Annotated in this window: 56 protein-coding genes and 2 tRNA genes (1 of these 58 running past the window's edge); 47 read left to right on the top strand and 11 right to left on the bottom strand. The window is 71.1% G+C overall.

Annotation, left to right across the window (positions count from 1 at the left end; all coding sequences use genetic code 11):
* The first annotated feature begins 22 nt into the window (after positions 1 to 22).
* From HQQ79_RS11080 to HQQ79_RS11065, 4 genes are read left to right on the top strand one after another with little or no spacing between them, the layout of a single operon-like run.
* Entirely contained in the window at positions 23 to 865 is an 843-nt protein-coding gene (locus HQQ79_RS11080; protein WP_051596808.1) for a carbohydrate ABC transporter permease, read from the top strand.
* Between the two features lie 5 nt (positions 866 to 870).
* Positions 871 to 1,368: a hypothetical protein gene (locus tag HQQ79_RS11075; RefSeq protein ID WP_173033154.1), complete on the top strand. Its 498-nt coding sequence runs from the start codon at positions 871 to 873 to the stop codon at positions 1,366 to 1,368.
* Positions 1,369 to 1,389: 21 nt separating this feature from the next.
* Positions 1,390 to 2,406, top strand: coding sequence for a LacI family DNA-binding transcriptional regulator (locus HQQ79_RS11070; RefSeq protein WP_173034255.1), 1,017 nt, complete (start codon positions 1,390 to 1,392; stop codon positions 2,404 to 2,406).
* 10 nt (positions 2,407 to 2,416) lie between these two features.
* The gene (locus HQQ79_RS11065) at positions 2,417 to 3,052 is read left to right on the top strand and encodes an MBL fold metallo-hydrolase (protein WP_173034253.1); all 636 of its coding nucleotides are present in this window, start codon (positions 2,417 to 2,419) and stop codon (positions 3,050 to 3,052) included.
* A 107-nt stretch (positions 3,053 to 3,159) separates the two neighbouring features.
* Here the strand turns inward: HQQ79_RS11065 and HQQ79_RS11060 are convergent, their stop codons facing one another.
* The gene (locus HQQ79_RS11060; RefSeq protein WP_173034251.1) at positions 3,160 to 4,056 is read right to left on the bottom strand and encodes a DUF72 domain-containing protein; all 897 of its coding nucleotides are present in this window, start codon (positions 4,054 to 4,056) and stop codon (positions 3,160 to 3,162) included.
* A gap of 103 nt (positions 4,057 to 4,159) precedes the next feature.
* Here HQQ79_RS11060 and HQQ79_RS11055 point away from each other — a divergent pair.
* From HQQ79_RS11055 to HQQ79_RS11035, 5 genes are all read left to right on the top strand, one after another.
* A tRNA-Glu gene (locus HQQ79_RS11055) sits at positions 4,160 to 4,235 on the top strand.
* Positions 4,236 to 4,268: 33 nt separating this feature from the next.
* Positions 4,269 to 4,344: transfer RNA gene (locus HQQ79_RS11050), tRNA-Glu, on the top strand.
* A 106-nt stretch (positions 4,345 to 4,450) separates the two neighbouring features.
* Positions 4,451 to 4,897: a CrcB family protein gene (locus HQQ79_RS11045; RefSeq protein ID WP_173034249.1), complete on the top strand. Its 447-nt coding sequence runs from the start codon at positions 4,451 to 4,453 to the stop codon at positions 4,895 to 4,897.
* Positions 4,894 to 5,283 carry a fluoride efflux transporter CrcB gene (gene crcB, locus HQQ79_RS11040; protein ID WP_173034247.1) on the top strand — a complete coding sequence of 130 codons (390 nt, stop codon included), beginning with the start codon at positions 4,894 to 4,896 and terminating at the stop codon, positions 5,281 to 5,283. Before HQQ79_RS11045 ends, crcB begins: the two co-directional genes overlap by 4 nt.
* Positions 5,280 to 5,885: a histidine phosphatase family protein gene (locus tag HQQ79_RS11035; protein WP_027465908.1), complete on the top strand. Its 606-nt coding sequence runs from the start codon at positions 5,280 to 5,282 to the stop codon at positions 5,883 to 5,885. The genes crcB and HQQ79_RS11035 overlap by 4 nt, the downstream gene beginning before the upstream one ends.
* Before the next feature lie 243 nt (positions 5,886 to 6,128).
* On the opposite strand, the gene HQQ79_RS11030 is transcribed toward HQQ79_RS11035, so the two are convergent.
* The gene (locus tag HQQ79_RS11030) at positions 6,129 to 7,196 is read right to left on the bottom strand and encodes an FUSC family protein (RefSeq protein ID WP_173034245.1); all 1,068 of its coding nucleotides are present in this window, start codon (positions 7,194 to 7,196) and stop codon (positions 6,129 to 6,131) included.
* 180 nt (positions 7,197 to 7,376) lie between these two features.
* Between HQQ79_RS11030 and leuC the strand changes: the two genes are divergently transcribed.
* The 6 genes from leuC (at position 7,377) to HQQ79_RS11000 (ending at position 13,862) form a co-directional block, all read left to right on the top strand.
* Complete coding sequence (leuC, locus tag HQQ79_RS11025; RefSeq protein ID WP_173034243.1) at positions 7,377 to 8,834, top strand: 3-isopropylmalate dehydratase large subunit; 1,458 nt, start codon at positions 7,377 to 7,379, stop codon at positions 8,832 to 8,834.
* Positions 8,834 to 9,430, top strand: coding sequence for a 3-isopropylmalate dehydratase small subunit (leuD, locus tag HQQ79_RS11020; protein ID WP_071244876.1), 597 nt, complete (start codon positions 8,834 to 8,836; stop codon positions 9,428 to 9,430). Before leuC ends, leuD begins: the two co-directional genes overlap by 1 nt.
* The gene (murA, locus tag HQQ79_RS11015; RefSeq protein WP_071244875.1) at positions 9,430 to 10,797 is read left to right on the top strand and encodes a UDP-N-acetylglucosamine 1-carboxyvinyltransferase; all 1,368 of its coding nucleotides are present in this window, start codon (positions 9,430 to 9,432) and stop codon (positions 10,795 to 10,797) included. Before leuD ends, murA begins: the two co-directional genes overlap by 1 nt.
* Before the next feature lie 20 nt (positions 10,798 to 10,817).
* Positions 10,818 to 11,627: a 1-acyl-sn-glycerol-3-phosphate acyltransferase gene (locus HQQ79_RS11010; protein WP_071244874.1), complete on the top strand. Its 810-nt coding sequence runs from the start codon at positions 10,818 to 10,820 to the stop codon at positions 11,625 to 11,627.
* Positions 11,628 to 11,706: 79 nt separating this feature from the next.
* On the top strand, positions 11,707 to 12,720 hold the full coding sequence (locus HQQ79_RS11005; RefSeq protein WP_173034365.1) for an NAD(P)H-dependent glycerol-3-phosphate dehydrogenase: 1,014 nt from the start codon (positions 11,707 to 11,709) through the stop codon (positions 12,718 to 12,720).
* A gap of 59 nt (positions 12,721 to 12,779) precedes the next feature.
* Positions 12,780 to 13,862: a D-alanine--D-alanine ligase family protein gene (locus HQQ79_RS11000; protein ID WP_071244873.1), complete on the top strand. Its 1,083-nt coding sequence runs from the start codon at positions 12,780 to 12,782 to the stop codon at positions 13,860 to 13,862.
* 44 nt (positions 13,863 to 13,906) lie between these two features.
* Here the strand turns inward: HQQ79_RS11000 and HQQ79_RS10995 are convergent, their stop codons facing one another.
* Positions 13,907 to 14,392 (bottom strand): DUF3515 family protein, encoded by a 486-nt coding sequence (locus HQQ79_RS10995; protein WP_027465901.1) that lies wholly within the window; start codon positions 14,390 to 14,392, stop codon positions 13,907 to 13,909.
* 24 nt (positions 14,393 to 14,416) lie between these two features.
* Between HQQ79_RS10995 and thiL the strand changes: the two genes are divergently transcribed.
* The gene (gene thiL / locus HQQ79_RS10990; RefSeq protein ID WP_173034241.1) at positions 14,417 to 15,412 is read left to right on the top strand and encodes a thiamine-phosphate kinase; all 996 of its coding nucleotides are present in this window, start codon (positions 14,417 to 14,419) and stop codon (positions 15,410 to 15,412) included.
* Between the two features lie 37 nt (positions 15,413 to 15,449).
* On the opposite strand, the gene HQQ79_RS10985 is transcribed toward thiL, so the two are convergent.
* Positions 15,450 to 16,010, bottom strand: coding sequence for an RsmD family RNA methyltransferase (locus HQQ79_RS10985; RefSeq protein WP_173034239.1), 561 nt, complete (start codon positions 16,008 to 16,010; stop codon positions 15,450 to 15,452).
* A 97-nt stretch (positions 16,011 to 16,107) separates the two neighbouring features.
* Between HQQ79_RS10985 and HQQ79_RS10980 the strand changes: the two genes are divergently transcribed.
* The 7 genes from HQQ79_RS10980 (at position 16,108) to HQQ79_RS10950 (ending at position 25,289) form a co-directional block, all read left to right on the top strand.
* Positions 16,108 to 18,342 (top strand): ATP-dependent DNA helicase RecG, encoded by a 2,235-nt coding sequence (locus HQQ79_RS10980; protein ID WP_367948088.1) that lies wholly within the window; start codon positions 16,108 to 16,110, stop codon positions 18,340 to 18,342.
* Between the two features lie 38 nt (positions 18,343 to 18,380).
* Positions 18,381 to 18,866 carry a pantetheine-phosphate adenylyltransferase gene (coaD, locus tag HQQ79_RS10975; RefSeq protein ID WP_071244868.1) on the top strand — a complete coding sequence of 162 codons (486 nt, stop codon included), beginning with the start codon at positions 18,381 to 18,383 and terminating at the stop codon, positions 18,864 to 18,866.
* A gap of 104 nt (positions 18,867 to 18,970) precedes the next feature.
* Positions 18,971 to 19,555 (top strand): DUF177 domain-containing protein, encoded by a 585-nt coding sequence (locus tag HQQ79_RS10970; RefSeq protein WP_306789660.1) that lies wholly within the window; start codon positions 18,971 to 18,973, stop codon positions 19,553 to 19,555.
* A gap of 55 nt (positions 19,556 to 19,610) precedes the next feature.
* Positions 19,611 to 19,814, top strand: a complete 204-nt coding sequence (rpmF, locus tag HQQ79_RS10965) for a 50S ribosomal protein L32 (RefSeq protein WP_017888273.1) — start codon at positions 19,611 to 19,613, stop codon at positions 19,812 to 19,814.
* 13 nt (positions 19,815 to 19,827) lie between these two features.
* Positions 19,828 to 20,553: a ribonuclease III gene (rnc, locus tag HQQ79_RS10960; RefSeq protein WP_173034235.1), complete on the top strand. Its 726-nt coding sequence runs from the start codon at positions 19,828 to 19,830 to the stop codon at positions 20,551 to 20,553.
* 4 nt (positions 20,554 to 20,557) lie between these two features.
* The gene (gene mutM / locus HQQ79_RS10955) at positions 20,558 to 21,529 is read left to right on the top strand and encodes a bifunctional DNA-formamidopyrimidine glycosylase/DNA-(apurinic or apyrimidinic site) lyase (protein WP_173034233.1); all 972 of its coding nucleotides are present in this window, start codon (positions 20,558 to 20,560) and stop codon (positions 21,527 to 21,529) included.
* Positions 21,530 to 21,560: 31 nt separating this feature from the next.
* On the top strand, positions 21,561 to 25,289 hold the full coding sequence (locus HQQ79_RS10950) for an AAA family ATPase (protein ID WP_173034231.1): 3,729 nt from the start codon (positions 21,561 to 21,563) through the stop codon (positions 25,287 to 25,289).
* A 98-nt stretch (positions 25,290 to 25,387) separates the two neighbouring features.
* Here the strand turns inward: HQQ79_RS10950 and HQQ79_RS10945 are convergent, their stop codons facing one another.
* Both HQQ79_RS10945 and ftsY read right to left on the bottom strand, forming a co-directional pair.
* The gene (locus HQQ79_RS10945; protein WP_171907827.1) at positions 25,388 to 25,546 is read right to left on the bottom strand and encodes a hypothetical protein; all 159 of its coding nucleotides are present in this window, start codon (positions 25,544 to 25,546) and stop codon (positions 25,388 to 25,390) included.
* A gap of 83 nt (positions 25,547 to 25,629) precedes the next feature.
* Complete coding sequence (gene ftsY / locus HQQ79_RS10940; protein WP_027465892.1) at positions 25,630 to 26,499, bottom strand: signal recognition particle-docking protein FtsY; 870 nt, start codon at positions 26,497 to 26,499, stop codon at positions 25,630 to 25,632.
* A gap of 217 nt (positions 26,500 to 26,716) precedes the next feature.
* Here ftsY and HQQ79_RS10935 point away from each other — a divergent pair, with 217 nt between their 5' ends.
* On the top strand, positions 26,717 to 27,742 hold the full coding sequence (locus HQQ79_RS10935; RefSeq protein ID WP_110859106.1) for a TerC family protein: 1,026 nt from the start codon (positions 26,717 to 26,719) through the stop codon (positions 27,740 to 27,742).
* A 78-nt stretch (positions 27,743 to 27,820) separates the two neighbouring features.
* Here HQQ79_RS10935 and lipA read toward each other — a convergent pair whose 3' ends face one another.
* Both lipA and lipB read right to left on the bottom strand, forming a co-directional pair.
* Positions 27,821 to 28,804, bottom strand: coding sequence for a lipoyl synthase (gene lipA, locus HQQ79_RS10930; RefSeq protein ID WP_138803676.1), 984 nt, complete (start codon positions 28,802 to 28,804; stop codon positions 27,821 to 27,823).
* The gene (lipB, locus tag HQQ79_RS10925) at positions 28,801 to 29,538 is read right to left on the bottom strand and encodes a lipoyl(octanoyl) transferase LipB (RefSeq protein ID WP_173034229.1); all 738 of its coding nucleotides are present in this window, start codon (positions 29,536 to 29,538) and stop codon (positions 28,801 to 28,803) included. Before lipB ends, lipA begins: the two co-directional genes overlap by 4 nt.
* An 84-nt stretch (positions 29,539 to 29,622) precedes the next feature.
* Between lipB and HQQ79_RS10920 the strand changes: the two genes are divergently transcribed.
* Together HQQ79_RS10920 and ffh are read left to right on the top strand one after the other, a co-directional pair.
* The gene (locus tag HQQ79_RS10920) at positions 29,623 to 30,306 is read left to right on the top strand and encodes a VOC family protein (RefSeq protein ID WP_173034227.1); all 684 of its coding nucleotides are present in this window, start codon (positions 29,623 to 29,625) and stop codon (positions 30,304 to 30,306) included.
* A 44-nt stretch (positions 30,307 to 30,350) separates the two neighbouring features.
* The gene (gene ffh / locus HQQ79_RS10915) at positions 30,351 to 31,901 is read left to right on the top strand and encodes a signal recognition particle protein (protein WP_027465889.1); all 1,551 of its coding nucleotides are present in this window, start codon (positions 30,351 to 30,353) and stop codon (positions 31,899 to 31,901) included.
* A 208-nt stretch (positions 31,902 to 32,109) separates the two neighbouring features.
* On the opposite strand, the gene HQQ79_RS10910 is transcribed toward ffh, so the two are convergent.
* Positions 32,110 to 33,249: a glutamate--cysteine ligase gene (locus tag HQQ79_RS10910; RefSeq protein ID WP_173034363.1), complete on the bottom strand. Its 1,140-nt coding sequence runs from the start codon at positions 33,247 to 33,249 to the stop codon at positions 32,110 to 32,112.
* Between the two features lie 119 nt (positions 33,250 to 33,368).
* Between HQQ79_RS10910 and aroA the strand changes: the two genes are divergently transcribed.
* The 8 genes from aroA to trmD all read left to right on the top strand — a co-directional run bounded on the left by aroA (position 33,369) and on the right by trmD (position 42,939).
* Complete coding sequence (gene aroA, locus HQQ79_RS10905; RefSeq protein WP_173034225.1) at positions 33,369 to 36,614, top strand: 3-phosphoshikimate 1-carboxyvinyltransferase; 3,246 nt, start codon at positions 33,369 to 33,371, stop codon at positions 36,612 to 36,614.
* Positions 36,611 to 37,789: an acyl-CoA dehydrogenase family protein gene (locus HQQ79_RS10900; RefSeq protein ID WP_173034223.1), complete on the top strand. Its 1,179-nt coding sequence runs from the start codon at positions 36,611 to 36,613 to the stop codon at positions 37,787 to 37,789. Before aroA ends, HQQ79_RS10900 begins: the two co-directional genes overlap by 4 nt.
* A gap of 83 nt (positions 37,790 to 37,872) precedes the next feature.
* A complete protein-coding gene (locus tag HQQ79_RS10895) occupies positions 37,873 to 38,718 on the top strand; it encodes an SDR family oxidoreductase (protein ID WP_173034221.1) in 846 nt (281 codons plus the stop codon).
* A gap of 4 nt (positions 38,719 to 38,722) precedes the next feature.
* Entirely contained in the window at positions 38,723 to 40,858 is a 2,136-nt protein-coding gene (locus HQQ79_RS10890) for an FAD-dependent oxidoreductase (protein WP_173034219.1), read from the top strand.
* A 164-nt stretch (positions 40,859 to 41,022) separates the two neighbouring features.
* On the top strand, positions 41,023 to 41,436 hold the full coding sequence (gene rpsP / locus HQQ79_RS10885; RefSeq protein ID WP_027465884.1) for a 30S ribosomal protein S16: 414 nt from the start codon (positions 41,023 to 41,025) through the stop codon (positions 41,434 to 41,436).
* A gap of 3 nt (positions 41,437 to 41,439) precedes the next feature.
* Entirely contained in the window at positions 41,440 to 41,676 is a 237-nt protein-coding gene (locus HQQ79_RS10880) for an RNA-binding protein (RefSeq protein ID WP_017888258.1), read from the top strand.
* A 19-nt stretch (positions 41,677 to 41,695) separates the two neighbouring features.
* Complete coding sequence (rimM, locus tag HQQ79_RS10875) at positions 41,696 to 42,241, top strand: ribosome maturation factor RimM (RefSeq protein ID WP_171907871.1); 546 nt, start codon at positions 41,696 to 41,698, stop codon at positions 42,239 to 42,241.
* A 5-nt stretch (positions 42,242 to 42,246) separates the two neighbouring features.
* Entirely contained in the window at positions 42,247 to 42,939 is a 693-nt protein-coding gene (trmD, locus tag HQQ79_RS10870) for a tRNA (guanosine(37)-N1)-methyltransferase TrmD (RefSeq protein ID WP_027465882.1), read from the top strand.
* Between the two features lie 149 nt (positions 42,940 to 43,088).
* On the opposite strand, the gene map is transcribed toward trmD, so the two are convergent.
* Positions 43,089 to 43,880, bottom strand: a complete 792-nt coding sequence (gene map, locus HQQ79_RS10865) for a type I methionyl aminopeptidase (RefSeq protein ID WP_173034217.1) — start codon at positions 43,878 to 43,880, stop codon at positions 43,089 to 43,091.
* A 168-nt stretch (positions 43,881 to 44,048) separates the two neighbouring features.
* Here map and rplS point away from each other — a divergent pair, with 168 nt between their 5' ends.
* The 9 genes from rplS to HQQ79_RS10820 all read left to right on the top strand — a co-directional run bounded on the left by rplS (position 44,049) and on the right by HQQ79_RS10820 (position 51,067).
* Complete coding sequence (gene rplS, locus HQQ79_RS10860) at positions 44,049 to 44,405, top strand: 50S ribosomal protein L19 (RefSeq protein ID WP_017888254.1); 357 nt, start codon at positions 44,049 to 44,051, stop codon at positions 44,403 to 44,405.
* Positions 44,406 to 44,527: 122 nt separating this feature from the next.
* Positions 44,528 to 45,271 carry a signal peptidase I gene (gene lepB / locus HQQ79_RS10855; protein ID WP_027465880.1) on the top strand — a complete coding sequence of 248 codons (744 nt, stop codon included), beginning with the start codon at positions 44,528 to 44,530 and terminating at the stop codon, positions 45,269 to 45,271.
* Entirely contained in the window at positions 45,268 to 45,975 is a 708-nt protein-coding gene (locus tag HQQ79_RS10850; protein WP_111056311.1) for a ribonuclease HII, read from the top strand. Before lepB ends, HQQ79_RS10850 begins: the two co-directional genes overlap by 4 nt.
* A 45-nt stretch (positions 45,976 to 46,020) precedes the next feature.
* The gene (locus tag HQQ79_RS10845) at positions 46,021 to 46,344 is read left to right on the top strand and encodes a DUF2469 family protein (protein ID WP_017888251.1); all 324 of its coding nucleotides are present in this window, start codon (positions 46,021 to 46,023) and stop codon (positions 46,342 to 46,344) included.
* Positions 46,345 to 46,461: 117 nt separating this feature from the next.
* Positions 46,462 to 46,812 (top strand): Lsr2 family protein, encoded by a 351-nt coding sequence (locus tag HQQ79_RS10840; protein ID WP_017888250.1) that lies wholly within the window; start codon positions 46,462 to 46,464, stop codon positions 46,810 to 46,812.
* Positions 46,813 to 46,976: 164 nt separating this feature from the next.
* Positions 46,977 to 47,354 (top strand): YraN family protein, encoded by a 378-nt coding sequence (locus HQQ79_RS10835; protein ID WP_367948087.1) that lies wholly within the window; start codon positions 46,977 to 46,979, stop codon positions 47,352 to 47,354.
* Positions 47,351 to 48,874 (top strand): YifB family Mg chelatase-like AAA ATPase, encoded by a 1,524-nt coding sequence (locus HQQ79_RS10830; protein WP_173034213.1) that lies wholly within the window; start codon positions 47,351 to 47,353, stop codon positions 48,872 to 48,874. Before HQQ79_RS10835 ends, HQQ79_RS10830 begins: the two co-directional genes overlap by 4 nt.
* Positions 48,871 to 50,109 (top strand): DNA-processing protein DprA, encoded by a 1,239-nt coding sequence (gene dprA / locus HQQ79_RS10825; RefSeq protein ID WP_173034211.1) that lies wholly within the window; start codon positions 48,871 to 48,873, stop codon positions 50,107 to 50,109. Before HQQ79_RS10830 ends, dprA begins: the two co-directional genes overlap by 4 nt.
* 25 nt (positions 50,110 to 50,134) lie before the next feature.
* On the top strand, positions 50,135 to 51,067 hold the full coding sequence (locus HQQ79_RS10820; protein WP_216852366.1) for a tyrosine recombinase XerC: 933 nt from the start codon (positions 50,135 to 50,137) through the stop codon (positions 51,065 to 51,067).
* A gap of 75 nt (positions 51,068 to 51,142) precedes the next feature.
* On the opposite strand, the gene HQQ79_RS10815 is transcribed toward HQQ79_RS10820, so the two are convergent.
* Positions 51,143 to 51,700 (bottom strand): murein hydrolase activator EnvC, encoded by a 558-nt coding sequence (locus HQQ79_RS10815; protein ID WP_173034203.1) that lies wholly within the window; start codon positions 51,698 to 51,700, stop codon positions 51,143 to 51,145.
* Positions 51,701 to 52,030: 330 nt separating this feature from the next.
* On the opposite strand from HQQ79_RS10815, the gene HQQ79_RS10810 reads away from it, so the two are divergent.
* The 4 genes from HQQ79_RS10810 to pyrH form a co-directional block, all read left to right on the top strand.
* Complete coding sequence (locus tag HQQ79_RS10810) at positions 52,031 to 53,473, top strand: sugar porter family MFS transporter (RefSeq protein WP_051596806.1); 1,443 nt, start codon at positions 52,031 to 52,033, stop codon at positions 53,471 to 53,473.
* 322 nt (positions 53,474 to 53,795) lie between these two features.
* Positions 53,796 to 54,713 carry a 30S ribosomal protein S2 gene (gene rpsB / locus HQQ79_RS10805; RefSeq protein WP_027465874.1) on the top strand — a complete coding sequence of 306 codons (918 nt, stop codon included), beginning with the start codon at positions 53,796 to 53,798 and terminating at the stop codon, positions 54,711 to 54,713.
* Between the two features lie 88 nt (positions 54,714 to 54,801).
* On the top strand, positions 54,802 to 55,629 hold the full coding sequence (gene tsf, locus HQQ79_RS10800) for a translation elongation factor Ts (RefSeq protein WP_173034201.1): 828 nt from the start codon (positions 54,802 to 54,804) through the stop codon (positions 55,627 to 55,629).
* A 127-nt stretch (positions 55,630 to 55,756) separates the two neighbouring features.
* Positions 55,757 to 56,033: the start of a UMP kinase gene (gene pyrH / locus HQQ79_RS10795; RefSeq protein ID WP_027465872.1), read on the top strand. It continues 443 nt past the right edge of the window; only the first 277 of its 720 coding nucleotides appear in the window; it begins with the start codon at positions 55,757 to 55,759; its stop codon lies off the right edge, out of view.

Here is a 56,033-nt window from a genome sequence, read left to right as displayed (position 1 = left end):
CCGCGCCGTCGACCGCACCGAGGTGCGCGTGCGCCGCGACACCGGGCCGCGTATCCGCACGGCCGTGCAGGCGATCGTCATCGCCGTGTGGTGCCTCCTGCCGTTCTACTGGATGGTGGTGACGAGCTTCCGCGACGTCGGGTTCACGTTCGACGCCACCCCGTGGCCGACGCACGTCACGCTCGACAACTACGCGACGGCGTTCTCCACGTCGCTCGGCAACCACCTCGGTCGGGCGCTCGCCAACAGCCTGCTCATCGGCGGCGTCGTGACGATCATCGCCCTGCTCGTCGGCACCACGGCGGCGTACGCCCTCGCCCGGCTCGAGTTCCGCGGCAAGTCGCTCATCGCCGGCGCGATCCTGGCCGCGTCGATGTTCCCCGGCGTCGCCCTCATCTCGCCGCTGTTCCAGCTGTTCACCGACATCGGGTGGATGGGGTCGTACCAGGCCCTCATCCTGCCGAGCATCTCGTTCGTGCTGCCGCTGACCGTGTACACGCTCGCGTCGTTCTTCCGCGAGATGCCGTGGGACCTGGAAGAAGCAGCCCGCATCGACGGGTGCACCCGGGTGCAGGCGTTCCGGCGGATCATCCTGCCGCTCGCGGCGCCCGCGGTGTTCACCACGGCGATCCTGGCGTTCATCTCGAGCTGGAACGAGTACCTCATCTCGTCGCAGCTGTCGAGCGACGCTACCCAGCCGGTGACCGTGGCGATCGCCTCGTTCGCCGGGTCGCAGCCGCACCAGGAGCCCTACACGGCGGTGATGGCCGCCGGCACGATCGTCACGATCCCGCTCGTGGTCCTCGTCCTGATCTTCCAGCGGCGCATCGTGGCGGGGCTCACCGCCGGCGGCGTGAAGGGCTGACGACCATGGCGCAGCGCGGACCCACCCGTCCCACCGCCCGCATCGAGGAGTCGATCGGCTTCGTCGGGATGTTCGGCGTCCTGTTCCTCGGCGTGACGGTGTTCTGCGAGCTCACCGGGCGACCGGCGCTCGGCTGGGCGCTCACCCTGCTCGTGTGCGTGCTCGGCGTCGTCGCCCTGGACCGGTGGCGGGTCGCCGTCCTCCGCCGGAGCGCACCGCAGGACGGCACGGGTGCGTCCGTACCCCGGGGCGTCGGTGCTGCGCCCGCGGTGGCCCCGGTGCACACGTCGGTCACCGACCCCACCGGTCGCAGGCCTCGACCCGGCGCGGACGGACGGGTGCACCAGCACGCCGGCTGGGACGAGGTCGCTCCGGCTGCACGACGGCCGGCGCGCACCGCACGGGTACCGGAACGCCGGGCGGACCGCGGCGTGCCCGCGGTGGCGGCCCGACGCCGTGGACCCGACGCACCGGCGGACATGACGCACGGCACGGACGGCTGACGGGCCTCCCGGGTCGCACCGATGGGGATCCAGGAGATCGCGACCGTCACGGGGCTGTCGAAGTCCACCGTGTCGCGGGCGCTCCGCGGCATGTCGAACGTGGCCGGCACCACGATCGAGCAGGTGCAGCGGGTCGCTGACGAACTCGGGTACGTCCCGAGCTCGGCGGCGGCCGGCCTCGCCACCGGTCGTCAGCGCGCCGTCGGGGTGGTCGTGCCCGTCATCGACCGCTGGTTCTACGTCAAGGCGCTCGGCGGTGTCGACGCGGAGCTCCGCCAGGCCGGGTACGACCTGGTCCTCTACAACCTCGGCGGCCCGGGCGGCGACCGCGACCGGGCGTTCCGACGCTCGATGCTGCGGCACCGCGTTGACGGCCTCGTCCTGCTCTCCCTGGTGCTCGACGCCACCGAACGGGCCGAACTCGAACTCAGCCGGCACCCCATCGTCGTCATCGGCGGCCCGGCACCGGGCCTGCGGAACGTGGGCGTCGACGACCGCGAGGTCACCCGGATCGCGGTCGAGCACCTGCACGGCCTCGGCCACCGGCGCATCGCCTACGTCGGCGGGCAGGACGAGGCCGGCATGAACGTCGCCGTGCCGCACCTGCGGCGGGACGGGTTCCTCGACGCCGTGCGGTCGTCGGGACAGGCCGTACCGGAACGGTGGTCGCTCGACGGCCGGTTCTCGTTCGCCGGCGGGACCGCCGCCGGGGCCGTGCTGTTCGCCGAGCCGGTGTCGGAGCGACCGACGGCGGTGCTCTGTGCCTCGGACGAGATGGCCCTCGGCGTCCTGCTCGCCGCACGCCGAGCCGGACTCGCGGTCCCGGAGGACGTGTCCGTGATGGGGGTCGACGGCCACGAGTACGGCGCCACCGTCGGACTCACCACCGTCGCGCAGGACCCGGTGGCGCAGGGACGGACCGCTGCCCGTGCGGTGCTCGCCGAGGTCGACGGCGGTGTCGCCGGCCCGATCGCGGCGGCACCCGCGCACCTGGTCGTCCGCGCGACCACGGGACCCCGCCCGCACGGTGCCGCGTAGGGTCGCCCGCATGGAGGTCACCAAACTCGAACACGCCTGCCAGGTCATCGCCGAGGGGGACGCCCGCCTGGTCCTCGACCCGGGGAACTTCACCCGACCGGTCGACGTGACCGGGGTCGTCGCCGTCGTCGTCACGCACGAGCACCCGGACCACGTCACCCCCGGGCAGGTCCGGCGCATCCTCGACGCCAACCCCCGTGCCGTCGTCATCGGACCGGAAGGGGTCCGCGCGGCGCTCGCCGAGGCGGGTGTCACGGTGGACGTCGTCACGGACGGTGACCACCGGACGATCGGGCCCTTCACGCTCACCTTCCACGGCACGCGGCACCAGCTCATCCACTCGTCCGTCCCGATCGTCGACAACACCGGCGTGCTCGTGAACGGCCGGCTGTTCCACCCGGGCGACTCCTACACTGACCCGGGCGTCCCGGTCGAGGTCCTCGCGGCACCCGTGGGGGCGCCGTGGCTCAAGGTCGCCGAGATGATGGACTACGTCGCCGCGATCGCGCCGTCCCGCGCGTACCCGATCCACGAGGCCACCCTGTCCGAGGTCGGGCTCGGCATGCACACGGCGCGGCTCCGCGAGGCCGTCGAGCCCGCGGGGTCGCTCGTCGTGCTGCGTCCGGGGGAGTCGCTCACGCTCTAGGGCTGCGCTGCGCGGCCTGGAGGCCCGTGGCGGCGCCGCCACGGGCCTCCTGTCCGCATCGTGTGCAGGAACGGTCGGGTCCGTGCGCCCGAGGCGACCGTTTCTGCTCACGAAGCGCGGCGCAGTCGCGCCGCGACCAGGCGGTCGAGCGTCAGGGCGTCCCACGGAGCGTGCCGCTCGGCGTCGTTGTCGAAGTACACGTAGACGTCCCGGCCGGCCTCGGCGTGCTCGAGGACCGTCGTCGCCCACCCGCCGAGCGCCCGGGGTGAGTACCCGTCGTGGTAGGTCCGGGGTGCACCGTGCAGCCGGAGGTACGCGAGCGGTGCCCCGGTGTCCGCCCGGAAGCGGGGGAAGTCGCCGGCGTGCGAGTCGACGAGGGCGACGCGGTGCCGGCGGAGCACGTCGAGGTGCTCGTCGCCGAAGCCGGCCGCCCGGACCTCGAGCGCGTGGTGGATCGACGTCGCCGGTTCCTCCGGCTCCACGAGACCGTCCGGTTCGGCGGGGACCTTGTCGTCGTGGTGGCGTGCGAGTTCAGCGGCCGCACCGTGCGTCCGGGGGAGCACCCCGAGGAACGCGTCGAGCACCTCCGGCGTCGGCAGCAGGCGCTCGGGCAGCTGCCAGAGCACCGGCCCGAGGGTGTTCCCGAGCTCGAGAGGACCCGAGGCGAAGAAGTTCGCCAGCGCGGTCTCGACGTTCCGCAGCCGCAGCATGTGCGTGACGTACCGGCCGCCCTTGACCGCGAACCGGAACGGCTGCCCGCCCGAGGCCGCACGCCACGCCCGGTACCGAGCCGGACGCTGCAGCGAGTAGAAGGATCCGTTCAGCTCCACCGTCGGGAACCGCGACGCCACGTGCTCGAGCCACCGCCGCTTCGCGAGGCCCTCGGGGTAGAAGTCCCCACGCCAACCGTCGTACTGCCACCCGGACAGGCCGATCCGGACCGTGGCCGAGGGGCTGCCGCCGACGTGTCGAGGCGCTGCGATCGCGTCGTGGTCCGCCGTCATCGATCCACCGTATGCCTGCTCCGACATGGCGGCACACCCGGGCGACACGCCCCGTTTTGGTGCGGATGCGAGCCTTGTGCAATACTTGTCGAGTTGTCGGAACGGCCCCATCGTATAGCGGCCTAGTACGCTGCCCTCTCACGGCGGTAACGCGGGTTCGAATCCCGCTGGGGTCACCACAGGTGACATGATCCGAGTCCGACAACAGCCGCGGCCCCATCGTATAGCGGCCTAGTACGCTGCCCTCTCACGGCGGTAACGCGGGTTCGAATCCCGCTGGGGTCACCAGCACGCAAACCCCCGTCCAGCTCCGGCTCGGCGGGGGTTTCGTCGTCTCGGCTAGCCTGGATCGTCCCCGTCACCCGGGGAACGATCGCCTCGCGACGGGAGCACGATGCACGCCGAACGCCCACCGCACCTGCGCTGGAGGCTCGTCGCCCTCGTCGCCCTCGGCGGCGCGATCGGGACGGCCGTCCGCGCACTTCTCGCCGCGGCGTTCCCCGCGCACGACGGGATCAGCTGGACCATCCTCGCGATCAACGTCGTCGGGGCGTTCTGCCTCGGCTTCCTGCTCGACGCGCTCGCACGCCGCGGCCCGGACGTCGGTCGTCGTCGCGCGGTCCGGCTGTTCGTCGGCACGGGCGTCCTCGGCGGTTTCACGACCTACAGCACGCTCGCGGACGACACCGCGCAGTTGCTCGACCTCGGCCGCTGGACGGCGGGCGGCGGGTACGCCCTGCTGTCGGTCGTGCTCGGACTCGTCGCGGTCGTCGTCGGTCTGTGGGTCGCCGCGGTCACCCGGCCCCGCACCCGCCCCGAGCCGCTGCAGGACGCCCGATGAGCCCGGTCGAACTGGTCCTGGTCGCCATCGGCGGGGGAGCCGGTGCCGCCCTGCGCTTCGTGCTCGACGGGGTCGTCAAGGGCCGCGTCGCCGGGTCGCGGTTCGCCGGGTTCCCGGTCGGGACCCTGCTCATCAACGTGTCCGGGTCGCTCGTGCTCGGGGTCCTGACGGGCCTCGGGCAGGCCGGCACCATTCCCGCCTCGACGGTCGCTGTGCTCGGGACGGGCATGATGGGTGGGTACACGACGTTCTCGACGGCGAGCGTCGAGACCGTACAGCTCCTCCGATCCGGCAAGACCCGGCTCGCCGTCCTGAACGGCCTCGGGATGCTCGTCGTCTCGGTCGGCGCAGCTGCGCTCGGCCTCTGGATCGGAAGGAACTCATGACCTCGGAACGCCCCGGCGAACTCGTCCTCGTCCGTCACGGAGAGACGGAGTGGTCGAAGAGCGGGCAGCACACCGGCCGCACCGACATCCCGCTCACCGACAACGGTGTCGAGCAGGCGAAGCGCGCGGGCCGGTACCTCGGGGACCGGTCGTTCGCGCTGGCGCTGTCGAGCCCGCTGCAGCGCGCCCGCGACACCGCGCACCTGATCGGCGTCGAGCCGGAGCTCGACGAGGACCTGTACGAGTGGGACTACGGCGCGTACGAGGGTCTCACCACCCCGCAGATCAAGGTGCTGCGCCACGGGCCGTGGGACCTCTGGACCGACGGGGTCCCCGCCGGCGACACCCCCGGTGAGAACGCCGCCGAGGTCCGCGTCCGCGTCGAGCGCATCCTGAACCGCGCCCGCCCGGTGCTCGCCGAGGGCCACGACGCGGTGTTCATCGCCCACGGCCACGTGCTGCGGGCACTCGGTGCCGCGTGGATCCGGCTCGCGCCGCAGGACGGTGCCGTGCTGAAGCTCGGCACCGCCTCGGTCAGCATCCTCGGCTACGAGCACGGTCGCCCCGTCATCGACGCCTGGAACATCCAGCCGCGCGACTGACGCGGGGGTGGGGCCTGCGGGCTCGCGTCAGCGACGGACGCGGTGGTCGCAACGACGGACGGACGGGAGGCCCGTGGCGGCGCCGCCACGGGCCTCCCGTCCGCCGTCCGCGCCCGTTCCTTCCCCTGTCACGCGCGATGGCAGGCGGAATCGGGCGTTCCTGGTCGAAAGGAACGACCCGGTACGCCCGATTCGACCCGGTACGCCCGGTTCGACCCGGTACGCCCGGTTCGACCGGGCGCGTCAGACGGTCCGGATCGCGCTCGTCGCACCCAGGGCACGGCCACGCCGGCGCTCGATCGCACGCCCGACGAGCAGCAGCCCCACGCTGACCACGGCACCGAGCACGGTATGCGCGATGCGGTCGAGCGCCAGCAGCTGGGGTGCCTCGGGCAGGCTCAACCACGTCACCGCCAGGGCGAGCGGGGTGAGGAACAGCAGGCACACGGCGTAGTTCCGGGCGACGAAGATCTCGGCGAAGAACTGTCCGACGACGGCCAGCACGACGATCCACCACGCCGACGGCTCGAGCAGCAGGACGCCGACCGCGATGACCGTGCCGCCGATCGTGCCGACCACACGCTGCCCGGCGCGGACCACGGTGTGCCGCTGGCGGATCGCCGGCAGGGTCGAGACCACCGCGATGACCGCCCAGTAGGGGTGTCCGAGCCCGGGGATCGACTCCGCGACGGCACCGGCGACGAGTGACCCGACGACGTTGAGCGCGACGGTCTCCCACAGCGCCGGGGTCCCGAGGACCGCGAGCGAGCGGTGCTTGCGGTCGGCCAGCGGGCGGAACCGGTGCGGGGCGTGCGGGTGGAACACCCGGCGGAGGACCGCACCGGACATCGCGACGAGCCAGGCCCAGACCACCGAGCAGACGATGATCGTCGTGACGAGCGGGACGTCCGCCGGGCGCATCGGCACGAGTGCGGACACGACGAACGCGAACACCGGGAAGATCGGCTGCGCGGGGATCGCCCGGAGCGTGGAGAGGGTGCAGACCGCGACCACCAGGACGACGACGAGACCCACGGCCTGCAGCCAGAGCGGCGACCCGACGAGCCCGACCCCGATGCCGGCGAACATGCAGAGCGCCTGCAGTGCACCCGCGACACCGGTGGTGACGGCACGCTGCCGGTAGGGCTCGGTCGCGCCGAAGATGGCCGTGAACCCGGCGAACATGGCGAAGGCGGCGTACCCGGGCATGCCGAGGGCGATGAGCAGCGCGAGCGGTGCGCCACCGGCGATCGCGGCGCGTGCCGCGCCCTCGAGGTTGATGGTCCGGGTCGAGTGCGCAGGTGTCGTCATGTCGTCACCATCTTCCCACCGCGACGGGTGTCGGGGAGTCGCCACGGGCCTCCAGGCTGTGCCGCCACGGGGTGACGGACCCGCGACGCACGGGGTGCCGCGCGTTGGTATACCAATGGTAGAGTCGCCTGATCGGGCCGCGGTCGCGGCGCAACGACGAGGACGAGGAGGGCTGAGCTGATGGGAAAGACGCTCGCCGAGAAGGTGTGGGACGACCACGTCGTGGTCAAGGGCGAGGACGGCAACCCCGACCTCCTCTACATCGACCTCCACCTCGTGCACGAGGTGACGAGTCCGCAGGCGTTCGACGGCCTGCGGCAGGCCGGGCGACCGGTGCGTCGCCTCGACCTGACGATCGCGACCGAGGACCACAACACCCCGACGCTCGCCATCGACCGCCCCATCGCGGACCCGACGAGCCGGATCCAGATCGAGACCCTCCGTCGCAACTGCGAGGAGTTCGGCGTCCGGCTGCACTCCCTGGGCGACAAGGAGCAGGGCATCGTCCACGTGGTCGGCCCGCAGCTCGGCCTGACCATGCCCGGCATCACCGTGGTCTGCGGTGACTCGCACACCAGCACCCACGGGGCCTTCGGTGCGATGGCGTTCGGCATCGGCACGTCCGAGGTCGAGCACGTCCTCGCCACGCAGACCCTGCCGCTCAAGCCCTTCAAGACGATGGCGATCACGGTCGAGGGCACGCTGCGCCCGGGGGTGACGGCGAAGGACATCATCCTCGCCGTGATCGCGAAGATCGGCACCGGCGGCGGGCAGGGCTACGTGCTCGAGTACCGCGGCTCCGCGATCCGCGCCCTCTCGATGGAGGGCCGCATGACGATCTGCAACATGTCGATCGAGGCCGGTGCCCGCGCCGGCATGGTCGCCCCCGACCAGACCACCTACGACTACGTGCAGGGCCGCGACCACGCGCCCACCGGTCAGGACTGGGACGACGCCGTCGCGTACTGGGAGACCCTCGCCACCGACGAGGACGCCGTGTTCGACGCCGAGGTGTTCATCGACGCGGACGATCTCGAGCCCTTCGTCACCTGGGGCACGAACCCCGGCCAGGGCGTCTCGCTGTCCGAGAGCGTGCCGGACCCGGCCGCCTACAGCGACCCCAACGACCAGGCCGCCGCACGCCGCGCCCTGGAGTACATGGACATCACCGCCGGCACCCCGATGAAGGACATCGCCGTCGACGCGGTGTTCATGGGCTCCTGCACGAACTCGCGCATCGAGGACCTGCGGGCCTTCGCGTCGATCATCAAGGGCCGCACCAAGGCCGACGGCGTCCGGGTCATGGTCGTGCCCGGCTCCGCGCGGGTCCGGCTCGAAGCCGAAGCCGAGGGGCTCGACAAGGTGTTCACCGAGTTCGGTGCCGAGTGGCGGTTCGCCGGCTGCTCGATGTGCCTCGGGATGAACCCGGACCAGCTGGCACCGGGGGAACGCTGCGCGAGCACCTCGAACCGCAACTTCGAGGGTCGCCAGGGCAAGGGCGGCCGCACGCACCTGGTGTCGCCGCTCGTCGCCGCGGCCACCGCGGTGCGCGGCACGCTGTCCAGCCCGTGGGACCTGGAGACCGACGACGAGATCGCGGCGGCGACGTCCGCCACCGCCACCGAGGGGACCTTCTGATGGACAAGATCACCACCGTCTCCGGCATCGCCGCGCCGCTCAAGCGGTCGAACGTCGACACCGACCAGATCATCCCCGCGGTCTACCTGAAGCGCGTCACCAAGACCGGCTTCGAGGACGCCCTGTTCGCCGGGTGGCGGCAGGACCCCGACTTCGTGCTGAACCAGGAGCGCTACCAGGGCGCCCGTGTGCTCGTCGCCGGGCCGGACTTCGGCACCGGTTCGTCCCGCGAGCACGCCGTCTGGGCGCTCCGCGACTTCGGCTTCACGGTGGTCGTCTCGCCCCGTTTCGCGGACATCTTCAAGGGCAACGCCGGCAAGCAGGGCCTGGTCACGGCGATCGTGACCGAACCGGAGGTCGAGCGCCTGTGGGCCGCCATCGAGGCGAACCCGGGCATCGAGGCGACGGTCGACCTCGAGACCCAGCGCGTGTCGCTGGGGGATGTGGACGTCCCCTTCGAGATCGACGCTTACACTCGTTGGCGGTTGATGGAAGGGCTCGACGACATCGGGCTCACCCTCCGTGACGAGACCTCGATCACGGAGTTCGAATCCCGCCGCTCCAGTTGGCGGCCGAAGACATTGCCGGTGAAGTAGTGAACTCTCTCGTACAGGACGCAGCGGCCGCAGGGGCGCGCGTGGGCCTCAAGTCGGACGAGATCGTCATCCGCGGGGGCAAGCCGCTCGTGGGACGCATCGAGGTCCGTGGGGCGAAGAACCTCGCGACCAAGGCCATGGTGGCGTCGCTGCTCGGTGACACCCCGTCGATCCTCCGTGACGTGCCGGACATCTCCGACGTCAAGGTGGTCCGCGGGCTGCTCGAGGTGCACGGCGTGCGCATCACCGATCCTGCACGAGGCGAACTCATCCTCGACCCGTCGCGGGTCGAGTCGGCGCACTTCGCCGAGATCGACGCGCACGCGGGCTCGAGCCGCATCCCGATCCTGTTCTGCGGTCCGCTGCTGCACAAGCTCGGCGAGGCGTTCATCCCCGACCTCGGCGGCTGCCGCATCGGCGACCGCCCGATCGACTTCCACCTCGACGCGCTCCGCGCCATGGGCGCGGTCGTCGACAAGCAGGTCAACGGCATCCACCTGACGGCTCCGGACGGCCTGAAGGGCGCCTCGATCGAGCTGCCGTACCCGAGCGTCGGCGCCACCGAGCAGGTCCTGCTCTCCGCGACCCTCGCCAAGGGCGTCACGGAGCTGCGGAACGCCGCGATCGAGCCCGAGATCATGGACCTCATCGCGATCCTGCAGAAGATGGGCGCCATCGTCTCGGTCGAGCCGAACCGCGTCATCTTCATCGAAGGGGTGGAGTCGCTCCGCGGCTACACCCACCGCGCGATCAACGACCGCAACGAGGCCGCGAGCTGGGCCTCCGCCGCGCTCGCCACCAACGGCGACATCTTCGTCGAGGGCGCGAACCAGCAGGAGCTCATGACGTTCCTCAACGTCTTCCGCAAGGTCGGCGGCGGGTTCGACATCCAGGAGGACGGCATCCGGTTCTACCGCGAGCTGGACACCCTGAAGCCCGTCGTCATCGAGACCGACGTGCACCCCGGCTTCATGACGGACTGGCAGCAGCCGCTCGTCGTCGCGCTGACCCAGGCCGAGGGCCAGAGCATCGTGCACGAGACCGTCTACGAGAACCGCTTCGGCTTCACCGACGCGCTGAACGAGATGGGTGCCGACATCGTCGTGCACAAGGAGGGGCTGCCCGGTCACGACCGCCGCGTCGCCCGCCGCCCGTTCGAGCAGGCCGCCGTCATCACCGGTCCGACGAAGCTGCACGCCGCCAACGTCCGCGTCCCCGACCTGCGCGGCGGGTTCAGTCACCTCATCGCGGCGCTGACCGCCGACGGCGAGTCGCACATCACCAACGTCGGCATCATCAGCCGCGGCTACGAGCACTTCATCCCGAAGCTGCGCAAGCTCGGCGCCGACTTCGACTTCGCTGGGTAGGCACAGTGCCGGCAGAAGCAATGGGCGACGGTCTGGAGGCCCGTGGCGGCTCCGACGCGCAGGTCACGACCGGCCTCCCCGTGCGTGGGCGCCGGTGGCGCCGCGGTGAGCTGAACACCGCGTTCCGGATCGTCGCCTCGATCGTCATCCCGACGTTCCGGTTCTCGGCGCGCTACCACTGGCACGGCCCGAACCGCCTGCCGGCGGAGGGCGCGTTCGTGCTCGCACCGAACCACTTCACGAACATCGACCCCCTGGTCGTGGGCACCGCCGTGTACATCTCGAAGCGGGCGCCGCGGTTCCTGGCGAAGGCGTCGCTGTTCAAGGTCCCCGTGGTCGGCAAGCTCATGTCCGGCATGGGACAGATCCCGGTCGAGCGCTCCGGTCGGACGCGCCTGAGCGACCCGCTCGGTGGTGGCCGGTCCCTGGTCGAGCAGGGCGGGGCGATCATCGTCTACCCCGAGGGCACGCTCACCCGCGACCCCGACCTGTGGCCGATGCGCGGCAAGACGGGCGCGGTGCGGATCGCGCTCGAGAACGACGTGCCGCTCATCCCGATGGCCCACTGGGGCACGCAGAACATCATGGCCAGGTACGGCAAGAAGCTCCGGCTGTTCCCGCCGTCCCGCGTCGACGTGATCATCGGTGACCCGGTCGACCTGTCGGCGTACCGCGGTCGGCAGATCGACCAGCAGATGCTCGGCGAGGCCACCGAACTCGTCATGCGCGAGATCACCGCGCTGCTCGAGGTGCTCCGTGGCGAACGGGCACCCGCGACCCGCTGGGACCCGGCGGCGAACAACCAGAAGGAGACCGGCCGGTTTGAGTGACCTCCGACCCCACGACGACCGACCCGACCCCGCCGCCGCGGCTCCGGGTGCCTTCGACACCGCCGCGATCCGGGTGGTCATGCAGTCGACCGACAAGCCCCGGGTGGCCGTGATCGGTGCCGGCAGCTGGGGCACCACGTTCGCGAAGGTGCTGGCCGAGGGTGGTGCGTCCACCGTGGTGTGGGCCCGACGCCCCGAGGTCGCTCGGGAGATCACTGAGACCAAGCGCAACTCGGACTACCTGCCCGGCATCAACCTGCCCCGCACCCTGACCGCGTCGACGTCCCTCGAGCGCGTGCTCGACGGCGCCTCGCAGGTGTACGTCTCGGTGCCCTCGCAGACCCTGCGCTCGAACCTCGCCGCGATCCGCGAGCTGCTGCCCGCGGACGTGCCGGTCGTCAGCCTGATGAAGGGCGTCGAGAAGAGCACGGGACTGCGGATGAGCGAGGTCCTGCTGCAGGGCCTCGGCATCGACAAGGACCGCATCGCGGTGGCCAGCGGCCCGAACCTGGCGCTCGAGATCGCCCGTCGGCAGCCGACCGCCGCCGTGGTGTCGTCGTCGTCGCTGGAGACCGCCACCGACGTCGCCGCCGTCGCGACGAACCCGTACTTCCGGTCGTTCATCAACACCGACGTCATCGGCACCGAGTTCGGCGGCGTGCTGAAGAACCTCATCGCCGTCGCGATCGGCATCGTCGACGGGGTCGGCTACGGCGAGAACACCAAGGCCTCGATCATCACGCGCGGCCTCGCCGAGATGACCGACTTCGCGGTGTCGCTCGGCGCGCAGTCGTCCACGCTGTCCGGGCTCGCGGGCCTCGGCGACCTCATCGCCACGTGCCAGTCACCGCTGTCGCGGAACAACACCGCCGGGCGGTTGCTCGGCCAGGGCTACCGGTTCGACGAGGTCGTCCGCCAGATGAACCAGACGGCTGAGGGGCTTGCCTCGGTCGCCCCGATCCTCGAGCTGGCCGCGGCGAACGGCGTCGACATGCCCATCGTCAGCCAGGTCGGCGAGGTCCTCGCCGGTAGGCTCGATCCGCGCAACATCGCGCCGCACCTCACCGAGACCGACGAGCCGCAGGGCGAGTGACCGGTCCCGCACCGAGTCACGAAGGGACTCCCGTGCCCACGATCCCCGAGGGACCCCCCATGCCCAGGACCACCGTCGCCGTGCTCTTCGGCGGTCGCTCGAGCGAGCACGAGATCAGCTGCGTGACCGCCGGCGGCATCATGGACGTCGTCGACCGGGCCGAGTACGACCTCGTGCCGATCGGGATCACCCAGGACGGTGCCTTCACGCTGCAGTCGGACGACCCGGCACAGTGGACCATCCGCGACGGCGCGCTGCCGACGGTGCCCGACAACGGCACGCGGATCGCCTTCCCGACCTCGCCGGCCACCAACGAACTCGTCGTGTCCCACCCCGACGGCACGGTCACCGCGATCCCGGTCGACGTGGTGTTCCCGATCCTGCACGGCCCCTTCGGCGAGGACGGCACGATCCAGGGCCTGCTCGAGATCGCCGGGCTGCCGTACGTCGGCGACGGCGTGCTCGCGAGCGCACTGGCGATGGACAAGCACGTCGCGAAGGCCGTGCTCGAGCACGCCGGGCTGCGGGTCGCACCGTGGACCACCGTGCTCCGCCGGCAGTGGGCGGCCGACCCGGTGGACGTCGCCGAGACGATCGCCGCGCACGGCTGGCCGCTGTTCGTCAAGCCGGCCCGCGCCGGGTCGAGCATGGGTGTCTCGCGCGTCGACGAGCCCTCGCAGCTGGGCGCCGCGATGGACCTGGCGTTCGAGCACGACTCCAAGGTGATCGTCGAGCCCCGTGTGGTCGGCCGCGAGGTCGAGGTCGCCGTGCTCGAGGGCCGTGACGGTGTGCCGCGCACGAGCCTGCCGGGCGAGATCGTCGTGGCCGAGGACGGCTTCTACGACTTCGCCTCGAAGTACCTGGGCGGCGACGAGTCGCTGCTCTGCCCGGCCCCGCTGACCGACGACCAGACCGACGAGATCCGCTCCATCGGTGCCCGCGCGTTCGAGGCCATCGGTGGTTCGGGGCTCGCCCGTGTCGACTGCTTCCTGACCGACGACGGCTTCGTCGTGAACGAGGTCAACACCATGCCGGGCTTCACGCCGCTGTCGATGTACCCGCGCTGCTGGGCGGCGTCGGGGGTGTCCTACGGCGAGCTCATCACCGAGCTCATCGAGCTGGGTCGCGCGGCCGTCCGCTGACCAGGCCGGGCTGGTCCCGTCGGCGCGCGAGCGTCAGGCGGGCGTCAGCCCTGCACGTCGTCGGGGTCGAGGCACTCGTGGCCGTCCTTCGGCAGCGACGACACGGCGTCGGACAGCTCCTGCACGACCGTCGACGTGGTCTTCGTCGAGTCGACCACGACCTGCACCGCCGGTGACCGACCGAACGTCGTGAAGACGACCTGGTCGCCCCGGTCGTCACGGATCCAGTCGACGCCGCCCTGTGAGAAGCACGGCAGGTCGGACACGGTGGGGACGGCGACACCGCAGTGGTAGATCGCCACCTCGGGGTCGCCCCAGGCAGCGGTGGCCTGCGCGTTCGTGTTCCGCAGGTCGAACTTCGAGTCCACGGTCGCGGGCAACCGGACCTGCACGGCGGCGCACGCCGCTGCGTTGGCCGACGGGGCTGCGGACATCGACACGGCGTTCGTGCACCCGGTCAGCCCTGCGGCGAGGGTGATCACGGCCCCCACGATCGCGAGGGTGCGAGGGGTGCGGCGCGCGGTGTCCATCGTCGTCCAGGCTACCGTTCTCGTGTGGATGCGACGGACGACGCCTGGGCCGGACCGACGGTGGGGGAGCTCGGCGAACTCGTCGTCCTCGACCGGATCACGAGTCGCCTGCCCGCGGGAACGCCGATCGTCGGCCCCGGAGACGACTGCGCGGTCGTGGCCGCCCCCGACGGCCGCTTCGTCGTGACGACGGACATGATGGTGCACGGTCCGGACTTCCGGTGGGCGTGGTCGTCGCCGACGGACATCGGCTGGAAGGCGGCCGCCACGAACCTCTCCGACGTCGCCGCGATGGGTGCCGTGCCGAGCGGCCTCGTGATCGCGCTCGCCGCACCGCAGGACACCCCCGTGGCCGTCCTCGAGGGCATCGCCGACGGCTTCCGGCTCGCCGTCGACGCACTCGCGCCGGGGTGCGGGGTCGTCGGGGGAGACCTCTCCACCTCGGCGACGTTCACGGTGGCCGTCACCGCCTTCGGCGACCTGCTGGGCCGCGCGCCCGTGCTCCGGTCGGGTGCGACCGTCGGCGACGTGCTCGCGGTGTCCGGCGAGCTCGGACGTGCCGCCCGTGGGCTGTCCCGGCTGTTCCGCGAGGGCGTCGACGGCCGGGGCGAGCCGGACCGGGCAGCGACGGTCGCGAGCGGCGCGGACGTCGACCCCGACGTCGGACGCCAGCGCCGCCCGGTGCCCCCGATCGCCGACGGGCCGCTCGCGGCCGGGGCCGGGGCCACCGCGATGCTGGACCTGTCCGACGGCCTGGCGATCGACGCCGGTCGGCTCGCCCGTGCCAGCCGGGTGACGCTCGAACTCGATGCCGCCACCGACCTCGACGAGGTCGCGCTGCACGGTGGCGAGGACCACGGACTGCTCGCCACGTTCCCGGCCGGCGCGGCCCTTCCCGGGGGCTTCCGGCGCATCGGTGTCGTGCGGGAGCGCGGTGACGCGGACCTGCTGCGCGCCGGTGCCGCGGTGCCGACGACCGGCTGGGACCCCTACGCCGACTGGGACGGTGCCGCCGGCTGATCCGGCTGATCCGGCTGACTCGGTTACCCCCGCTGCCTCAGCCGGCGGCGACGGCCTCCCACGCGACGGTCTCGCCGTAGCTGCGCTTGCTGAACGGCGCGAGCCCCGCCGGCCAGGTGGGCTCGGAGGAGCGCTTGCTCCGCTCCACCACGACCACGGCATCCGGCGTCAGCTTCGGCGCCAGGGCCTCGAGCACCTCGGCGAGCTCGTGCTCGGTGACGTCGTAGGGCGGGTCGATGAACACCAGGTCGAAGGTGCGGACGGTCCCGCGCAGGTACCCGAGCACCGGCTGCGGCTGCACGTCGATCCGGACGCCCGGCACCCGCTGCTGCACGGCCTTCGCGTTCGCCCGGCAGGCCTGCGCGGCGGCGGATGCCCGGTCGACCAGGACCACCTCGGCCGCACCACGGGACGCTGCCTCGAGCCCGAGCGCGCCCGTCCCCGCGTACAGGTCGGCCACCGACGTGGCCTCGACGAGCCCCCGTGCCTCGAGCGATGAGAACAGCGCCTCGCGCACGCGGTCGCTCGTCGGGCGGGTGCCGGACTTCGGCACCCGGAGCGTCAGGGAGCCGGCGGCACCGGCGATGATGCGGGTCATGCAGCCACCGTATCGGCCCGGCGGGTCCGGTCCGGTGTTCTCCACAGGCCGCTCGGGAGGCACGGGTGGGGTCGGTCGTGCCCGGTACCGTTGGAGCGTGGTCACCTCCGGAACCCCCGCTGCGCCGGCCGCGCCCGACCTCGGTCCGGCGCCGCTCGACGCGCGGCTCGCGAACGTGCTCGGCGGTCGGACGGCGACCGCGATCGAGAAGGCCTTCGGCTACCGCACGGTGGGGGAGTTCCTCGAGCACGCGCCCCGCCGCTACGCCGAGCGTGGTGCACTGACGGCCCTCGACTCGCTCGCGATCGGCGAAGCCGTCACCATCGTGGCCGAGGTCGTCGACGTCCGTGCACGCACCATGCGCGCGCGCCGCGGCTCGATCCTCGAAGCGAAGATCGGCGACGGCAAGGGCCTGCTCACCCTCACGTTCTTCAACCAGGGCTGGCGCACGAAGGACCTCGTCCCCGGCGCCCGGGGTATCTTCTCCGGCAAGGTCAGCGACTACCGGGGTGCCCGGCAGCTCGCCCACCCCGACTACGAGCTGTTCGACCCGGACGACCCCCGCGCCACGGCCGAGCCCGGTTCCGACGAAGCGATCCGGTGGTCGCGTCAGCCGATCCCGATCTACCCGGCGACGGCCTCGCTCACGTCGTGGCAGATCGCGAAGTCCATCGGGATCGTCCTCGACACCCTGCCGGACCTGCCCGACCCGGTGCCGGCGTCCGCGCGGTCCCGGCTCGACCTCGTGCCGTTCCGCCGTGCCCTCGAGCTGCTGCACCGCCCCGAGAAGGTCGCGGACTTCAAACGCGCGCAGGACGCCCTGCGCTACCGCGAGGCGTTCGTGCTGCAGACCGCCCTTGTGCAGCGCCGGATCGCGGCCCGTCGCACCGCGGCCACCCCGCGCGCGGCCGCCCCGGGTGGCATCCTCGAGCGCTTCGACGCCACCCTGCCGTTCACGTTGACGGACGACCAGCGGGCCGTCGGTGCCGACATCGACCAGGACCTCGCCCGCACCTGGCCCATGCACCGGCTGATCCAGGGCGAGGTCGGGTCCGGCAAGACCCTCGTGGCGATCCGGGCGATGCTCACGGTGGCCGAGTCCGGCGGCCAGTCCGCGCTCATCGCCCCGACCGAGGTGCTGGCGGCCCAGCACCTGCGCTCCATCGTGAAGTTCCTCGGGCCGGACCTGGCCGCCGAGCTCCGACCGGTGATCCTGACCGGCTCGCAGTCCACCGACGAACGTCGCCGGGCCCTGCTCGCCGCGGCGTCGGGCAGCTCACGGCTGGTCGTCGGCACCCATGCGCTCCTGGGGGACCGGGTGGACTTCGCCGAGCTGGGGCTCGTGGTGGTCGACGAGCAGCACCGCTTCGGTGTCGAGCAGCGCGAGGCCCTCCGCACCAAGGGCACGACCCCTCCGCACGTGCTCGTGCTCACCGCGACGCCGATCCCGCGCACCGTCGCGATGACGGTGTTCGGCGACCTCGACGTCTCGACCATCACGGGCATGCCGTCGGGGCGCGCCGGTGTCGAGACCTTCACGGTCCCGCTGGCGGAGCACCCCGGGTGGGAACCCCGGATCTGGTCCCGCATGGCCGAAGAACTGGCCAAGGGTCGCCAGGCGTTCGTCGTCTGCCCGGCGATCGACGACGTCCACACCGAGGACGACGGCGAGCCGGAGCCGGAGCCGGCCGAGGGCGAGGACGACGCCCCGAAGCGTGCCCCGGCGACCGTGCTCGCCACTGCCGAGCGGATGCGCACCATGCCGGTGCTCGACGGGCGCTCGATCGCGGTCCTGCACGGCCGGATGACCGCCGACGAGAAGGACCGCGTGATGACGTCCTTCGTCGCCGGCGACCTCGACGTGGTCGTGGCGACGACCGTGATCGAGGTCGGCGTCGACGTCCCGAACGCGGCGATGATGGCCGTCCTCGACGCCGACCGGTTCGGGGTCTCGCAGCTCCACCAGCTCCGCGGCCGCATCGGTCGTGGGCAGTGGGCCGGGGTCTGCCTGCTGGTCACCTCGGCCGAGCTCGAGACCACCTCGCGCGAGCGCGTCGACGCGGTGGCCGCCTCGGACGACGGGTTCGAGCTCGCCCGGGTCGACCTCGAGCTCCGACGCGAGGGCGACGTCCTGGGCGAACGGCAGTCCGGTGGGCGGTCCTCGCTCAACCTGCTCCGGGTGGTCGAGCACGCCGACCTCATCGTCGACGCGCGCGAAGAGGCCGAGCGCGTGCTCGAACCCGATCCCGAGCTCGAGGGGTCCCCGGCCCTCCGTGACGCCCTCGCCCGGCGCCTCGACGAGTCCGACGCGGCGTTCCTCGGCAAGAACTGACCCCGGAGCACGACGGCCCGCGCGGTATCGTCGCTGCCATGGCGCAGATCGCGGTGGTCCCCGGTTCCTTCGACCCCGTCACCCTCGGGCACCTCGACGTCATCGGCCGTGCGGCCGGGCTCTTCGACGAGGTGCACGTCCTCGTGGTGCACAACCCCGACAAGAAGCCGGCGATGTTCGAGGCGGTCGACCGGGTGCGGCTCATCCGCGACTCGCTGGTCGAGGTCGGCGCGCCGGACACGGTCACGGTGGGCGAGTGGACGTCCGGCCTGCTGGTGGACTACTGCCGCCAGGTCGGGGCCAAGGTCCTGGTGAAGGGCGTGCGGTCCGGCGAGGACGTCGCGTACGAGACCCCGATGGCCATCATGAACCGCCACCTGGCCGACGTCGAGACGGTGTTCCTGCTGCCCGAGGCGTCGCGGGCGCACGTGTCGAGCTCGCTGATCCGGCAGGTGTCGTCGCTCGGCGGTGACGTCACGCCCTACGTGCCGAAGACGGTCGCCGACGCGCTCGCGGCCCGCTGAGCGCGCCTGCACAGCCCGGCCGGCACGCGCACGGCGCCCACCGCGTCCGGACACGCCTGTCGCCACCTCGACTCTCGGCCCCGATCGCGCTAGGCTTGTCGATCGTGTCTTCCCCCGTGAACAGCCCCTACGCCCTGCGCGTGCGCGACCTCGCGCACCGGCCGGGTGAGATGCGCGAGCACTCGCTCGACATCGAGGTGCCCGACGCGATGGGGGCCGGTCTGATCGGCGTCCGACAGGGTGCCGAACTGCACATCGACGTCAAGCTCGAAGGCCTGCACGAGGGCGTCCTCGTGTCCGGACACGCTTCGGCCGACGCCACGGGGGAGTGCTCGCGCTGCCTCATCGACATCAGCGAACCGATCGAGGTCGATTTCGCCGAGCTGTTCGCGTATGATGCCTCGGAGGATTTCGACTTCTTCGTTCGCGATGACCACGTGGACACCGAACAGGTCGTTCGAGATGCGGTGGTGCTGTCGCTGCCGTTCCAGCCGGTCTGCCGACCGGACTGCCCAGGACTCGACCCGGTGACGGGCGAGCGTCTGGCCGACCTCGGCGAGCAGCCCGCTCGTCAGGTGCTGGATCCTCGTTGGGCAGCGCTCAGCGCGATCGAGCTCGACGACAGCACCGACGGTGACACCACCGCACCGAAGACCACCGAGGGCGAGGAGCGGGCCGAGACCGAGTAGGTCCCGACACCGCCAGCCCCCGTACCGACCACCGACCAACCGAAAGAGATTCACCATGGCCGTTCCCAAGCGCAAGCAGTCCCGTGCGAACACGCACGCCCGTCGTTCGCAGTGGAAGGCCACGCCGATCCAGCTCGTGAAGACGATCGAGAACGGTCAGGTCACCTACAGCCTCCCGCACCGCGCGAAGGTCGTCGAGGACTCGGCCGGCACGCCCCTGTACATGGAGTACAAGGGCCGCAAGGTCGCCGACGTCTGATCGGACCGAACGCATGACGACAACGTCCGGCGCTGCGGGGTCTCGCCCCGCGGGGCCGGACGTCGTTCGTCTACAGGGCATCCTCGGGGCGGACATCGACCTCGAGCTGCTCCAGCTCGCCCTGACGCACCGCTCCTACGCCTACGAGCACGGGGGCATCAAGCACAACGAGCGCCTCGAGTTCCTCGGGGACTCTATCCTCGGCCAGGCCGTGACCGTGAAGCTCTACCGGTCGTTCCCCGACCTCGACGAGGGTGACCTCGCCAAGCGACGGGCGAGCCTGGTGTCGACCGTGGCGCTGGCCGAGATCGCCCGGATGATCGGGCTCGGCCGCTACCTGCGCCTCGGCAAGGGCGAGGAACAGACCGGCGGGCGCGACAAGTCGTCGATCCTGGCCGACACCGTCGAAGCCGTCATCGGCGCGACGTACCTGTCGGCCGGCCCCGACCCGGCCACCGAGCTCGTGCTCCGCCTGGTCGAACCGCTCATGATCGACCCGGACCGCTTCGGCGCCGCGATGGACCCGAAGACGAGCCTGCAGGAGCTCGCCTCGAGTCGTTCCCTCGGCAACCCGGCGTACCGCGTCACCGAGACCGGCCCGGACCACGACAAGACCTTCATGGCGACGGTCGTCCTGCAGGGCGAGGACATCGCCACCGGCACCGGGTCGAGCAAGAAGGCCGCCGAGATGGCCGCAGCGCTCGACGCCTGGACCCGGCTGTCCGGTCGAGCGGCCTGACCGCGTGCCCGAACTCCCCGAGGTCGAGGTCGTCCGCGCCGGCCTCGAACCCGCCGTCAGCGGCGCGCGGGTCCTGCACGTCGACGTGGTCGACGACCGTGCCCTCACCCGGCACGACGGCCCCTCGGAAGACTTCGCCGACCGACTGACCGGTCGCACGATCGCCGCTGCGGTGCGCCGGGGCAAGTTCCTCTGGATGCCGCTGCAGCCCGAGCACGACGGGGACCGCCCCGAGGCACTCGTCGCCCACCTCGGCATGAGCGGGCAGATCCTGCTCGGCCGTGGTCGACCGGCGGCCAAGCACCGTCGGATCCTCATCGACGTGCAGCCCTCGGGCACCGACCGCGCAGGTGCGGCGGAGCCCCCGGTGGAACTCGAGTTCGTCGACCAGCGCACGTTCGGCTCGATGGCGATCGACGCGATGGTGCCGACGATCGACGGTGCTCCCGCCGGGTTCGGCGGGCAGGTCGACGCGATCGACCCCGATGCCGTGTGGCGCCGGTGGGTGCCCGGGCAGGTGTCGCACATCGCCCGTGACCCGCTCGACCCCGCCTTCGACGACGACCGGTTCACCGCGATGGCGCGGAAGCGTTCGAGCGGCATCAAGCGGGTGCTGCTCGACCAGGGCGTCGTGAGCGGCATCGGCAACATCTACGCCGACGAGTCGCTCTGGGCCGCGAAGCTGCACTACGACCGCGCCGCTGACCGCCTCACCCGTGCCGACCTGCGTCGGCTGCTCGACGAGGTCCGCGCCATCCTGCGCCGGGCGCTCGAGGACGGCGGCACGAGCTTCGACGCCCAGTACGTCAACGTCAACGGGCAGTCCGGGTACTTCTCGCAGCGCCTGAACGTCTACGGGCAGCAGGGGAAGCCGTGTCCACGCTGCGGCACGACGATCGTGCGCGAGGCCTTCATGAACCGGTCGAGCCACATCTGCCCCGTGTGCCAACCCCGTCCCCGCGCCCGCACGCGTTAGCCTGACGCCAACCAGAGCATCCGGAGACCGCATGTACTTGAAGAGCCTGACCATCAAGGGGTTCAAGTCCTTCGCGCAGCCGACGACGTTCGCGTTCGAGCCGGGCGTGACGTGCATCGTCGGCCCGAACGGCTCCGGCAAGTCGAACGTGGTGGACGCCCTGGCCTGGGTGATGGGGGAGCAGGGGGCGAAGACCCTGCGCGGCGGCAAGATGGAGGACGTCATCTTCGCCGGCACCTCGACCCGCGGTCCGCTCGGTCGCGCCCAGGTGCTGCTGACCATCGACAACAGCGACGGCCTGCTGCCGATCGACTACTCCGAGGTGACGATCGCGCGCACGCTGTTCCGCAACGGCGGCAGCGAGTACGCCATCAACGGCGAGAACTGCCGGCTGCTCGACGTGCAGGAGCTGCTGAGCGACACCGGCCTCGGCCGTGAGATGCACGTGATCGTCGGGCAGGGGCAGCTCGACAAGGTGCTGCACGCCACCCCCGAGGACCGCCGCGGCTTCATCGAGGAGGCCGCGGGGATCCTGAAGCACCGCCGTCGCAAGGAGAAGACCCTCCGCAAGCTCGACGCGATGCAGACGAACCTGACCCGCCTGTCCGACCTGGCCGGGGAGATCCGGCGGCAGCTGAAGCCCCTCGGGCGGCAGGCCGAGGTCGCACGCAAGGCCCAGTCGGTGGCCGCGGTCTTCCGCGACGCCAAGGCCCGCATCCTCGCCGACGACGTGGTGCGCCTGCGCCGCGAGCTGCACGACCACCAGGAGGTCGAGGCGGGCCGCAAGTCCGAGCGCATCGTCCTGACCGAGCGGCTCGACCAGACCCGGGTGCGCCAGCAGCACGTCGAGCAGAGCATGGTCGGGGACGACGTCGACCGCGCCCGCACCGTCGTGCACCGGCTCGAGAGCGTGCAGGAGCGCCTCCGCGGCCTGTCGAGCCTGGCGAACCAGCGCCTGATGTTCCTCGCGCAGCAGGCCGACGCACCGCAGCAGGGCCCGACCGTCACCCAGGAGCAGGTCGCCGGGGTCCGTGCCGAGGCCGACCGCCTCGCCGCCCGCGCCGACGAGATGCAGGGCGGCTCGGCGACGACCGCCCGCGCGGTGCAGGACGCCCGCGCCTCGCTGGACGCCCTGGACGAACGCATCGCCGCCCAGGCTGCCCGCGTCTCGCAGCACGACCTCGAGGCGCAGCGGCTCGCCAGCGCCGTCGACGTCGCCCGGTCGAAGCGCGGTTCCGCCGTCGCCGACCGCGAGCGGCGGGAGCGGGCTCTGGCCGAGGCGGGGGAGCGTGCCGAGCGCGCTGCGGCGGCCCTCGCCGAACTCGGTGTCGACCCGTCCGAGGGGGTCGACGAGACCGCGCTCGCGCAGACCCTCGAGCAGGCGCGCGCCGAGCTCGAACGGGCCCAGACCACGCGGGACGAGCAGCGCGACCGGCTCCACGCCCTCGAACGCGAGCGGGACGCCCTCGACGCCCGGGTCACCGCGCTCGGGATGTCGATCGAGGTCCGCGACGGTTCACAGGCACTGATCGACGCCGGGCGCGCGGGCATCGTCGGTCGCCTGGCCGACAGCCTGACGGTGTCGCCCGGGTTCGAGGCCGCGATCGCCACCGCGCTCGAGGGACTCGCCGACGCCGTCCTCGCCGACGACCGCGGTGCGGCGCTCGATGCCGTCGACCACGCCCGCGCTGCCGACCTCGGCCGGATCGACGTCGTCGTCGCGGACGCCGCGTCCGTCCCCGCGGCCCTGCCCGAGACCCTGCCGACCGGCGTCCGCCGTGCCACGGACCTGGTGCAGGGACCGCCGGCGCTCGCGTCGATCCTGCGGGACACGCTGGTCGCGGAGACCGACGACCTCGACCTGGAGGCCGTGCTCACGGCCGCCCCGCACGCCACGGTGGTCACGCGGTCCGGCGACCTCGTCCGTGCGGTCCGCGTGACCGGCGGCGGGGAGCGCGTGACCTCGCGCATCGAGCTCGTCGCGGAGCGCGACGACGCCGTGACGCGACGCGACGCGATCGCGACCGACGCCGAGGACGCGGCCACGGGCCTCCAGGCCGCGCGCAGCGCCGTCGAGGACGCACGCCGCCGTGCGGACGAGGCCGACGCAGCCTCCCGCGCCTACACGCGGGCGAAGGCCGAGTACGACCGCACGAGTGCGTCGACGCGGGCCAAGGCGGAGAACGCCGCGGCCGAGGTCGAGCGGCTGCGTGCCGCGCTGGCCGAGACCGACGGTGCCGTCGAGACCGCCGAGGCGGTGCTGGCCGAGGCCGAGTCGGCGCACCGCGCCTTCACCGAGCAGGAGCGTCCCGTGGTCGACGCGTCCGAGCGTCCCGCCCTGCAGGACGCGCTCGAGGCCGCACGTGCCGCCGAGGTCGAGCAGCGGATCCAGGTGGAGACCGTGCGCGAGCGGGTGCGAGCGGAACGGAACCGCGCCGACCAGCTCGACCGCCAGCTCGAGGCCGAGCGCGCCGCCGCCGAGGAGGCCGCGCGGCTCGCCGTCATCCGCCGTCATCAGATCCGGACCGCCGAAGCCGTCCTCGCCGACCTGCCCGGGGTGCTCGGAGCGGTCGACCGCTCGCTGGCCGAAGCGCGGGTGCAGCTGGCGACGGAGGAAGCCGAGCGGTCGAAGCGCAACTCCGAGCTGCAGACGATCCGCAACGAGGAGCGCGAGCTCCGGGACCGCCTGCAGACCATCACCGACGGCGTGCACTCGCTCGAGATGGAGATCTACGAGAAGAAGCTGCACGTGTCCGGCGTCCTCGACCGGGCGCAGAGCGAGCTCGGGCTGTCCGAGGCCGTGCTGGTGGCCGAGTACGGGCCGCACGTGCCGGTGCCCGTCGACGTGCTCGTGGACCCGCGGGTGCGCGCGCGGAAGCACCGAGAGGCGGAGCGCGCTGCTGCTGCGGCCGCCGCCGAGGCCGCGGGCGTGACCGAGCCAGAGGAAGCTGCGGCAGAAGCGGGTCCCGACACCGACGACGTGGCCCTCGTCGACGCGGAGTCCACCCTGCCCGGCGGCCCGGCCCTGCCCGAGTTCGACACGACCGACGAGATCGACCCCGCCGACGTCGAGACCGTGCCCTACGTCCGTGCCGAGCAGGAGCGCCGGCTCAAGGCCGCGGAGCGTGACCTCGGACAGCTCGGCAAGGTGAACCCGCTCGCGCTCGAGGAGTTCCAGGCGCTCGAGCAGCGGCACGCGTTCCTCGCCGAGCAGCTCGAGGACCTGCAGAAGACCCGGACGGACCTGCTGACGATCATCGACGAGCTCGACACGAAGATGCAGACGATCTTCGAGTCCGCGTTCAACGACACGAAGGAAGCGTTCGACGTCATCTTCCCGATCCTGTTCCCGGGCGGCTCGGGGTCCATCAACCTGACCGACCCGACCGACCTGCTCGGCACCGGGATCGACGTGCAGGTGAAGCCCGCCGGCAAGAAGATCGACCGCCTGACCCTGCTGTCCGGCGGCGAGCGGTCCCTGGCGGCGGTGGCGCTCCTCGTCGCGATCTTCACCGCGCGGCCGTCGCCGTTCTACATCATGGACGAGGTCGAGGCGGCACTCGACGACGCCAACCTGGGCCGCCTGCTCACCGTGTTCGAGCGTCTGCGCGAGTCGTCCCAGCTCATCGTCATCACGCACCAGAAGCGGACGATGGAGATCGCCGACGCCCTGTACGGGGTGTCGATGCGGCAGGACGGCGTCTCGGCGGTCGTCGGGCAGCGGGTGCAGAAGCGCGAGCCGGCGGACGCGGTCGCCTAGGCGTCCTGGTCGCGACCGGACGGCAGACAGGAGGCGCGGTGCCAGCTGCCACCGTGCCTCCTGTTCTGTCAGGTGCGTCCGGACAGGACGCCGGGTCGCTACGCGCGACCGCGGATCGTCCGGAGCAGCCAGCCGATGACCGCCAGCAGGATGAGCACGATGCCCACCCAGAGCAGGAACTTCAGCGCACCGACGAAGATGCCGCTGAAGAGCAGGACGAGGCCGACGATGATCGCGATGATCAGCAGTGCGGGCATGAGGGTCTCCTATCCCTGGAACGAGACCGAGCAGATGCCCGGACCGTCAGGGACGCTACTCCTCGGCGTGCCGACGCGTTCGCTCAGCCGACGAGGTTCTGCACGAAGACGTGCGGCGTGAAGCCCGTCAGGTCGTTGATGCCCTCGCCCTGCCCGATGAGCTTGATCGGGATGCCGGTCTTCTCCTGCACGCTCAGCACGAAGCCGGCCTTGGCCGAGCCGTCGAGCTTGGTGATGACGAGGCCGGTCACGCCGGCACCCTCGATGAAGGCCTGGGCCTGTGCGAGGCCGTTCTGGCCCGTCGTCGCGTCGAGGACGAGCAGGACCTCGCTGATCTCGGTCTGCTTCTCGACCACGCGCTTGATCTTGGTGAGCTCGTCCATCAGGCCGGCCTTGGTGTGCAGACGCCCGGCGGTGTCGATGACGACGATCTCGGTCTGGTCGCGGATCGCCTTCTCGACGGTCTGGTACGCCACCGACGCCGGGTCCTGCCCGGGCTGCGAAGGACGGACGACGTCGACCCCGGCGCGCTGGGCCCAGGTGGCGACCTGCTCGACCGCCGCGGCGCGGAACGTGTCCGCCGCCCCGACGAGCACCGTGCGGTCGTAGGTCTTCAGGAACTTGGCGAACTTGCCGATCGTCGTGGTCTTGCCGACGCCGTTCACCCCGACGACGAGCACCACGGCGGGCCGCGCGCTGAGCTTCAGGGTGGTGTCGAGCTTGGAGAGCCGTTCCTCGAGGACCTCGCGGAGCATGCGCTGCAGGTCGGCGGGGTCGGTCGTGCCGTACCGGTCGACGCGGGCGTGCAGGTCCTCGATGATCTCCTCGGAGATGTCGGGCCCGAAGTCGGCGCCGATGAGGGCGGTCTCCAGGTCCTCCCACGTGGTCTCGTCGATCGTCTTGCGCTGGAAGAGGCCGCGCAGCCGTGAGGACAGTGACCAGGAACTCGCCATGCTCCCAGCTTAGAGCGCGGCACATGTCCGCTGTGCCCGGTATGCTCGGGAACACGAAGGGGAGTATTCCCTCTCGGTGACCCCGTCAGTACGGTCCGGAACGATCCGGCCCCGGGGCGCCGGTCGTGCGAAACCGGTTCCGGTGCCGTGCGACGGAAGAGACCTTCAGGCCTCGGCGTACCCGCACATCAGCGGCGCGCCCTACCTGAAGGAAACCGTGGACGTCCCACTCTTCGTCTGGCTCATCACGATCGCCGGCATCCTCGCGCTGCTGGTGTTCGACTTCTACTCGCACGTCCGCACGCCGCACGTGCCCCACATCCGCGAATCCGCGTTCTGGTCCGCCTTCTACATCGGGCTGGCGATCCTGTTCGGCATCGGGATCCTGGTGTTCGGCGGTGGGCAGGCCGGTGGTGAGTACTTCGCCGGCTGGCTGACCGAGAAGGCGTTGTCGGTCGACAACCTCTTCGTCTTCCTCATCATCATGTCGAGCTTCGCCGTGCCGAAGGAGTTCCAGCAGAAGGTCCTGCTGGTCGGCGTCGCGATCGCGCTCGTCGCCCGTGGCGTCTTCATCGCCCTCGGCGTCACGATCATCGAGAACTTCTCGTGGGTCTTCTACCTGTTCGGTGCGCTGCTGTTCTGGCTCGCCTGGTCGCAGGCCCGCAGCGGCAACGACCACGGCAGCGAGGGCGAATCCCGGCTCATCCGGATCCTCAAGCGCATCATCCCGACCTCGGACCACTACGACGGCGACCGCCTGACCACCCGTGTCGACGGCAAGCGGCTGTTCACCCCGATGCTGCTCGTCATGGTCGCCATCGGCCTGACCGACGTGCTCTTCGCGCTCGACTCGATCCCCGCGATCTTCGGGCTGACGCAGGACGCCTTCATCGTGTTCACGGCGAACGCGTTCTCGCTGCTCGGCCTCCGGCAGCTGTACTTCCTGATCGCCGGCCTGCTCGAGCGCCTCATCTACCTGGGCCAGGGCCTGGCCGTCATCCTGGCCTTCATCGGTGTGAAGCTCGTCTTCCACGCCATGCACGTCAACGAGCTGCCCTTCATCAACGGTGGCGAGCACATCGAGTGGGCGCCGGAGATCCCGATCTGGTTCTCGCTGGGCTTCATCGCGCTGACGATCGCGGTCGCCACGACCGCGTCGCTGGTGGTCTCGAAGCGCCGCCAGGAGCGCGGGCTCACCCCGACCGGCCAGCCGAAGGAGTCGGTCGAGGCCGACGCGAAGTAGCCGTCACCACCTGACGGACAGGAGGCGCGGTGCCAGCTGGCACCGCGCCTCCCGTCTGTCCGGGCGTCGTCCGGAGCTTCAGACGGCCTGGCGACCAGGGGTCGCGTCGAGCAGGTGGGCCAGGTGCTCGGGAACCGAGCCGCCGCGGGCCACCGTCGCCCGCGCCCACAGCCGGCCCGCCCGGTACGACGACCGGACCAGCGGTCCGGCGAGCACCCCGGCGAAGCCCATCTGCTCGGCGACCTGCCGGAGCTCGACGAACTCCGCAGGGCTGACCCAGCGCGCGACCGGCAGGTGCCGGGGCGACGGGCGGAGGTACTGCGTCAGCGTGATGATGTCCGTGCCCGCGTCGTACAGGCGCTGCAGGGCGTCCTCGATCTCGACGCGCTCCTCGCCCATGCCGAGGATCAGGTTCGACTTCGTGACCAGTCCGGCGTCGCGGCCCTGGGTGATGACGTCGAGGGACCGTTCGAACGTGAACGCCGGCCGGATCCGCTTGAAGATCCGCGGGACGGTCTCGACGTTGTGGGCGAAGACTTCGGGGCGGGCGTCGAACACCGGGCCGAGCTGGTCGGGTCGCCCGTTGAAGTCCGGCACCAGGATCTCGACGCCGGTGCCGGGGGAGTGCTCGTGGATCGCGCGGATGGTCTCGGCGTAGAGCCAGGAACCGCCGTCGGGCAGGTCGTCGCGTGCGACGCCGGTCACGGTCGCGTACCGCAGGCCCATCTCCGCCACGGAGTCCGCGACCCGGCGGGGCTCGTCGCGGTCGAGCGGTTCCGGCTTGCCGGTGTCGATCTGGCAGAAGTCGCAGCGACGGGTGCACTGCGAGCCGCCGATCAGGAAGGTGGCCTCGCGGTCCTCCCAGCACTCGAAGATGTTCGGGCAGCCGGCCTCCTGGCAGACGGTGTGCAGCTGCTTCTCACGCACCAGGCTCGACAGCTCGCGGAACTCGGGGCCCTGCGTGGCACGGGTCTTGATCCACGCGGGCTTCGTCTCGATCGGGGTCTCGGCGTTCCGGGCCTCGACCCGGAGCATGCGGCGGCCTTCGGGGGCGAGGGTCATACGAGGGTCTCCTGTCGGGCGGGCGCGGTGCTGGTGCTCGTGCTGGTGCTGGTGCTGGGGGCCGTCGTGCTGATCCGGCGGCCGCTGTGCATGCCGTCGACGGCCTGTCGGACGCGGTCTGCGACCAGGGGTGCGAGGTCGTCGACGGTCACGTGGGCACGCCCCGCGAGCGCCGCCGCGGCGCTCAGCGTCGTGACCCCGGCGTCCGCGATGCCGCACGGGACGATCGCGTCGTAGGCGTCGAGGGCGTTGTCGCAGTTGATCGCGATGCCGTGACTCGTCACGCCCTCGGCGACGTGCAGGCCGATCGCGCCGACCTTGGCGGCGGGGGAGCCGTCCGTGCCCGGCACCCAGGCGCCGCTGCGACCCGCGACCCGTTCGGCGTGCACGCCGACGGCAGCCGCGGCGTCGATGACGACCTGCTCCAGGTCGCGCACCCAGGCGACGACGTCGAGGGGTTCGGCGAGCCGGACGATCGGGTAGGCGACCAGCTGCCCCGGGCCGTGCCAGGTGATGCGTCCGCCGCGGTCGGTGTCGACGACCGGGGTGCCGTTCGTCGGCAGGTCGGACGGTTCGGTGCGGCGTCCGGCGGTGTAGACGGACGGGTGCTCGCACAGTACGAGGGCCCCGGGGGAACGGCCGGCGACGACGTCGGCGTGCAGGTTCCGCTGCAGGGCGAGGCCGTCCGAGTAGTCGAGCAGGCCGTGGTGGCGGACGATCTCGAGTTCCGGCATGCGGCGAGCGTACGACAGTTTCTGGACGGCGTCCAACAACCTGGTGCTTGACCTCAACAATGGTTGAGATGGTCCGATGAGGGCATGGACATCCGACAGGTACAGCTCGCCACCCGCTCGCTCGCCGACACCGCCCGGTTCTACGAACGGCTGGGGTGCTCGGTCGAGATCGTCGACACCACGGTGCGCATCGTGGTGGGGTCGACGCTCCTCGTGTTCCGTGAACTGCCGGAGATGACCGGAGCCCTGCACCTGGCGATCACGATCCCCACGGGGACCTTCGACGCGGCCAAGGCCTGGATCGCCGGTCTGACGACGGTGCTCGGTACCGACGACCAGGACGAGTTCGAGGGGCCGCCGAACTGGAACTCGCGGTCGGTCTACTTCGAGGGGCCCGACCAGCAGCTCCTCGAGTTCATCGAGCGGCGGGACCTGGAGTCGGGCGCCCGGGGTATCGGCGTCGGCGACGGTACCGGCACCGACTCCGACGCCGGCGTCCCGCTCGTCTCCGTCAGCGAGGTCGGCGTCCCCGTCCCCGACGTCCTCGGCGCCGTCGAATCCCTGCGACGCGCCGGTCTCGAGCCGTACGCCAACCCGCCGGGGGAGTCCTTCGCGGCGGTCGGTGACGTGGACGGTCTCGTGATCCTGGTGTCGCCCGACCGGCGCTGGTTCCCGACCGGTGACCGGAGTCCGTCGAGCGCGCCGGTGGTCATCGACGTGGGGCTCGACGCACCGGTCGGACTGACCGAGGGTGTCCTCCTGCGGTGAACGGGCCGGTGCCGTCGGCGGGAGCCTTGTAGAATCGACGGATCATGGCGCAATTCGGTTCACTCTCCGATCGGCTGACCGAGACCTTCCGCAATCTGCGGAGCAAGGGTCGGCTGACTCCGTCCGACGTCGACGGCACCGTCCGCGAGATCCGGCGGGCGCTCCTCGACGCCGACGTCGCGCTCGAGGTCGTCAAGGCGTTCACCGCATCGGTGCGCGAGCGTGCCCTCTCCGACGAGGTCAACCGCGCGCTCAACCCGGCGCAGCAGGTCGTCCAGATCGTCAACGAGGAACTCGTCGGCATCCTGGGCGGGCAGCAGCGACGGCTCGAGTTCGCGAAGAAGCCGCCGACGGTCATCATGCTCGCGGGTCTGCAGGGTGCCGGTAAGACCACCCTCGCGGGCAAGCTCGGCAAGTGGCTCAAGAAGGACGGCCACACCCCGATGCTCGTCGCGGCGGACCTCCAGCGTCCGAACGCCGTGCAGCAGCTGCAGGTCGTCGGCGAGCAGGCCGGCGTGCACGTGTTCGCTCCCGAGCCCGGCAACGGTGTCGGCGACCCGGTCAAGGTCGCCAAGAACGCCATCAAGGCCGCCATCGACCAGCAGTACGACACCGTCATCGTCGACACCGCAGGTCGACTCGGTGTCGATGCCGAGCTGATGAAGCAGGCCGCGAACATCCGCAAGGCCGTCGACCCGGACGAGGTCCTGTTCGTCATCGACGCGATGATCGGTCAGGACGCCGTCAACACGGCCCGTGCGTTCCAGGAAGGCGTCGACTTCACCGGTGTCGTGCTCTCGAAGCTCGACGGTGACGCCCGCGGTGGTGCCGCCCTGTCGGTGGCCAGTGTGACCGGCCGCCCGATCATGTTCGCGTCCACGGGTGAGTCGCTCGACGACTTCGAGCCGTTCCACCCGGACCGCATGGCGAGCCGCATCCTCGACCTCGGCGACATCCTGTCCCTCATCGAGCAGGCGCAGGGCGCCTTCGACGAGGAAGAGGCGCGCAAGGTCGCGGACAAGATCGCGACCGACAACTTCACGCTGAACGACTTCCTGCAGCAGATGCAGCAGCTCCGCAAGGCCGGCTCCATCAAGGGCATGCTCGGCATGCTCCCGGGAGCCAAGGGCATGCGCGAGGCGCTCGACAACTTCGACGAGCGCGAGATCGTCCGCACCGAGGCGATCATCCAGTCGATGACGCCCCAGGAGCGCGAGCTCCCGAAGCTCCTCAACGGTTCGCGCCGTCTGCGCATCGCGCGCGGTGCCGGATCGACCGTCACCGAGGTCAACGCGCTGGTGAACCGCTTCGAGCAGGCCGCCAAGATGATGAAGACCGTCGCCCGCGGTGGCGTGCCGCAGATGCCGGGCATGGGTCCGATCCCGGGCATGCACGGCGGCAAGAAGCAGCAGCAGGGCGGTAAGAAGAAGTCGAAGGTGGGCAACCCCGCCAAGCGCGCAGCCCTCGCGGCCGGCGCGGCGGCTGCGCCGCAGCAGGCCCCGCAGGGGTCCGGCCTCGGCCTCGGGGGTGCCAAGGGCGGCAAGGCACCGACCGAGGAAGAGCTCGCGTCGCTGCAGAAGTTCCTGGGTCGCTAGTCGCGACCACCTGACGGACGGGAGGCCCGGTGCCAGCTGGCACCGGGCCTCCCGTCCGTCGTCCGGTCGCGTCGGGACGTTCCTTCCCATCGCACGCGCGATGGAAAGTGGAATCGGGCGTACCTGGTCGAAAGGAACGACCAGGTACGCCCGATTCGGCCAGGTACGCCCGATTCGGCCAGGTACGCCCGGGGCGGTCCGGTGGCGGCTAGAGCGCGTCGCGGAACTCGGTGACCAGGTGGCGGACCACGGCGCGCAGGTCGCCGCCGTTCTCCTGCGCGACCTGCAGCTGCCGCTGGTACGAGGCGCCGCGCTCGATCATCGTGTCGAGGTGGTGCAGCTCGTCGAGGCAGCCGAGCCGTTCGGCGATCGGGTCGAGCCGCTGCACCAGGTCGTGCACCTCGTCGGTCACGAGCCGCTCGTCGCCGGCGACGTTCGTGATGATCTCGGCCTCCATGCCGTAGCGGGCCGCGCGCCACTTGTTCTCGCGGATGAACCACGGCTGCATGGTGGGCAGGGTCTCACCGGCGTCGATCCGGTCCGAGCAGGCGGTGACCAGGCACTGCACGAGCGCGGTGACGGCGCCGACCTCGTGCAGGGTCGAGATGCCGTCGGAGACCCGGTTCTCGAGGGTGCCCCAGCCCGGCGACGGTCGGATGTCCCAGCGCAGGTCCTTCACGCCGTCGATGACACCGGTGTGCGTGAGGTCGCCGACGACCTCTTCGAAGTTCGCCCAGGCGCCGAGCTGCGGCGGGAGCCCGCCGGTCGGGAGCTGCTGGAACATCAGGGCACGGTTCGAGGCGTACCCGGTGTCGGTGCCGCCCCAGAACGGGCTCGACGCGGTGAACGCCTGCAGGTGCGGGACGTAGGCGAGCATCGCGTTCATGATCGGGACCGCCTTGTCGCGGTCGTCGATGCCGACGTGCACGTGCACGCCCCAGATGAGCATCTGGCGTCCCCACCAGCGGGTGCGGTCGATCAGCGTCGTGTAGTGCTCGCTGTCCGGGGTGATCTCCTGCTGGTCCCACACCGCGAACGGGTGCGTGCCCGAGCACATCACCTGGGCGTCGAGCGGTTCGGCGGCGTCGATGACCTCGCCGATGATGCCGGACAGCTCGCTCGTCGCAGCCCCCACGCGGTCGTGGACGCTCGAGACGACCTCGACCGTGTTGGTCAGCAGCTCCTCGGTGACGCGGTCGTGGTCGCCGAGCCGCTCGTGCACGGCGGCGATGACGGCGGGGGCGCGGGGAGCGAGGTCGCCGGTCGCCCGGTCGACCAGGGGGAGTTCCCACTCGACGCCGATGGTCGACGGGCGGGACTCGGTGAAGCGGATGTCCATGCCGTCCATCCTGCCCGGGTCCTTGTCGGACACGCACAACGAAGCGTTGTCCCGATCGTGCGGATCGTCCTGCAACTAGTTCCACTCCGGGCGTACCGTTGAAATGTTCCTACAGGGAAGAGGTACGCATGCAGTTGGTGGTGCGCGGGACGAACGCCCCGCTCGTCGGAGAACTCGACATCCCGGTCTCGAAGTACCACGCGCACCGCGCGCTGGTGCTCGCGTCGCTGGCGAAGGGGACGAGTGTCGTCTCCGGGGTCAGCGCGACGCGACAGGTGGAGTGGACCGTGGGCACGCTCCGCGCGCTCGGCGTCGACGTCAAGCGTCGCGGGAACGCGTACCACGTGACCGGGCTGGGCGGCCGGTACCAGGCGACCGACGTCGTGGACCACGGCTCGCGGGGTGCCGACGGACTGCTCAACATGGGGTCCTCGGGCACCACGCTCTACTTCATGACCGGGCTCGCCTCGCTGGCCGACCGCCCGATGACCCTGTCGGGCATGAAGTACTTCCAGCGCCGCCCGATCAAGGTGCTGCTCACCTCGCTGACGCAGATGGGGGTGGAGCTCGAGGCGACGAACGACTGCCCGCCCGTCACCGTGCAGCCGCGGCGTCCGCGCGGCGGCGACGTGACGATCGCCGGCACCCTGTCGCAGTGGGTGTCCGGGCTGCTGCTGGTTGCCCCGTTCGCCGAGCACGAGACCCGGATCCACATCACCGGCGGGCGGCTCAACGAGCAGCCCTACGTCGAGCTCACCGTGCGGATGATGCGGCAGTTCGGCCTGACGGTCGAGGTCTCCGACGACTGGCTCGAGTACCGGATCCCGGCGGGCCAGCAGGCCACCCCGCACGACTACGTCATCCCGCCCGACATCGGCTCCGCAGCGTTCGGCATCGCGGCGGCCGGCACCCGCGAGTCGAACGTGCTGCTGCGCGGCATGACGGCGTTCACCACCGCCGAGACCGACCACCCGGAGAGCGAGTTCCTGGACCTCGCGACCGCGATGGGCGTGCCGATGCGGATCGACGAGGAGACCGGCTTCGTCCGGATCGAGCACGACGGGTCCCCGCTCCGGCCGCTCGACGTCGACTGCCGTCCGATCCCGGACCTGCTGCCCGTGCTGTCGACGATGGCCACCTTCGCCGAGGGCACGAGTCGACTGTGGAACGTGGCGCACATCCGGCTGAAGGAGTCCGACCGCGTGGCGGCGATGCTCCAGCTGAACCGGATGGGCGGCCGTGCCGAGCAGGGCGCGGACGAGCTCGGGGTCACCGGCGTCGGCGCGGCCGGGTTGCACGGTGCGCCGATGTCCTCGTTCAACGACCACCGTGTGCTGATGTCCCTCGCGGTCGCGGCGTCGAGTGCCGACGGGGTGTCGGGCCTGACCTACCCGCGTGCCTACCGGATCTCCTACCCGACGTTCCTCGAGGCGATGAACTCCGTCGGGCTCGACATGTCCGTCGGTGACCGGCTCGCAGCCCAGGTGGCGCGGGACGGCCGGATCGACGCCGCCGAGGCCGACGGGGTCCGCACGCACCTGGGCACGCCCCTCGAGACGTCTGCGGCGCCCGAGCCGACCGACCAGCCGGTCGCGCAGCCCGCCGCCCCGCAGCCCGCCACCGCACAGCCCACCGCCCCGCAGCCCGCCGTCGCCGTGCCCGAGCTCGCCGGCGTCGACGCCGACCCGCTCGTCCTGACCGAGCGGGTCCGCGCCCTGTCGCAGACCGACCCCGACGGCCTCGCCGTGATCGAGGTCGGCGGCGCGACCCCCGCGAACACCACGTGGAAGGAGCTGCAGGACGAGGCCGACCGGGTCTCCGCCCTGCTGCTCGAACTCGGCGTGCGCACCGGCGAATCCGTCGCGATGCAGCTGCCGAACTGGCGCGAGTTCGTGTCGATCACCCTCGGTGCGATCCAGATCGGTGCCGTCGCGACCCCGATCATGCCGGTGTTCGGTCCCCGCGAGACCACGATGACGCTGGCTCGTTCGAAGGCCCGCGTGGTCTTCCTGCCGAACGTGTTCCGGAAGCGCCGTCCCGCCCTCGAACTCCTCGACGTCATCGACGAGGCCGCCGCGCAGGACCGTCGCCTGTCGCTCGAGCACGTCATCGTGCTCCGCGCCGAGGCCCGCGGGCAGGGGGACACCCCGACGAACCAGCCGCCGCTGCCCGCCGACGCCCTGGAGCGCGTCGTGGCGAGCGACTGGCACTGGCGCTACTTCGAGAACGCCCTGGCAGCCGTGCACGTCGATGTCGACGAGATCGCGTCGCACGCTCCCGGGCCGGACGACGTCTGCCAGCTGCTCTTCACCTCCGGCACCACGGGGGAGCCGAAGGGCGTGCAGCACCCGCACCGCACGCTCGGACTCGCGACCGCCATGCACGTGGCGCAGTCCGGTCTGACCAGCGCCGACCGCATCTACATCCCGTCGCCGCTCGCTCACCAGACCGGGTTCCTGTACGGCATGCTGCTGGCGTTCCGGCTCGGTGCCCCGCAGGTCCTCCAGCCGGTGTGGGACGGCCGGGTCGCACTCGAGCAGGCGTTCGGCGTCGCCCGGGCGTCCTTCGTGCAGTGCGCGACGCCGTTCCTGACCGACCTCGTCGACCTGGTCGAGGCCGGTGCCGGGCAGCCCGAGTCGCTCCGGATCTTCGTGCCGACGGGCGCCGCGGTGCCCCGGGCACTGGCCCAGCGAGCGAGCACGGTGCTCGGCAGCGCCATCCTCGGCGCCTTCGGGACGAGCGAGACGTGTCTCGGGGCCCTGTCCAGCCCGAGCGACGACCCCGCCGACGCGTACGGCCACGACGGCCGGGCGTTGCCGGGCATCGCGATCCGCATCGTCGACGACGCGGGGATCGAGCTGCCTGCCGGGACCGAGGGCAACTTCGAGCTGCACTCGCCGACGATGTTCGCGGGCTACCTCGACCGCCCGGACCTGACCGACGACGTGTTCACCGCGGACGGCTGGTACCGCACGGGCGACCTGGCGAAGGTCGACGAGAAGGGCTTCCTGTCGATCACCGGGCGCGTGAAGGACGTCATCAACCGCGGCGGCGAGAAGATCCCCGTCGTCGAGATCGAGAACCTGCTGTACCAGAACCCGCTGGTCACGGATGTCGCGATCGTGGCGATGCCGGACGAGCGGCTCGGTGAGCGTGCCTGCGCCTGGGTCGTGAACGCCCGCGCGGACGAGCCGCTCGACTTCGCCGGGATGCAGCAGTACCTCGACGCGGCCGGCGTGAGCAAGTACTACTGGCCTGAACGACTCGAGTACACCACCGAGCTGCCGCGCAACGCGGTCGGCAAGGTCCAGAAGAACATCCTGCGCGAGCAGGCGGCCGCGCTCGTCGCGACGAAGGAGAACGAGACACGATGACGATCGTCGAGCAGACGAGCACGGGCTTCGACGAAGCCGCCTTCCAGCAGCTCAAGGCCGAGGTCACCGAGTGGGTCCGCGGCCCCGGCGAGGCGTGGGCGGACGAGATCGAGCGCACCGGCCGGGTCGCCCCCGAGCTGTTCCAGGAGCTCAAGGAGAACGGGTGGCTCAGCCTCGCCGCCCCGACGGAGCTCGGCGGACGGGCGATCCCGTTCTCGCGCTACCTCGAGATCATGGAGGTCGTCTCCCGCTCGCACGCCTCCATCCGCATGCTCGTGCACGTCATCAACGGCACCTGGCGCGCGATGGCCCCCTACGCGACGCCGGAGCAGATCGAGCAGGTGGTCAAGCCGTCCGTCGCCGGTGACACGCTCGTCGCGTTCACCCTGACCGAGGCCACCGCGGGCACGGGAGCGGACATCCGCACGACGGTCCGACGCGAGGGCGACACGTACGTGATGAACGGCGAGAAGCACCTCATCACGTTCGGGGTCAAGGCCGACCACTGGCTCATCGCCGCTCGGCTGGAGGGCACCAGCGGCCAGGACGGCACGGTCGCGTTCCTGATGCCGAACAGCGGGCTGCCGGGTGCCGAGGTGATCGACGACTCCGACACCATGGGCATACGCGGCACCGACCACGCGATCCTGCGGTTCACCGAGACCCCGATCCCGGCCAGCGCACGTCTGGGCACCGAAGGCCAGGGCCTCGAGGTCGCGCTCGGCGGCTTCCTGCTGCCGAGCCGGGTGTCCGTCGCGATGAGCGCCGTCGGCCTCGCCGAGCGGGCGAACGAGCTCGCCGTCGAGTACGCGAACAAGCGCGAGACCTTCGGCAAGCGCCTCTCCAGCCGGCAGGCGATCCAGTTCTACCTGGCCGAGAACTACGCCGACATCGCCGCCGCCCGCGCCCTGGTGCTCGAGGCCGCCCGCGCCTACGAGGACGACCGCCCCGACGCCGGCACACTCTCCAGCGCCTCGAAGATGGTCGCCGTCGACATGCTCGCCCGGGTCACCGACAAGGCCCTGCAGGTGCACGGCGGGCAGGGCTACTGGAAGCGCAACGCCATCGAGCGCGTCTACCGCGACGCACGCGCGCAGCGCTTCGAAGAGGGCACCAACGAGATCCAGAAGCTGATCGTCGGCCGCGCCGTCGTCACCGGCGCAGCCGGGTTCTGAAACCGACCAACGACCGGACTGGAGGCCCGTGGCGGGCCCGCCCCGCGCCTCCCGTCCGTCTCCCACCCACCTGAAGGACCGAAGTGACCCACAGCACCAACGCACCCATCGCACTGATCACCGGCGCTTCGCGCGGCATCGGCCGCCTGCTCGCGCAGAAGCTCGGCCAGCGCGGCGTCACCGTCGTGGTGACGTACAAGGGCAACGCCGACCTGGCCGAGGAGTCCCTGGCCGACGTCAGGGCGGCCGGTGGCGACGGCATCACGGCGCAGGTCGACATCGAGCAGCCGGAGTCGATCGACGCCCTGTTCGACCTGGTGCGCGACACCTACGGACGTCTCGACATGTTCGTCGCGAACGCCGCGGCCAGCGCGTTCAAGCCCGTCGCCGACCTCAAGCTGCACCACCTCGACCGCAGCTACGCCACGAACGCCCGCTCGTTCGTGCTCGGCGCCCAGCGCGCCGCGGAACTGATGGACCGGGGTGGCCGCATCGTCGTCGTGACGTCGTACGGATCGCTCCGGGCGTTCCCGACCTACGCCGCACTCGGTGCCGCCAAGGCCATGAGCGAGGCGTACATGAAGTACATGGCGGTGGAGTTCGGTCCGCGCCAGATCACCGTCAACGCGGTGAACGGCGGCCTCATCGACACCGACTCGCTCGAGTACTTCTACACGAAGGTCCCCGGCCAGGCGCCGATGGACACCGTGCTCGAGAAGCTCCCGCTGCAGCGCCCCGGGACGGCCGACGACATGGCCGACGCCGTCGACTTCCTGCTGTCGGACAAGGCCGGGTACATCACCGGGCAGGTGCTCTCGGTGGACGGCGGTCTGACGGTCATCGCCCCGCCGTACTGGTCGGACACGACGTCGCCCCTCCGCGACGCGGTGCTGCCGGCCGACGCTCCGGGCGCGGACACCGCAGAATAGGCGCATGAGCAGCGTCGCTTCCGCCCCCGTCGTGCCGGAGTCCCTCCGGACCGTCGCGTCACCCTGGACCCTCGGCCCCCTGCACCTGGCGAACCGGGTGGTGATGGGGTCGATGCACACCGGGCTCGAGGTGCACGACGACGGCGGAGCCGGCATGGCCGCCTTCTACCGCGAACGGGCGGCCGGCGGGGTGGCGTGCATCATCACCGGCGGCATCGCGGTGAACGACGAGGCCCGCGGGGGTCCGGACTTCGCGGTGTTCGGCGTCGGGGGAGCCGACGAGCGGTTCCGGGTGGCGGTCGACGCCGTGCACGACGAGGGCGGGACGATCCTCGCGCAGCTGTTCCACGCCGGGCGGTACGCGCTGGCGTCGGGCATGGTCGACCGGCACGGCGACCCGCAGCGCGTCGTGGCACCCTCGGCCCTGCCGTGGGCGGCCGCCCGCGGTGTGGTGCCGACCGAGCTGACGTCGGCCGAGGTCGAGCGGACCATCGAGGACTTCGCCGCCGCGGCCCGCACCGCCCGTGCGATCGGGTTCGACGGCGTCGAGATCATGGCGTCCGAGGGGTACCTGATCAACCAGTTCCAGTCGCCGCTGACCAACCTGCGCGACGACGAGTGGGGCGGGGATGCGGAACGGCGTCGGCGCTTCGCGATCGAGGTCGTCCGGGCCGTGCGCGCCGCGGTGCCCGAGCTCGCCGTGACGATCCGGCTGTCCGGCGCGGATCTGATGCCCGGCTCGTCGACCGACGACGAGGTCGACGCGCTCGTGCACGACCTGCTGCCGCTCGGGCTCGACGGCATCTCGGTCGGCATCGGCTGGCACGAGTCCCGCACCCCGACCGTGCAGGCCTCGGTGCCGCACGGGGCCTGGCTGGCGTACGCGGCACGGATCGCCGCGGTGGTGCGCTCGTCCGCGTACCTGGACGTCCGCGTGATCGCGTCGAACCGGATGACGGACCTGCGCGACGGTGAAGCCGTGCTCAGCGACGGCCTGATCGACGCCGTCGCGCTCGCCCGGCCGTTCCTCGCCGACCCCGCCATCGTGTCGCGCTCGCTCGCGGGCGGGTTCGCCCTGGTGAACACCTGCATCGGCTGCAACCAGGCGTGCCTCGACCGCTCGATCATCGGCGCACCGGTGTCCTGCCTCGTGAACCCCCGTGCCGCCCGCGAGGTGGCCTTCCCCGCCCGGCCGACCGCGGACCCGAAGCGCGTCGACGTCGTCGGTGGCGGACCGGCCGGGCTCGCCGCCGCGGTGGACGCCGCCCGACGGGGCCACGACGTCACCGTCTGGGAGGCCTCCGACCGCCTCGGCGGCCAGTTCGGCCTCGCCGCACTCGTCCCGGGCAAGGAGGACTACGCCGCCACGGTGCGGTCCGCCCGCGCCGAGCTCGCGGAGCGGGGCGCCACGATCCACCTCGGACGCCCGGCCACGGCTCGGGACCTCGTCGACAGCGACGCCGTCGTGCTCGCGGCCGGGGTGGTCCCGCGGAGCATCGACGTCCCCGGCAGCGACCTGCCGCACGTGCTGTCGTACGAGCAGGCCCTGCGGAACGGCGTACCCGAGGGCACCGTCGCGATCATCGGCGGCGGTGGCATCGGCGTGGACACCGCGGCGTTCCTGACCGAGTCGCCCGACGAGGTCGTCCGGGCCGCCGAGTTCGCGGCCCGCTGGGACCTCGACGTGTCCGAGGAACTCGTCGGCGACGTGCCGCAGCGGCTCCCCGCGGCACGGCGCACCACCCGACCGGGGTCGCAGGTGACGGTGCTCCGGCGTTCGGGCAAGTTCGGCCAGGGGATCGGCATCACCTCACGCTGGGTCGCGCTCGGCCGGCTGCGGGACGCCGGGGTGCGGATGGTCGGCGGCGTGCAGGAGTACCTGCGCATCGAACCCGGGGTGCTCTGGATCCGCGACGAGCACGGGGACGAGGTCGGCGTGCCGGCGGACTCCGTCGTGGTCTGCGCCGGGCAGGAGCGCGCGACCGACGCCGAGGGCGACGCGCCGGACGGACTCGCCACGGGCCTCCAGGCCGCCGGCGTGCCGTACGCCGTCGTCGGCGGCGCGCGCGACGCACGGAGCGTGGACGCGGTCCGGGCGACGTCCGAGGCCCTCGAAGCGGTGCGACGCCTCGCGCCGTAGCGAGTCGGCTCGCATCACGGCCGGGAATCTGCAAGAATGAACGGTCGAATCGCCGCAGCTCGACCCTCTATCCAGCTGTGAGCGATCTCTCTCGAGCTTTCGCCGTGTGTGCCCCCACGCCCGCGGTTCCAGTTCAACCACAACGAAAGCAAACAGGAGCAATTGTGGCTGTCAAGATCCGTCTGAAGCGTCTCGGTAAGATCCGTGCGCCCTACTACCGCATCGTCGTCGCCGACTCGCGCACCAAGCGCGATGGTCGTGTCCTCGAGGAGATCGGTCAGTACCACCCGACCGAGGAGCCCTCGGTCATCAAGATCGAGTCCGAGCGTGCGCTCTACTGGCTCGGCGTCGGCGCGCAGCCGACCGAGCAGGTCGCGGCCCTCCTCAAGCTGACCGGCGACTGGGCCAAGTTCAAGGGCGAGAAGGACACCGAGTCCAAGGTCAAGGTCGCCGAGCCGAAGCCGGCCTTCCAGGTCGACTCCTCGAAGAAGGCCGTGCTCAAGCCGAAGTCGGAGAAGACGGCTCCCGCCGCCAAGGCCGACGACGCCGAGACCGCCGACGAGACGACCGAGGCGTAGTCCTTGCTCGAATCCGCGCTGACGCACCTCGTCAAGGGGATCGTCGATCACCCTGACGACGTGCGCGTCGCCAGCTCCACCTCCCCACGCGGCGAGGTCCTCGAGGTGCGCGTGCACCCCGAGGACCTCGGCCGCGTGATCGGTCGCGCCGGGCGCACCGCCAAGGCGCTCCGCACCCTCGTCACGGCCCTGGCCGACGGCAAGCGCGTGCGGGTCGACGTGGTGGACACCGATTCCTAGGGAGACGACCCAGCTCCGGGTGGGTCGAATCACGAAGGCGCACGGGCTCAAGGGCGGCATCAAGCTCGAGCTCTACACCGACGACCCGGATCGTCGGTTCACCCCGGGCGCCACCTTCACGCTCCAGGTCCCCGACGACTCACCGTGGTCGGGCAAGACCCTCGAGCTGGACGAACTCCGCTGGTACAACGGTCACCCCGTCGCGTTCTTCGCCGGGATCGACGACCGCACTGCGGCCGAGTCCCTGGCGCGCATCATCCTCTGGGTCGAGCAGGACGCCGACGCCGAGACCGGCGAGGACGACGCCTGGTACGACCACCAGCTCGTCGGGCTCAAGGTCCTGCGTGACGGCGTCGAGGTCGGCACGGTCGCCCGTGTGGACCACATGCCCGCCCAGGACCTGCTCGCGATCGACACGCCGTCCCGCGGCGAAGTCCTCGTGCCGTTCGTCTCGGCCATCGTGCCGGCGGTCGACATCGCCGCCGGCACCGTCACGGTCACGCCGCCGCAGGGGCTGTTCGAGGACCCCGAGGACACCTCGCGCCCCGAGACGGTCACGGACTAGTCCCCGTGCGGATCGACATCGTCACGATCTTCCCGGAGTTCTTCTCCGTGCTCGACGTGTCCCTGCTCGGCAAGGCCCGCTCCGGCGGACTGCTCGACCTGCACGTGCACGACCTGCGGTCCTGGACCACCGACCGGCACCGCACCGTCGACGACACGCCGTACGGCGGTGGCGCCGGCATGGTGATGAAGCCGGAGCCGTGGGCGCAGGCACTCGAGGCGCTCTTCCGGCCCGACGGCTCGTCGACCCTGGTGGTCCCGACGCCGGCCGGCACGCCCTTCACCCAGTCGATCGCGCGGTCGCTCGCGTCGACGTCGGAGCACCTCGTGTTCGCCTGCGGGCGCTACGAGGGCATCGACGCCCGCGTCTTCGAGTGGGCGTCGTCGCGCGCCACCGTCGTCGAGCTCTCGCTCGGCGACTACGTGCTGAACGGCGGCGAGGTCGCTGCGATGGCGATGATCGAGGCCGTCGGTCGACTCGTCCCCGGCGTCGTCGGCAACCCCGAGTCGCTGGTCGAGGAGTCCCACGAGGACGGCCTGCTCGAGTACCCCTCGTACACCAAGCCCGCGTCGTGGCGCGGCCTCGACGTCCCCGACGTCCTGCTCAGCGGGCACCACGCCCGCGTCGGTGCCTGGCGGCACGAGCAGCAGCTGGAGCGGACGCGGCGCGTCCGTCCGGACCTGCTGCCGCCTGCCTGATCGGCTGGCGCGCCTGCCTGCTGGACGATTTTCGGGCTGAACGATACTCCTCGCGGTTCGTTCCGCGTGCACTGTCGCTGAGCACGAAACCGGGCCCCGCCGGGTCTGCCTGGAGGCACGGGGCGGGCCCGCACCGTGCCTCCAGTCCGTCAGGCGGTCGGGTCGGCGCGCTGGGCGCGACGCAGGGTCAGGACCTCGGGGCCGGCCTCGGTGACCGCGACCGTGTGTTCGACGTGCGCGGCACGTGAGCCGTCGACGCTGCGCAGGGTCCAGCCGTCGTCGTCCTGGTAGAGCTCGTCGGTCGTCTGCATGAGCCACGGCTCGATCGCGACGACCAGCCCCGGCCGGAGCTTCAGGCCGCGACCCGGACGGCCGTCGTTCGGCACGTGCGGGTCCCCGTGCATGGTGCGACCGACGCCGTGCCCGCCGAACTGCAGGTTCACGTCGTGACCGGCCTCGTGTGCGACGTGACCGATGGCGTGCGAGACGTCGCCGAGCTTGTTGCCGGGAGCCGCCTGGACGATGCCGGCGGCGAGTGCTCGCTCGACCGTGGCGATCAGGGCCTGGTCCTCGTCGCGCGGCGTGCCGACCTGGACGCTGACGGCGGAGTCCGCGACCCAGCCGTCCACGCTCGCGGCGAAGTCCAGGCTCACCAGGTCGCCGTCCTGCAGGGTGCGGTCGTGCGGCAGGCCGTGCAGGGCGGCGTCGTTCACCGAAGTGCAGAGGTTCTTGCCGAACGGCGACATGCCGAACGACGGGTGGTAGTCGACGTAGCAGCTCTCCGCGCCGCGTTCGGCGATCATCCTGGCCGCGACGCGGTCGAGGTCGAGCAGGTTGACGCCGACGTCGACGGTCTCGAGCAGCTCGTCGAGGACGTCGGCCACGAACCGGCCGGCGACGCGCAGTCCGTCCAGCTCGGCGGGGGTGCGGAGTTCGATCATGGGTCCATCCTCGTCGTTTTGTCTCCCGCGCTCTCTGTGGCAGTATTGAACGCTGTGCCCTGGCTGGACTCTGCCACGGGGGAGTCGCCGACACCGGGCACGAACCACCACTTTCCGAACCTTCGATCCGCGGCGACCCGTGCGCGTCCGCAGAGAGTGAAACCCACCATGAGCCAGCTCCTCGACAACGTCGACGCAGCATCGCTGCGTACCGACGTCCCGGACTTCCGTCCCGGCGACACCATCAAGGTGCACGTCAACATCATCGAAGGCACGCGCTCGCGTATCCAGGTCTTCCAGGGCGTCGTCATCGGCCGTCAGGGCCACGGCATCGGCGAGACCTTCAAGGTCCGCAAGGTGAGCTTCCAGGTCGGCGTCGAGCGCTGGTTCCCCGTGCACTCGCCGATCATCGACCACATCGAGATCGTCACCAAGGGTGACGTCCGTCGTGCGAAGCTCTACTACCTGCGCGAGCTCCGCGGCAAGGCGGCCCGCCGCAAGATCAAGGAGAAGCGCGACGCCTGATCGCCTTCACAGTGAACGTCCGCGAGCCGGACGACGCTGCGAGCCCCTCGTCCATGTACGGTTGTGCATCGACGGGGGGCTCTTCCCATTGCGGGGAGTCAGTGGTTCGAACGAGAGCGGAAATGACGGACACGACAGAGGATTCCGGGCGCAGGCCACGTGCCGAGAAGCAACGGAACGGTGTCCTCACATTCCTCCGCGACCTCGTCATCATCTTCATCGCGGCACTGCTCGTGTCGTTCCTGGTCAAGACGTTCCTGATCCGGTCGTTCTACATCCCGTCGGCGTCGATGGAGAACACGCTGCAGATCAACGACCGGGTGATCGTCAACGAGCTCGTCCCCGGCGCCGTGGCGCTGAAGCGGGGAGACGTCGTCGTGTTCAAGGACCCGGGCGGCTGGCTCACCGGATCCGAGGTGCCGAGCGTCACGCCGGACACCCAGCCCGCCAAGGCGATCGACTGGGCCCTGACCCAGGTCGGTCTCGGCACCGGTGACAGCGACGACCACCTGATCAAGCGCGTCATCGGTCTACCCGGTGACAAGGTGTCCTGCTGCAACGACCTCGGGCAGATGTCGGTGAACGGTGTTCCGATCAAGGAGCCGTACCTGAAGCTCCCTGCTGGCGCCCCGGCCTCGGCGACCGACTTCTCGGTCACCGTGCCGAAGGGCACCATCTGGGTGATGGGCGACAACCGGAACGACTCGAAGGACTCCCGGTACAACGGCGACACCCCGTCGAAGGGCTTCGTCCCGATGTCCGACGTCACGGGCCGCGCGTTCGTCATCTCGTGGCCGGCGAGCCGCTGGACGTGGCTCGACGACCATCCCGAGGTGTTCGCCGGCGTGGAGGAGCGCGACGAGTGACCGCCGTCCGTCCGTCGCTCCGGCTCGAGAAACGTCTGCTCGCCGAGGGCCGCGTGACGGTCATCGGCATGGACGAGGTCGGCCGTGGCGCCATCGCCGGTCCGGTCGGCGTCGGTGTGGCCGCGGTGACGCTCGACATCGGTCGTGTGCCCCAGGGGCTCGCTGATTCCAAACTGCTCTCCGAAGCGCGCCGCACCGACCTGGTGCCCGTCGTGCAGCGTTGGGCACGCACGGCGGTCGGCATGGCATCGGCGGACTTCGTCGACCAGCAGGGCATCGTCCCGGCCCTCGGCGCAGCGGGTGCGCAGGCGCTCGGCTCCCTGGTCGCCGACGGGGTGTCGCTCGACGGCGCGGTGGTGGTGCTCGACGGTTCGTTCGACTGGTTGAGCCGCGCCCTGCCCGCGTCGCTCCGTCCGGCAGCCGATCCGCTCGAGGTCGTCGTCCGGGTCAAGGCCGACCGCGACTGTGCCTCGGTGGCCGCGGCGTCGGTGGTGGCGAAGGTCGCCCGAGACGCGCTCATGATCTCGGCGCACGACGAGGCTCCGCACTACGGGTGGGTGTCGAACAAGGGTTACGGGTCGACGGCGCACTACGACGCGATCCGGACGATCGGGGCGCACGCGCTGCACCGGAAGTCCTGGTTGCACCAGGCCTCGAGCGTCGCGCTGGACGGCTTCGACCAACTCGACGCCGTCGCGGGTTGAGCCCGTCGCCCGCTCGGCCCTGGGTCGCCGTAGACTGTGGGCGCAATGGATGAGGACGAATTCGACGACTACGACCGCGAGGTCGAGCTGGCCCTGTACCGCGAGTACCGAGACGTGGTGTCGCAGTTCCGTTACGTGGTCGAGACGGAGCGCCGTTTCTACCTGGCGAACGAGGTCGAACTCGTGCGCCGTGACACGGAGCACGACTTCTACTTCGAACTGACGATGAACGACGTCTGGGTCTGGGACGTCTACCGTTCCGACCGGTTCGTCAAGGGTGTCCGGGTACTCACGTTCAAGGACGTGAATGTCGAGGAACTCACGACGCGGGAACTCGAACTGCCGAAGGAACTCGCACTCGACGAGTGATCGTCAATTTCCTTTCTTCTGCTTCTTTCTGGGTGAATCGCCGCTGATCCGGACCGGCGGTGAATTGTTCGCGCTATTCTGATGGGGATTTAACCGCCCCACGAACAGGAGCACCCCATGGCACAGAAGGTCACCGTCCAGCTCGTCGACGACCTCGACGATTCCCCCATCACCACCGGTGAAGGTCGGACGGTCGAATTCGCGTTCGACGGCTCGTCGTACGAGATCGACCTGTCGAACGACAACGTCGACAAGTTCCGCGAGGCGATCTCTGACTACATCGCCGCAGCGCGCAAGGTCTCCGGTCGTCGCACCGGCGGCGGTTCCGCCCCGAAGTCCGCCCCGAAGCGTGGCAACTCGGAAGAGCTCGGCAAGATCCGCGAGTGGGCCAAGGAGAACGGGTACGAGGTCTCGTCCCGCGGCCGCATCTCGACGCAGGTGCAGGAAGCCTACGCAGCAGCGCACTGACGCTCGTCGCAGCAGGACCCGGGTGATCTCGATCGCCCGGGTCCTTCTTCTTTCCTCCACAGAGGGCAATTCGCCCGTGCTGATTCCACAGACTCTCTGACTCCGCCGATCGTGGCGTTCGTTCTGGAGATCGTTGTCGTGGAGGCAACGACATGGAACAAGACGTGCAACGTCCACCGGGGCGGTCGCTCCGGAACGGTCGACTCGGACGATTCGGTGAAGAACGAGCGGTGGTCTGGCTCGAGGCGCGGGGATTCCGCGTGCTCGAGCGGAACTGGCGGTGTGCCCGCGGCGAGATCGACATCGTCGCGTGGGATTCCTGCACACTCGCGTTCATCGAGGTGAAGACCCGTTCCGGGGGCGCGACCGGCCACCCGTTCGAGGCGATCACCGCTGCGAAGCTCACCCGGATGCGACGACTCGTGCCCGAGTGGTTCGACGCGCATCCCGAGGTCTCGGCGCGCGCGGTCCGGGTGGACGTCGTCGCGGTCCACGTCGACGGTCCCCGCACGGTCGTCGAGCACCTGGCGGGTGTGCTGTGACGGGCATCGGTCGCGCTGCCGCGGTCGCGCTGCTCGGGGTCACCGGTCGCCGCATCGAGGTCGAAGCGCACCTGACCAGTCAGCTCCCGGCGTTCAGCATCATCGGTCTGCCGGACACCTCACTGGGAGAGGCACGGGAACGCGTGCGATCCGCGGCGGCGAACGCGGGGTGCCCGCTGCCCGCACGTCGGATCACCGTGAACCTGACCCCGGCGGCGATCCCGAAGCGCGGATCGGGGTTCGACCTCGCCATCGCGATGGCCGTGCTCGCCGGAGCCGGTCTCGCGCCGGACGTCTCGGAGCGCATCGTCTACATCGGCGAGCTCGGCCTCGACGGGCGGGTGCGTCCGGTCCCCGGGGTGATCCCGATGCTGGTCGCCGCGCGCGACGCCGGTGCGGACCGCGTGGTGCTGCCCGTCGGCAACCTGACCGAGGCCCGCGTGGTCGGCGGGGTGCGGATCAGCGGCGTGGACTCGTTGCGGGCGGCGGCGATCGACGCCGGGGCACTCCTGCCGGCGGTCGAGGTCGATCCGGTGCTGCCGGTCCCGGTCACGTCGGTGCCGCGTCCCGTGGCCGAGCTGTCGGACGTCGTGGGGAACCCGGTCGGCGTCCGAGCACTCGTCGCCGCGGCGGCCGGGGGACACCACGCACTGCTGCTCGGGCCACCGGGCGCGGGCAAGACCATGCTCGCCGAGCGGCTGCCCGGGTTGCTGCCCGACCTCGACGACGAGACCGCGCTCGAGGTCGCCGCGGTCCGGTCCGTCGCTGGGCTGGGTCCCGCCTCGTGGAGCACGAAGCCACCGTGGGAAGCCCCGCACCACTCCGCGTCGGCGGTCTCGCTCGTCGGCGGCGGGTCGGGGGTCCTGCGCCCCGGAGCCGTGTCGCGCGCCACCGGGGGCATCCTGTTCCTCGACGAGGCGCCGGAGTTCCCGCGGGCCGTCCTCGACGCGCTCCGGCAGCCGCTCGAGTCCGGTCGGATCACGATCCACCGTGCGGCGGGTGCAGCCGAGTTCCCCGCACGCTGTCAGGTCGTCCTGGCGGCGAACCCCTGCCCGTGCGGCAACGCCGGTGGTGCGCACGGGCAGCCGTGCGAGTGCTCGGCGAGCACCGTGCGCCGGTACCTCGGTCGGATGTCGGGGCCACTGCTCGACCGGATGGACATCCGGGTGCTGGTGCCGCGGGTGACGACGGGTCGGATGCGGGACGCCGACGGCAGCACCCCGACGACGGCGGTCGCCCGTGCGGCGGTCGCGGCAGCCCGCGCCCGGATGGCGGAGCGCCTGCACGGGACGGGATGGTCGCGCAACGCCGAGGTCACCGGGGCGTGGCTCCGGGCCGAGGGGCGCATCGAACCCGGGTCGACGGCAGACCTCGACCGGGCACTCGACCTCGGCACCCTGACCATGCGCGGCTGGGACCGCGTGATGCGACTGGCGTGGACGCTCGCCGACCTCGACGCGGTGGAGCGGCCCACGGGTGTGCACGTCCGCGGTGCCCTCGCGTTGCGGAGCGCGCTGTGATCCCGGCGGGCACGGAGCTCCTCGACACGGTGGCGCGCCTGCTCGGGCCGAGCGGTGCCGCGGTGGACCCGGTGCAGGCCGCGGCACGGGTCGCCTGGTCGGCCGTCGTCGAACCGGGGGACTCCGTCGCCGGCGAGCTCCTCACCGGCCTCGGACCGGAGCGTGCGCTCGGTGCGGTGCTGCTCGCCGCGGACGAGGATTTCGATTCGCTGCTGGGATGCTGCGTCGACGCCGAGGTGCCGGGTGCGGAGGACCCCGCGGTGCTGCTCGGTGTGCTGCAGACCGCGGTGGAACGGTGGCGGCCCCGATTGGCCACTGTCGAGGTGGGCGACGTGCTCGCGGCGGCCGGTGCGGTCGGAGCCGGTCTGCTGGTTCCCGGGAGCGACGGGTGGCCGTCGGTGATGGACGACCTCGGGCCGCACGCCCCGGTGGTCCTCTGGACGCGCAGCTCGGGGGCGCACCTCGGCGACGGGATGCCGGCGCTCGGGGTCGTGGGGTCCCGGGCGAACACGGTGGCCGGTGCCGAGGCCGCGGCGGAGATCACCTCGACGGCGGCGGACGCCGGGTGCCGCATCGTGAGCGGGGGTGCCTACGGCATCGACGCGGTGGCGCACCGTGTCGCCGTCGCCGCCGGGACGCCCACTGTGGCGGTCCTGGCCGGCGGCATCGACCAGCTCTACCCCGTGGGGAACGCGCAACTGCTCCACAACGTGGCCCGGCAGGGGGCGTTGCTCGCAGAGTCGGCACCGGGGACACGGCCGACGCGGTGGCGCTTCCTCGCCCGCAACCGGCTGATCGCCGCGCTGGCCGACGTCACGGTCGTGGTCGAAGCGGGCGCCCGGTCCGGGGCGCTCAACACCGCCCACCACGCCGCACAGCTCGGCCGGCCCGTGTTCGCGGTGCCGGGAGCGTTCGCGTCCTCGGCCTCGGTCGGGTGCCATCGGCTCATCGCACAGGGGCGGGCGCAGATCGTCGTGCACCCCGGGGATCCGGCAGCGGCGGCGAGGCCCGCGAACGGGACCAGCGGGGGAGCGGTGCCGGACGAACCGCTCCTGTCCGGCAGGCAGGACCCCGAGGTGCTCCGGGTGCTCGACGCGCTCGGCCGTCGCGCCCTGCCCGAGGCCGAGATCGCCCGCCGGGCCGGCATGTCGACGTCCGACGTCGCCGACGCGCTCGCGCTTGCACAGCTGCAGGGACTCGTCGTCGCCAGCGGCGGCGGGTGGGGTCGGGCATGACGTCCGGTCGCCGTACGCTGGCGTCGTGGTTGCGCGGACGGACGGTCGACTCGTGGTGGCGGTGGATGCCTTCCTCGGGCACGCCCGGCACGCGCGTGGCCTCAGCGAGCAGACCCTCCGCGCGTACGCCAACGACCTCGAGCAGCTCGTGGCGTTCGCGGACGGTCGCGGCATCGACCGCGTCGCCGACGTCGAGCTCGAGCTCCTGCGCGACTGGCTGTGGGACGCTGACCACCGACGGCTCGCCCGGTCGACCATCGCCAGGCGGTCTTCGTCCGTGCGGGCGTTCACGCGTTGGGCGAGCGAGACCGGGGTGACGACGACCGACGCCGGGGCCCGGCTCCGGGCCCCGAAGGGTGGGGCACACCTGCCGCGCGTGGTGTCGGCCGACCAGGTGCGCGCCCTGCTCGATGGACTCGGTTCCCGGGCGGCGACGGACGACCCGACGGCGCTGCGGGACCTGGCCCTCGTCGAGCTCCTGTACGCGGCGGCGATCCGGGTCAGCGAACTCGTCGGGATCGACGTGGCCGACGTCGATCGCGGACGCTTGACCGTGCGGGTACTCGGCAAGGGCGGCAAGGAACGCGTGGTGCCGTTCGGGGTTCCGGCGCGGGACGCACTCGAGGCGTGGCTCGAGCGCGGACGGCCCACCCTCGCCGCACGGGCGGAGGGACCTGCAGGCGCGGCGCTGTTCCTCGGCGACCGTGGTGCCCGACTCGGCGTCCGCAGTGCCTACCGCGTGGTTGCCCGGTTGCTCGGCGATCTGCCGGGCGAGGGCCCGAGCGGCCCGCACACCTTCCGGCACACCGCGGCGACGCACCTGCTCGACGGCGGAGCGGACCTGCGCGCGGTGCAGGAACTCCTCGGTCACGCCAGCCTCGGGACGACGCAGATCTACACGCACGTGTCGTCTGCCCGGCTGCGTGAGGTCTACCGGACAGCGCACCCGCGCGCCTGACCCTGCGCCGACGTGCGTCCCGTCCGGTTCCGATCGGTTCCCGGTCGGTTCCCGGTCGGTCCCGGTCGGCTCCGCTCACCCGGGCCAGGCCGACTCAGGCAGCAGCACCGGCCACTCGGCCGGTGGCAGGTACGCCATCGGATCGACGTAGCGACCGTCGACACGAGCGCCGAGGTGCAGGCACGGCGCCGACGCCGGACAGTGCCCGACCGAGACGCGCCCGACCGGCGTGCCCTGCACGACCTCGTCCCCGGCGGCGACCAGGGGTGTCACCGAGTCGAGCGTGCTGACCAGCCCGTCGCCGTGGTCGATGGTCACGACGGTGCGGCCACCGACCGCGCCGGCGAAGGCCACGGTGCCGTCGTCCACCGCCGAGGCAGTGGCGCCGAGGACGGCCGGGACGTCGAGGCCCCGGTGGCCGGCGGCGTAGTCCGAGGACGGTGCCTCCCACGCGCGCTCGACCACCCGCGATCCGGTGGGCCAGACCCAGCGAGCCTCGACCCGGCGCGGCTCGGTCACAGTGTCCACCGACGCCCCGGAGCCCACCGTCGCCCCGGCACCGAACACCACCGTCCCGCTCAGCACGGCCGCGCACACCACGGACAGCAGGACGGGACGTGCGCTCGATCGCATGTCCCCAGCCTGGGCAGTGGAACCCGGCCACGGGGCGGACGGGGGCGATCTGTGGAGGGGGAGTCGCGCCTCCAGGCCTGGGGAGGAACGTGCCGACGACGGAAGCGACAGAACCGACGTCGTACGACGGCGAAAGTGTCGTTCCGCGTCGGCGCGTACGAGCCCGCCCGACCCCGCGCCGTCCCGATCACGCCCCGGTTATGACCAGATCCCGAGCGAGGAGTACAGTCGGGGCCGCTCCGGAACACGCAACGCCGCTCGGACGGCGAACCAGCCGACCGCCGGGGCACCGTGCTGCACACCGGCACGGCGGCAGAACCCAGGAGCATCGTGTCCACCACGACCACCGGGCACGGCGAAGACCGTGCGTTCAAGGGGAAGGTCACCCTGTTCGCCATCGCGGCGGCGGTCGGTGGCTTCCTGTTCGGCTTCGACTCGTCCGTCATCAACGGCGCCGTCGACGCGATCAAGGGCGAGTTCAACCTCTCCGACGCGGCCAGCGGCTTCGCCGTCGCCTCGGCCCTGATCGGCTGTGCGTTCGGCGCGTACTTCGCCGGCCGCCTCGCTGACCGCTACGGCCGCACCCGGATCATGTTCTGGGCCGCCGTGCTGTTCTTCGTCTCGTCGATCGGTTCGGCGTTCGCGTTCGCGACGTGGGACCTCGTGATCTGGCGTCTCGTCGGCGGTCTCGGCATCGGTACCGCCTCGGTCATCGCACCGGCGTACATCTCCGAGGTCTCCCCGAAGGCGATCCGCGGGCGGCTGGCCTCGTTCCAGCAGCTGGCGATCACGCTCGGTATCTTCGCCGCGCTCCTGTCCGACCAGCTCTTCGCCGTCACGGCGGGCAGCGCCTCGGCCGAGGTCTGGGGCCTGGCGGCATGGCGCTGGATGTTCCTGGTCGGGGTGATCCCCTCGGTCGTCTACGGCGTCCTGGCGATCACGCTGCCGGAGTCCCCGCGCTACCTGCTCACCAAGGGTCGTGCTGACGACGCGCGCGTGGTGATGGGCAAGATCGTCCCGCGCGACACCGTGAACACGAGCCTGGAGGAGATCCAGGACGGCATCGAGAAGGAAGCCAACGAGAAGAAGGGCTCCATCCGGGGCAACCGCTTCGGGCTCCAGCCGATCGTCTGGGTGGGCATCATCCTGGCCGTGCTGCAGCAGTTCGTCGGCATCAACGTGATCTTCTACTACTCGACGACGCTCTGGCAGGCCGTCGGCTTCAAGGAGGAGGACTCGTTCCTCATCTCCACGATCACCTCGGTGGTCAACGTCGCCGTGACCTTCATCGCGATCTTCCTGGTCGACAAGGTCGGCCGCAAGCCGCTGCTCGTCGCCGGTTCGGCGGGCATGTTCGTCTCGCTCACCATGGTCGCCATCGCGTTCTCGCAGGCGACGATCGTCGACGGCAGCCCGAGCCTCCCCGGCTCGTGGGGCGTCATCGCGCTGATCTTCGCGAACCTCTTCGTGGTGTCCTTCGGTGCCACGTGGGGTCCGCTCATGTGGGTGCTGCTCGGCGAGATGTTCCCGAACCGCATCCGCGCCACCGCGCTGGGCATCGGCTCGGCTGCCAACTGGATCGCGAACTTCATCGTCACGATCTCGTTCCCGGTGCTGTCCGGCTTCAACCTGACGGTCACCTACGGCATCTACGCGCTGTTCGCGTTGCTGTCGCTGTTCTTCGTCATCGCCAAGATCCCGGAGACCAAGGGCCGCTCGCTCGAGGAGATGGGCATCTCCGCCGACGGCGACACGGTGGACGCCAAGGCCTGATCGGCCGGTCGCGCACCGCGTCCGTTCCGCACGGATCGCCGGACAGGAGGCCCGGATCACGTCAGCCGCGAGGCGCGCGTGATCCGGGCCTCCCTTCTGTTAGCATCTATCCAACAGCGTGCTGATGCGCGCTGACTTCGCGTGTCCACCAGGCCCTCACGGGCTCGGTACCCGACCACCGGTCCCGCTCTCACGAGCGGGCGGTCGCGTGCCAGGACACCAGGGACCACGACCGACGGTCGTGATCGACACAACCGCAACAGGTCCGCAGCGACGTGCGAGAGCACGGCTGTGCGCCGAGAACACAGAAGGAGGACGGCACATGGCCGTCGTCACCATCCGCCAGCTGCTCGACAGCGGCGTCCACTTCGGACACCAGACCCGTCGGTGGAACCCGAAGGTGAAGCGCTTCATCCTCGCCGAGCGCTCGGGCATCCACATCATCGACCTGCAGCAGTCGCTGGCCTTCATCGACCGCGCGTACGACTTCGTCAAGGAGACGGTCGCGCACGGTGGCACGATCCTCTTCGTGGGCACCAAGAAGCAGGCCCAGGGCTCCATCGCCGAGCAGGCGACCCGCGTCGGCCAGCCGTACGTCAACCAGCGTTGGCTCGGCGGTCTGCTCACGAACTTCCAGACGGTCTCCAAGCGCCTCGCGCGCATGAAGGAGCTCGAGGAGATCGACTTCGACGACACGACGAAGGGCTTCACCAAGAAGGAGCTCCTCATCAAGAAGCGCGAGCTGGACAAGCTCCACAAGACCCTCGGTGGTATCCGCAACCTCACGCGGACCCCGAGCGCGCTCTGGATCGTCGACACCAAGAAGGAGCACCTCGCCGTCGACGAGGCGCAGAAGCTCGGTATCCCGATCATCGGCATCCTCGACACCAACTGCGACCCCGACGAGATCACGTACCCGATCCCGGGCAACGACGACGCGATCCGCTCCGTCGGTCTCCTGACCCGCATCGTCGCCGACGCCGCGGCCGAGGGCCTGAAGACCCGCCACAACGGTGGCGACGAGGACGAGGCCAGCGAGCCCCTCGCCGAGTGGGAGCAGGAGCTCCTCGGTGGCGAGACCGCCGCCACGACCGAGGCGCCCGCCGCCCCCGTCGAGGAGAATGACGCTGACGCGCAGGTCGCCGCGAAGGAGATCGGCGAGCCGATCGCCGACGAGGCGAAGAACGCGGAGCCGACGGCCGAGGCCGAGGCAGCCGCGGAGACCACCCCCGCCGAGTGAGTCGCCGGGGCGCCGAACCCCACCGGGTCCGGCGCCCCGACTGCACTCCACTCTCCACACACGTACAGTCCAGAAAGGACTCCAGTCAATGGCAAACTTCACCGCTGCTGACGTGAAGAAGCTCCGCGAGGACCTCGGCGCCGGCATGATGGACGCGAAGAACGCGCTCGTCGAGGCCGACGGCGACTACGACAAGGCCGTCGAGCTGCTCCGCATCAAGGGTGCCAAGGCCGTCGCCAAGCGCGATGACCGTGCCACCTCCGAGGGTGTCGTCGTCGCGACCTCCGAGAACGGCGCCGCCACGGTCGTCGAGCTCGCGAGCGAGACCGACTTCGTCGCGAAGAACGAGAAGTTCACCACCCTCGCCGACAAGGTGCTGGGCGCGGTCGCCGTTGCCGGTGCCGCCGACGTCGCTGCCGCCAACGCCGCACCGCTGGACGGCAAGACCGTCCTCGAGGTCGTCAACGAGTCGGCCGCCGCGCTGGGCGAGAAGCTCGAGGTCCGCACGGTCCGCCGTGTCGAGGGCTCGGCCTTCGAGATCTACCTGCACAAGACCAGCCAGGACCTGCCGCCGCAGATCGCCGTCGTCATCGCGTACGAGGGTGACAACGCCGCCGAGGCACGTTCGATCGCGCAGCACGTCGCGTTCGCGAACCCGACGTACCTGACTCGCGACGAGGTCCCGGCCGAGGCCATCGAGAAGGAGCGTGCGACCGTCGAGGCGATCACGCGCGAAGAGGGCAAGCCCGAGGCTGCGCTCCCGAAGATCGTCGAGGGCCGGGTGAACGCCTACATCAAGCAGGTGTCGCTCCTCGACCAGGACTACGCGAAGGACAACAAGATCTCCGTCGCGAAGGCCGCCGAGAACGCCGGCATCACGATCCAGGGCTTCGCCCGCGTCAAGGTCGGCGCGTAACGAACCCGTGACGGGGTCAGGAACCAACCAGGTTCCTGGCCCCGTTTTTCGCGCGCATGGGCACGGCACGCGCGCGACACATCCGCGAGTACATTTCCACGAGACCACGACGAAGGGTGCGGACCAGATGACCGACGAGAAGACCGGACGACGCCGCGTTCTGCTGAAGCTGTCGGGAGAGGCGTTCGGCGCCGGCTCCCTCGGAGTGAACCCCGACGTGATCGGCACCATCGCCAAGGAGATCGCCGTCGCCGCGCGTGAGGTCGAGATCGCGATCGTCGTCGGCGGGGGCAACTTCTTCCGCGGTGCCGAGCTCTCGCAGCGCGGCATGGACCGCGGCCGCGCCGACTACATGGGCATGCTCGGCACGGTGATGAACGCTCTCGCGCTACAGGACTTCCTCG

It is taken from the genome of Curtobacterium sp. VKM Ac-2852 (genome assembly GCF_013205045.1).
GTDB lineage: Bacteria > Actinomycetota > Actinomycetes > Actinomycetales > Microbacteriaceae > Curtobacterium > Curtobacterium flaccumfaciens.
This window is presented reverse-complemented; position numbering and strand designations above follow the sequence as displayed.

Coding starts and splice junctions, on each gene's coding strand:
- HQQ79_RS11075 (WP_173033154.1), top strand. CDS start 871: ATGGCGCAGCGCGGACCCACCCGTCCCACCGCCCGCATCGAGGAGTCG.
- HQQ79_RS11070 (WP_173034255.1), top strand. CDS start 1,390: ATGGGGATCCAGGAGATCGCGACCGTCACGGGGCTGTCGAAGTCCACC.
- HQQ79_RS11065 (WP_173034253.1), top strand. CDS start 2,417: ATGGAGGTCACCAAACTCGAACACGCCTGCCAGGTCATCGCCGAGGGG.
- HQQ79_RS11060 (WP_173034251.1), bottom strand. CDS start 4,056: ATGACGGCGGACCACGACGCGATCGCAGCGCCTCGACACGTCGGCGGC.
- HQQ79_RS11045 (WP_173034249.1), top strand. CDS start 4,451: ATGCACGCCGAACGCCCACCGCACCTGCGCTGGAGGCTCGTCGCCCTC.
- crcB (WP_173034247.1), top strand. CDS start 4,894: ATGAGCCCGGTCGAACTGGTCCTGGTCGCCATCGGCGGGGGAGCCGGT.
- HQQ79_RS11035 (WP_027465908.1), top strand. CDS start 5,280: ATGACCTCGGAACGCCCCGGCGAACTCGTCCTCGTCCGTCACGGAGAG.
- HQQ79_RS11030 (WP_173034245.1), bottom strand. CDS start 7,196: ATGACGACACCTGCGCACTCGACCCGGACCATCAACCTCGAGGGCGCG.
- leuC (WP_173034243.1), top strand. CDS start 7,377: ATGGGAAAGACGCTCGCCGAGAAGGTGTGGGACGACCACGTCGTGGTC.
- leuD (WP_071244876.1), top strand. CDS start 8,834: ATGGACAAGATCACCACCGTCTCCGGCATCGCCGCGCCGCTCAAGCGG.
- HQQ79_RS11010 (WP_071244874.1), top strand. CDS start 10,818: ATGGGCGACGGTCTGGAGGCCCGTGGCGGCTCCGACGCGCAGGTCACG.
- HQQ79_RS11005 (WP_173034365.1), top strand. CDS start 11,707: ATGCAGTCGACCGACAAGCCCCGGGTGGCCGTGATCGGTGCCGGCAGC.
- HQQ79_RS11000 (WP_071244873.1), top strand. CDS start 12,780: ATGCCCAGGACCACCGTCGCCGTGCTCTTCGGCGGTCGCTCGAGCGAG.
- HQQ79_RS10995 (WP_027465901.1), bottom strand. CDS start 14,392: ATGGACACCGCGCGCCGCACCCCTCGCACCCTCGCGATCGTGGGGGCC.
- HQQ79_RS10985 (WP_173034239.1), bottom strand. CDS start 16,010: ATGACCCGCATCATCGCCGGTGCCGCCGGCTCCCTGACGCTCCGGGTG.
- coaD (WP_071244868.1), top strand. CDS start 18,381: ATGGCGCAGATCGCGGTGGTCCCCGGTTCCTTCGACCCCGTCACCCTC.
- rpmF (WP_017888273.1), top strand. CDS start 19,611: ATGGCCGTTCCCAAGCGCAAGCAGTCCCGTGCGAACACGCACGCCCGT.
- rnc (WP_173034235.1), top strand. CDS start 19,828: ATGACGACAACGTCCGGCGCTGCGGGGTCTCGCCCCGCGGGGCCGGAC.
- HQQ79_RS10950 (WP_173034231.1), top strand. CDS start 21,561: ATGTACTTGAAGAGCCTGACCATCAAGGGGTTCAAGTCCTTCGCGCAG.
- HQQ79_RS10945 (WP_171907827.1), bottom strand. CDS start 25,546: ATGCCCGCACTGCTGATCATCGCGATCATCGTCGGCCTCGTCCTGCTC.
- ftsY (WP_027465892.1), bottom strand. CDS start 26,499: ATGGCGAGTTCCTGGTCACTGTCCTCACGGCTGCGCGGCCTCTTCCAG.
- lipA (WP_138803676.1), bottom strand. CDS start 28,804: ATGACCCTCGCCCCCGAAGGCCGCCGCATGCTCCGGGTCGAGGCCCGG.
- lipB (WP_173034229.1), bottom strand. CDS start 29,538: ATGCCGGAACTCGAGATCGTCCGCCACCACGGCCTGCTCGACTACTCG.
- HQQ79_RS10920 (WP_173034227.1), top strand. CDS start 29,623: ATGGACATCCGACAGGTACAGCTCGCCACCCGCTCGCTCGCCGACACC.
- ffh (WP_027465889.1), top strand. CDS start 30,351: ATGGCGCAATTCGGTTCACTCTCCGATCGGCTGACCGAGACCTTCCGC.
- HQQ79_RS10910 (WP_173034363.1), bottom strand. CDS start 33,249: ATGGACGGCATGGACATCCGCTTCACCGAGTCCCGCCCGTCGACCATC.
- aroA (WP_173034225.1), top strand. CDS start 33,369: ATGCAGTTGGTGGTGCGCGGGACGAACGCCCCGCTCGTCGGAGAACTC.
- HQQ79_RS10900 (WP_173034223.1), top strand. CDS start 36,611: ATGACGATCGTCGAGCAGACGAGCACGGGCTTCGACGAAGCCGCCTTC.
- HQQ79_RS10890 (WP_173034219.1), top strand. CDS start 38,723: ATGAGCAGCGTCGCTTCCGCCCCCGTCGTGCCGGAGTCCCTCCGGACC.
- map (WP_173034217.1), bottom strand. CDS start 43,880: ATGATCGAACTCCGCACCCCCGCCGAGCTGGACGGACTGCGCGTCGCC.
- rplS (WP_017888254.1), top strand. CDS start 44,049: ATGAGCCAGCTCCTCGACAACGTCGACGCAGCATCGCTGCGTACCGAC.
- lepB (WP_027465880.1), top strand. CDS start 44,528: ATGACGGACACGACAGAGGATTCCGGGCGCAGGCCACGTGCCGAGAAG.
- HQQ79_RS10845 (WP_017888251.1), top strand. CDS start 46,021: ATGGATGAGGACGAATTCGACGACTACGACCGCGAGGTCGAGCTGGCC.
- HQQ79_RS10840 (WP_017888250.1), top strand. CDS start 46,462: ATGGCACAGAAGGTCACCGTCCAGCTCGTCGACGACCTCGACGATTCC.
- HQQ79_RS10815 (WP_173034203.1), bottom strand. CDS start 51,700: ATGCGATCGAGCGCACGTCCCGTCCTGCTGTCCGTGGTGTGCGCGGCC.
- rpsB (WP_027465874.1), top strand. CDS start 53,796: ATGGCCGTCGTCACCATCCGCCAGCTGCTCGACAGCGGCGTCCACTTC.
- tsf (WP_173034201.1), top strand. CDS start 54,802: ATGGCAAACTTCACCGCTGCTGACGTGAAGAAGCTCCGCGAGGACCTC.